Source organism: Cupriavidus sp. 291-E7, from assembly GCF_057798835.1.
Map to the genome: position 1 here is coordinate 1 of NZ_JBYOJV010000034.1, position 45,710 is coordinate 45,710.

At 62.9% G+C, this 45,710-nt stretch carries 40 protein-coding genes and 2 pseudogenes; 16 read left to right on the forward strand and 26 right to left on the reverse strand.

Features of this window, described 5'->3' with window-relative positions:
* Positions 1 to 209 precede the first annotated feature (209 nt).
* The 3 genes from AC3FLX_RS31690 to AC3FLX_RS31700 form a co-directional block, all read right to left on the reverse strand.
* Positions 210 to 1,595 carry an FAD-binding oxidoreductase gene (locus AC3FLX_RS31690; protein ID WP_488701281.1) on the reverse strand — a complete coding sequence of 462 codons (1,386 nt, stop codon included), beginning with the start codon at positions 1,593 to 1,595 and terminating at the stop codon, positions 210 to 212.
* 182 nt (positions 1,596 to 1,777) lie between these two features.
* On the reverse strand, positions 1,778 to 5,182 hold the full coding sequence (locus tag AC3FLX_RS31695) for an AfsR/SARP family transcriptional regulator (protein ID WP_488701282.1): 3,405 nt from the start codon (positions 5,180 to 5,182) through the stop codon (positions 1,778 to 1,780).
* 258 nt (positions 5,183 to 5,440) lie between these two features.
* Positions 5,441 to 6,685, reverse strand: coding sequence for an epoxide hydrolase family protein (locus AC3FLX_RS31700; protein ID WP_488701283.1), 1,245 nt, complete (start codon positions 6,683 to 6,685; stop codon positions 5,441 to 5,443).
* Between the two features lie 155 nt (positions 6,686 to 6,840).
* Between AC3FLX_RS31700 and AC3FLX_RS31705 the strand changes: the two genes are divergently transcribed.
* The 3 genes from AC3FLX_RS31705 to AC3FLX_RS31715 all read left to right on the forward strand — a co-directional run bounded on the left by AC3FLX_RS31705 (position 6,841) and on the right by AC3FLX_RS31715 (position 9,423).
* Positions 6,841 to 7,428, forward strand: coding sequence for a TetR/AcrR family transcriptional regulator (locus AC3FLX_RS31705; protein ID WP_488701284.1), 588 nt, complete (start codon positions 6,841 to 6,843; stop codon positions 7,426 to 7,428).
* Positions 7,429 to 7,522: 94 nt separating this feature from the next.
* Complete coding sequence (locus AC3FLX_RS31710) at positions 7,523 to 7,933, forward strand: GFA family protein (protein WP_488701285.1); 411 nt, start codon at positions 7,523 to 7,525, stop codon at positions 7,931 to 7,933.
* Positions 7,934 to 8,046: 113 nt separating this feature from the next.
* Complete coding sequence (locus AC3FLX_RS31715) at positions 8,047 to 9,423, forward strand: NAD-dependent succinate-semialdehyde dehydrogenase (RefSeq protein WP_488701320.1); 1,377 nt, start codon at positions 8,047 to 8,049, stop codon at positions 9,421 to 9,423.
* Between the two features lie 70 nt (positions 9,424 to 9,493).
* On the opposite strand, the pseudogene AC3FLX_RS31720 reads toward AC3FLX_RS31715, so the two are convergent.
* The 5 genes and pseudogenes from AC3FLX_RS31720 to AC3FLX_RS31740 form a co-directional block, all read right to left on the reverse strand.
* A pseudogene (locus AC3FLX_RS31720) lies at positions 9,494 to 9,649 on the reverse strand (ISL3 family transposase); the annotation flags it as partial.
* A 148-nt stretch (positions 9,650 to 9,797) separates the two neighbouring features.
* On the reverse strand, positions 9,798 to 10,178 hold the full coding sequence (locus AC3FLX_RS31725; protein WP_488701286.1) for a RidA family protein: 381 nt from the start codon (positions 10,176 to 10,178) through the stop codon (positions 9,798 to 9,800).
* Entirely contained in the window at positions 10,175 to 10,981 is an 807-nt protein-coding gene (locus AC3FLX_RS31730; protein ID WP_488701287.1) for an enoyl-CoA hydratase/isomerase family protein, read from the reverse strand. The genes AC3FLX_RS31725 and AC3FLX_RS31730 overlap by 4 nt, the downstream gene beginning before the upstream one ends.
* A 16-nt stretch (positions 10,982 to 10,997) precedes the next feature.
* Positions 10,998 to 11,450, reverse strand: coding sequence for an acyl-CoA thioesterase (locus tag AC3FLX_RS31735; RefSeq protein ID WP_488701288.1), 453 nt, complete (start codon positions 11,448 to 11,450; stop codon positions 10,998 to 11,000).
* 112 nt (positions 11,451 to 11,562) lie between these two features.
* On the reverse strand, positions 11,563 to 12,609 hold the full coding sequence (locus tag AC3FLX_RS31740) for a LacI family DNA-binding transcriptional regulator (protein WP_488701290.1): 1,047 nt from the start codon (positions 12,607 to 12,609) through the stop codon (positions 11,563 to 11,565).
* A gap of 155 nt (positions 12,610 to 12,764) precedes the next feature.
* Between AC3FLX_RS31740 and AC3FLX_RS31745 the strand changes: the two genes are divergently transcribed.
* Genes AC3FLX_RS31745 through AC3FLX_RS31760 form a run of 4 tightly spaced genes read left to right on the forward strand, consistent with a single transcriptional unit; the run spans position 12,765 to position 16,658 of the window.
* Positions 12,765 to 13,913, forward strand: a complete 1,149-nt coding sequence (locus AC3FLX_RS31745; RefSeq protein WP_488701291.1) for an acyl-CoA dehydrogenase family protein — start codon at positions 12,765 to 12,767, stop codon at positions 13,911 to 13,913.
* Between the two features lie 11 nt (positions 13,914 to 13,924).
* Complete coding sequence (locus tag AC3FLX_RS31750; protein ID WP_488701292.1) at positions 13,925 to 15,475, forward strand: AMP-binding protein; 1,551 nt, start codon at positions 13,925 to 13,927, stop codon at positions 15,473 to 15,475.
* Positions 15,472 to 16,266: a citryl-CoA lyase gene (locus AC3FLX_RS31755; protein ID WP_488701293.1), complete on the forward strand. Its 795-nt coding sequence runs from the start codon at positions 15,472 to 15,474 to the stop codon at positions 16,264 to 16,266. The genes AC3FLX_RS31750 and AC3FLX_RS31755 overlap by 4 nt, the downstream gene beginning before the upstream one ends.
* 32 nt (positions 16,267 to 16,298) lie before the next feature.
* Positions 16,299 to 16,658, forward strand: a complete 360-nt coding sequence (locus tag AC3FLX_RS31760; RefSeq protein ID WP_488701295.1) for a hypothetical protein — start codon at positions 16,299 to 16,301, stop codon at positions 16,656 to 16,658.
* Positions 16,659 to 16,765: 107 nt separating this feature from the next.
* Here the strand turns inward: AC3FLX_RS31760 and AC3FLX_RS31765 are convergent, their stop codons facing one another.
* Complete coding sequence (locus tag AC3FLX_RS31765; protein WP_488701296.1) at positions 16,766 to 17,380, reverse strand: flavin reductase family protein; 615 nt, start codon at positions 17,378 to 17,380, stop codon at positions 16,766 to 16,768.
* Between the two features lie 98 nt (positions 17,381 to 17,478).
* Positions 17,479 to 18,447, reverse strand: a complete 969-nt coding sequence (locus AC3FLX_RS31770; RefSeq protein WP_488701297.1) for a Bug family tripartite tricarboxylate transporter substrate binding protein — start codon at positions 18,445 to 18,447, stop codon at positions 17,479 to 17,481.
* A 215-nt stretch (positions 18,448 to 18,662) separates the two neighbouring features.
* On the opposite strand from AC3FLX_RS31770, the gene AC3FLX_RS31775 reads away from it, so the two are divergent.
* The gene (locus AC3FLX_RS31775; RefSeq protein ID WP_488701298.1) at positions 18,663 to 19,448 is read left to right on the forward strand and encodes an enoyl-CoA hydratase/isomerase family protein; all 786 of its coding nucleotides are present in this window, start codon (positions 18,663 to 18,665) and stop codon (positions 19,446 to 19,448) included.
* Positions 19,449 to 19,512: 64 nt separating this feature from the next.
* Here AC3FLX_RS31775 and AC3FLX_RS31780 read toward each other — a convergent pair whose 3' ends face one another.
* From AC3FLX_RS31780 to AC3FLX_RS31800, 5 genes are all read right to left on the reverse strand, one after another.
* Positions 19,513 to 19,902, reverse strand: coding sequence for a potassium channel family protein (locus AC3FLX_RS31780; protein ID WP_488701299.1), 390 nt, complete (start codon positions 19,900 to 19,902; stop codon positions 19,513 to 19,515).
* Between the two features lie 299 nt (positions 19,903 to 20,201).
* Positions 20,202 to 21,656, reverse strand: a complete 1,455-nt coding sequence (locus AC3FLX_RS31785) for a DUF2252 domain-containing protein (protein ID WP_488701300.1) — start codon at positions 21,654 to 21,656, stop codon at positions 20,202 to 20,204.
* Between the two features lie 52 nt (positions 21,657 to 21,708).
* Positions 21,709 to 23,436 (reverse strand): SulP family inorganic anion transporter, encoded by a 1,728-nt coding sequence (locus tag AC3FLX_RS31790; protein WP_488701301.1) that lies wholly within the window; start codon positions 23,434 to 23,436, stop codon positions 21,709 to 21,711.
* Between the two features lie 211 nt (positions 23,437 to 23,647).
* Positions 23,648 to 25,009, reverse strand: coding sequence for a patatin-like phospholipase family protein (locus tag AC3FLX_RS31795; RefSeq protein ID WP_488701302.1), 1,362 nt, complete (start codon positions 25,007 to 25,009; stop codon positions 23,648 to 23,650).
* 199 nt (positions 25,010 to 25,208) lie between these two features.
* Positions 25,209 to 25,919: an SDR family NAD(P)-dependent oxidoreductase gene (locus tag AC3FLX_RS31800; RefSeq protein ID WP_488701303.1), complete on the reverse strand. Its 711-nt coding sequence runs from the start codon at positions 25,917 to 25,919 to the stop codon at positions 25,209 to 25,211.
* A 444-nt stretch (positions 25,920 to 26,363) separates the two neighbouring features.
* On the opposite strand from AC3FLX_RS31800, the gene AC3FLX_RS31805 reads away from it, so the two are divergent.
* The 3 genes from AC3FLX_RS31805 to AC3FLX_RS31815 all read left to right on the forward strand — a co-directional run bounded on the left by AC3FLX_RS31805 (position 26,364) and on the right by AC3FLX_RS31815 (position 30,279).
* Complete coding sequence (locus AC3FLX_RS31805) at positions 26,364 to 27,734, forward strand: LLM class flavin-dependent oxidoreductase (RefSeq protein ID WP_488701304.1); 1,371 nt, start codon at positions 26,364 to 26,366, stop codon at positions 27,732 to 27,734.
* Between the two features lie 247 nt (positions 27,735 to 27,981).
* Entirely contained in the window at positions 27,982 to 28,980 is a 999-nt protein-coding gene (locus AC3FLX_RS31810; RefSeq protein WP_488701305.1) for a Bug family tripartite tricarboxylate transporter substrate binding protein, read from the forward strand.
* A 12-nt stretch (positions 28,981 to 28,992) separates the two neighbouring features.
* The gene (locus AC3FLX_RS31815) at positions 28,993 to 30,279 is read left to right on the forward strand and encodes an LLM class flavin-dependent oxidoreductase (protein WP_488701306.1); all 1,287 of its coding nucleotides are present in this window, start codon (positions 28,993 to 28,995) and stop codon (positions 30,277 to 30,279) included.
* Between the two features lie 11 nt (positions 30,280 to 30,290).
* Here the strand turns inward: AC3FLX_RS31815 and AC3FLX_RS31820 are convergent, their stop codons facing one another.
* The 9 genes and pseudogenes from AC3FLX_RS31820 to AC3FLX_RS31860 all read right to left on the reverse strand — a co-directional run bounded on the left by AC3FLX_RS31820 (position 30,291) and on the right by AC3FLX_RS31860 (position 39,064).
* On the reverse strand, positions 30,291 to 31,118 hold the full coding sequence (locus tag AC3FLX_RS31820; protein WP_488701307.1) for a phosphate/phosphite/phosphonate ABC transporter substrate-binding protein: 828 nt from the start codon (positions 31,116 to 31,118) through the stop codon (positions 30,291 to 30,293).
* Entirely contained in the window at positions 31,105 to 32,094 is a 990-nt protein-coding gene (locus AC3FLX_RS31825; protein WP_488701308.1) for a fatty acid desaturase, read from the reverse strand. Before AC3FLX_RS31825 ends, AC3FLX_RS31820 begins: the two co-directional genes overlap by 14 nt.
* Before the next feature lie 151 nt (positions 32,095 to 32,245).
* Entirely contained in the window at positions 32,246 to 32,512 is a 267-nt protein-coding gene (locus tag AC3FLX_RS31830; RefSeq protein WP_488701309.1) for a hypothetical protein, read from the reverse strand.
* A 98-nt stretch (positions 32,513 to 32,610) separates the two neighbouring features.
* A pseudogene (locus tag AC3FLX_RS31835) lies at positions 32,611 to 33,021 on the reverse strand (ATP-binding cassette domain-containing protein); the annotation flags it as partial.
* Between the two features lie 37 nt (positions 33,022 to 33,058).
* Positions 33,059 to 33,829: an ethanolamine ammonia-lyase subunit EutC gene (gene eutC, locus AC3FLX_RS31840; protein ID WP_488701310.1), complete on the reverse strand. Its 771-nt coding sequence runs from the start codon at positions 33,827 to 33,829 to the stop codon at positions 33,059 to 33,061.
* A 15-nt stretch (positions 33,830 to 33,844) separates the two neighbouring features.
* On the reverse strand, positions 33,845 to 35,227 hold the full coding sequence (locus AC3FLX_RS31845) for an ethanolamine ammonia-lyase subunit EutB (protein ID WP_488701311.1): 1,383 nt from the start codon (positions 35,225 to 35,227) through the stop codon (positions 33,845 to 33,847).
* 1 nt (position 35,228) lies between these two features.
* Positions 35,229 to 36,380, reverse strand: coding sequence for a branched-chain amino acid ABC transporter substrate-binding protein (locus tag AC3FLX_RS31850; RefSeq protein ID WP_488701321.1), 1,152 nt, complete (start codon positions 36,378 to 36,380; stop codon positions 35,229 to 35,231).
* A gap of 90 nt (positions 36,381 to 36,470) precedes the next feature.
* Positions 36,471 to 37,703 (reverse strand): NAD(P)/FAD-dependent oxidoreductase, encoded by a 1,233-nt coding sequence (locus AC3FLX_RS31855; RefSeq protein WP_488701312.1) that lies wholly within the window; start codon positions 37,701 to 37,703, stop codon positions 36,471 to 36,473.
* A complete protein-coding gene (locus tag AC3FLX_RS31860; protein ID WP_488701322.1) occupies positions 37,700 to 39,064 on the reverse strand; it encodes an amino acid permease in 1,365 nt (454 codons plus the stop codon). The genes AC3FLX_RS31855 and AC3FLX_RS31860 overlap by 4 nt, the downstream gene beginning before the upstream one ends.
* Before the next feature lie 366 nt (positions 39,065 to 39,430).
* Here AC3FLX_RS31860 and AC3FLX_RS31865 point away from each other — a divergent pair, with 366 nt between their 5' ends.
* From AC3FLX_RS31865 to AC3FLX_RS31875, 3 genes are all read left to right on the forward strand, one after another.
* Entirely contained in the window at positions 39,431 to 40,852 is a 1,422-nt protein-coding gene (locus tag AC3FLX_RS31865) for an aminotransferase-like domain-containing protein (protein ID WP_488701313.1), read from the forward strand.
* Between the two features lie 339 nt (positions 40,853 to 41,191).
* The gene (locus AC3FLX_RS31870; RefSeq protein WP_488701314.1) at positions 41,192 to 41,347 is read left to right on the forward strand and encodes a DUF4148 domain-containing protein; all 156 of its coding nucleotides are present in this window, start codon (positions 41,192 to 41,194) and stop codon (positions 41,345 to 41,347) included.
* A 522-nt stretch (positions 41,348 to 41,869) separates the two neighbouring features.
* Positions 41,870 to 42,334: a Rid family hydrolase gene (locus AC3FLX_RS31875; RefSeq protein WP_488701315.1), complete on the forward strand. Its 465-nt coding sequence runs from the start codon at positions 41,870 to 41,872 to the stop codon at positions 42,332 to 42,334.
* A gap of 29 nt (positions 42,335 to 42,363) precedes the next feature.
* On the opposite strand, the gene AC3FLX_RS31880 is transcribed toward AC3FLX_RS31875, so the two are convergent.
* Positions 42,364 to 43,317, reverse strand: a complete 954-nt coding sequence (locus AC3FLX_RS31880) for a LysR family transcriptional regulator (RefSeq protein WP_488701316.1) — start codon at positions 43,315 to 43,317, stop codon at positions 42,364 to 42,366.
* A gap of 517 nt (positions 43,318 to 43,834) precedes the next feature.
* Here AC3FLX_RS31880 and AC3FLX_RS31885 point away from each other — a divergent pair.
* Complete coding sequence (locus AC3FLX_RS31885) at positions 43,835 to 44,548, forward strand: YoaK family protein (protein WP_488701317.1); 714 nt, start codon at positions 43,835 to 43,837, stop codon at positions 44,546 to 44,548.
* The gene (locus AC3FLX_RS31890) at positions 44,545 to 45,141 is read left to right on the forward strand and encodes a TMEM175 family protein (protein WP_488701318.1); all 597 of its coding nucleotides are present in this window, start codon (positions 44,545 to 44,547) and stop codon (positions 45,139 to 45,141) included. Before AC3FLX_RS31885 ends, AC3FLX_RS31890 begins: the two co-directional genes overlap by 4 nt.
* A gap of 344 nt (positions 45,142 to 45,485) precedes the next feature.
* Here the strand turns inward: AC3FLX_RS31890 and AC3FLX_RS31895 are convergent.
* A partial coding sequence (locus AC3FLX_RS31895) for a hypothetical protein (protein WP_488701319.1) occupies positions 45,486 to 45,710 on the reverse strand: 225 nt, incomplete at its 5' end.

Below are 45,710 nucleotides of genomic sequence, written 5' to 3' on the forward strand. Positions count from 1 at the left end.
CACCGCGCAGGACTCCTGGTCGGGTACGGATGCGCGGGCAAGAGCCCCTGTATCAGTGCAGCCGTCCCAGCATTCCTTACCGCGGCACGCGTGCCGGGTTGCTCATGACTCTCCTTGCGTCACACACAACGGGGCGCTGTGTGCCCTGTCGCGGTTGTTACCGATGTCCCCAATGTCGCTACGTCGCTGATGTCACCAAGCGTGTGGCGTCAAGCGGGCGTGATGTTCTGATTCACGCGGAACAGGTTGGCCGGATCGTATTTGCGCTTGATCTGCGCCAGTCGCGCATAGTTGTCGCGATAGGAGGCCCGCACGTTGTCATTGCCCTCGTCCATCATCATGTTGATGTAGCCACCGCCAGCAGAGTGCGCATGCAGGGCGAGCCAGTAGTCCTTCGCCCACTGCACGATGCGATCGTTGTTGGCGGGGTCGGGATCCACACCGACAATCACGCTGGCGAAGTTGGCATCGCGGTAGCTGAACGCCGTTTCGTCGCATCCGGCGCGATGCGCTGCGCCGTTGATCGGATACAGGTGCATGGTCGAGTGCATCGACGGCAGCTGCTGCCCGTACTTGATGTGCAGATCGATGGCCTTGTCGCTGAGGTCGCTGACAAAATCGGCCTTCCAGTACCACTGCAGGCCCGCCGGATACAGTCCGTCGAACAGGCTCTGCAAAACGGGCCAGGGGATGGGACCGGCGAAGTCCACCGCTGGCGGCATGGCCTCGCGAATCGGACGAAAATGTGTGTCGGCCTCATCGCGCGGGCCGGTATAGCACCACACCACCGCGCACATCTTCTGCAGGTGCACTTCCTCCGGGAAGGGCGGCGCGGGCGGCACGGTGACGAAACCGAACCAGCCGTTGATATGTTCGGGCGCGCTCAGGATGAAGTCGCGCCACCATTTCATCAGCTCGCGGGCCTGGCCCATCGGCCACAGCATCGGGCCGCCATAGACCGTGGCAACGGGATGAGCCTTCAATTCGAACGTCGTCACCACGCCGAAATTGCCGCCGCCGCCGCGCAGCGCCCAGAACAGGTCGGCGTTCTCTTCGTCGCTCGCGGTGACAATGCGCCCGTCGGCCAGCACGACCTCTGCGCTGAGCAGATTGTCGATCGTCAGGCCGTAGGCGCGGCTAAGGTAGCCGATGCCGCCGCCAAGCGTGAGTCCGCCCACCCCGGTGGTCGAGATGAAGCCGCTCGGCGTCGCCAGCCCGTAGGCGCTCGCGGCGTGATCCACGTCGCCCCAGGTGCAGCCCCCGCCCACCCGCAACGTCTTGCGACCCGGGTCGACAAACACGCCCTTCATGGGCGAAAGGTCGATGACGATCCCCCCGTCGCATGTGCCGAGCCCGGCACCATTGTGGGCGCCGCCCCGTACGGCCAGGAGCATCCCGCTGTCTCGCGTGGCGTTCACCACCGCGACCACGTCCGCCACATCGGCGCAGCGTGCGATGAGAGCCGGACGCTTGTCGATCATGCCGTTGTACACGGCGCGCGCCTGGTCGTAGGCAACGTCGCCCGGCGCAATCAGTTGCCCCCGAAAATGCGCCTTGAGTGCGGTGGCGACGGATTCGCTCAACGAAACTTGCATGGTTGCCTCCTGTCTGTTCATGTCGGGACCCTGACCGACCCTTTGCGGTACGTGTCCGGTTGGTATGCAGGAGTTTTAGTAACCTCGGCGTTTCGAAAGCGTTAGGTGAGCCGTTAATTGGGAGAAATTGGGGCCCCCTCCTCCCGACCGTGCGCGGCAATCGTGCGGCGGTCGCGTGGAAGCTAACGGGCGAGTAACGCCTGCGCCCGAATGATGTCGGGCTGATCAAAGCCCTCGCTGAATCGCGAAAGCGTCGCCTCGACCTCATGAAGCGGGTTGTCACGCGCCTGGGCGGCGTGCAACGCTGTCCATGACAGGGTGGCGCGCAGCGCAAGCGGCAGCGCGCGCTGGGTGGTGGCGATCTCGATCGCCCTGGCCAGCGATGACTCGACCTCGTCGACATCGGCGCCGCTGCGTCGCAGCAATTCACCGCGCAGCCGATACAACTCGGCATCGACCCAGTGCTCTCCAGTACGCTCGGCACATGCGAACGCCTGATCCAAAGCCGCCAGCGCGCCCGCGGTCTCGCCAACATCGCCCAGGCACTCGGCCAGCATGGCGAGATACAGCGGCAGACGCAGTCGCGCGCCCGTCGCATGAAACCCGTCGATCGCCGCCTGCATCGCCGCCACCGCGTCGGCGCAGGGCGACTGCCTGGCGTTCGCCCACGCGCTCAGCACCCCGGACCACGCGAGGTAATAGCCGACGTGGTACTGCCCGGCGATCTCGTGTGCCTGACGGGCATAGTGAAGGGTCGGGCCAGGCTCATGCCGCAGCGCGTACTGTGTTGCCAGATAGGACAGCGCAAGCGCCTGGGAGAACGGGTGCGCAACACGGTTCGCCAGCGCCAGCGCCTCGTGTCCGCGCTGAAGGGCCTGATCGGCAAGCCCCCTGAACCACAATGCATGCGCCGACCACGCGGTGGCCAGCACGCCGAAGTTGGCGCCCATCAGGGACGCGTGTTCAGGATGCTGGGCTTCGTCGTAAGCGCGGTGCGCGCGTTGATACGCTGGCTCGGCAGCGACCCAGTCGCCCTGCTGCACGAGACTCCCCATGATGCTGGTCCATGCCATCACCGCGTAGGTATCGGCGCCCTGCGGCGCCAATCCCGCGATCAGTTCCTCGCTCAGGCTACGTGCCTGGGCGAGTTCCGCCCGCACGGCCAGGAAAAATGAAAGGCTGACCTGGGCGCGTGCCTGCTGACTGCTGTCACCTGCCACCCGGCTCAGTTCCACCGCGCGTCGCAGCGGCGCCTCCAGTTCAGGCGCCGCCCAGCCCCGGGCGATGCGAATCGGTGGCGCCAAGTCAAGCTGCAGGGCGAGCGACTGGGCGGCCCGCGCCTGGGGATCGGCGATCCGGTCGGCCTGCGCCAGCCCGCGAGTCAGCAATGCAATCGCATCGTCATAGGCATACACGCGCTGTGCCACCCCGGCCGCGCGCCGATAAAACGCCGCCGCCTGATCCGGAAGCCCCGCGTGCTCGTAGTGCGAGGCGATCTGCGCACTGGCCGCATCCAGCGCGTCCAGTGCGTCGACTGCATTGCTCTGCCCGGGTGCGACATGCACGTCGGACGGGCTACGTGGCCCGTGCTCGAGCGCCTGCGCCACACGCAAATGCAGGCGGCGGCGCTGCAGCGGGCTCACTTCCGCGTATGCCACATCGCGGATCTTGTCATGGCTGAAGTCGAACCCCAGGACAGCGCCGTCGGTCTGGCGCACGATGCGCCGCTGCCACAGTGCATCCAACGCGCCGGCCAGCGCATCCTCGTCGAGGTCGCTTGCCTGCGCGAGGATATCCATCGTGAACGCGCGACCAATGATTGCCGCCACCCCCACAATCTCGCGGGCGCCGGGAGGCAACTCCGCCAGCCGGCTCGATATGACGGTGTACACTTTGGGCGGCAACTTCGATGCCATGCCGCCCTGGGTGTCCCCGGCCAACGAGGTGTCGGAGTGAGACCGCATCATTTCGACCGCAAACAGCGGGTTGCCTTCGCTCTCCGCGAAGAGTCGCGTTGCCTCCGCGTCGGCCAGCGGCCGGTCGAGGATCTGTGCCGCGATCTTTGCCGTTTCGGCGGCATCCAGCGTTCCCAATGGGATCTCGATGCACTGGTCGTCGCGGCGCAGGGCATCGAGCAGCCGGTTTGCCGCGTGTAGCGGCAGCAGTTCCTCGGGGCGCGCCGTCGCAACCAGCATGAGCCTTGCCGCCACGTCAAAACGCATCAGAAAGCGCAGCCATTCGAGCGTCTCGTGGTCGCACCATTGCAGGTCGTCGAGCAGCAGCAACAGCGGGCCGCCCTGCGCCAGCACCGCCCGGGCAAGCGCCTCGAAGAACCGCTGGCGTTGCCAGTATTCGGTCAGTGGCGAGGGCGCCGACAGTCCGGATTGCTGCGTAAGGAGTTCGGGCAACAGGCGCGTGACCTCGGTCAGCCACGGCGCTTCGAGCTTGCCGACCGCGCCGCTCAGAGCAGGGCTGCGCAGCCAACCCGTCACCGGCGCAAACGCGAGCTGTCCCTCGGCCGCATAGGCGCGCGCATACGCCACGCAGATGCCTTGCTCGGCCAGATGGACGCGCAGCTCCTCGGCCAGGCGCGATTTACCGATGCCGGCTTCGCCTACGATCAGGACAAACTGCTTGTCGCCCAGTTGGGCCCGTTGCCAGACTTCAAGCAGCCGGCGCCATTCGCCATGCCGACCAATCAGCGGAAACATTGCATCCCGCGCGCGCGGACGCGGGATGCAATGTGGCGATGATCCGGCTTCCTTGGCAGCCTGCCCGGCCGCCTTCGCAGCCTGCACAGCCTGCACAGCCTGCGCGCCCTGTGCAGCCTGGGCAGCCTGGGCAGCCAGCCGCGCATAGGCCTCGCGCATGGGTTCGCTGGGCAGGACGCCCAACTCGCGGGCAAGCGTCTCCACGCAGCTCCGATAAGCGCGCATGGCCGATGCGTGATCGTGATTGAGCGCATGCAGGCGCATCAGCGCCAGGCACGTGGGTTCCCGGCACGGGTCAAGGCGCTGCAACTGCTGCGCGTACTTCAACGCCTTGACATAGTCTCGCCGGTCCTCGCTCAGTTGCGCGAGGCGCGCGAGCGCCGAGATGCACTGTTCGCGCAGCCTTTCGCGCTCGGGGTGGATCCACTCGTCAAAGCAATTGGCCAGCAGGTCCCCTCGATAGAGATCCGCGGCATGCGTGAGCTGTTCTTCTTCAGCGCTGGCGTCGTCGTGCCTCAATGCCCTGGCCGCGGCCGCCAGCGCAAACTGAAACTGCTCGACATCTAGTTCCAATGCCGAGTCGGCCAGCCATCGCACCGTCTGCGTGTCGGCGTGGACAAACTGATCTGCCTCCGGCCAGGCCCTGCGCAGCTGAAACAGCAGTTGGCGCAGAGCGTTGCGGGCCTGCGCCTGCGAGGCGTCCGGCCAGAACAGAACGGCGAGTTGCTGTCGCGTCTGCGGTGCATCGCGATGCAGGACAAGGCAGGCGAGCAGCGCCTGCAGGCGCGAGGCGTTCGCGTTGAACTGGGGCGCACCGGTGCCGTCGAGCTGGAACTCGCCAAACAAACGGACGGAGAAGCGGGTCTGGGGCATCATGCTGGAGCGCGGAACGGCACAAAGCGATGAGGACCTCCTACTGGCAGCGCGGTGCGCACTGCGGCTGCGCGCGTGCGGATACTCGCCGGCCCGCGCGAGCGCCATTGGCCACTATACTCGGGTTGGCACGTCCCAGCCGGCCGAAGTGATAGGTACAAGCCAACTACAGCGGCAGCCGCGGTGGCCCCGCTCAGGCAACCGACTCGCTCGCGCTTGCATGATCATGGATCGGCAAGCGCGAGAGGCACGGCATTGCACCTACCTGTCCAGCGCGTCGTGGCGGAACGCTCGAAAGGCTCGCCACATCTCTCTTGCGAAGATTTCGGGCTCTTCGAACGCGGCGAAGTGCCCGCCCGCCTCTACCCGATTCCAATAGAAGATGTTGCTCCACGCCTGCTCGGCCCAGTGGCGCGGCGGATTGAAGGTTTCGGCGGGAAACAGGCTGGCACCCATTGGGACTTCGATCTTTCCGCCGCCGGAGCGCCCTGGCGAGAAGAACTCATGGCTGCCAATCGTATGCCCCACGCCTTCCCAGTACAGGCGCGAAGCGGATGTGCCAGTGCCGGTGAACCAATATAGCGAGATGTCATCCAGCATCTGATCGCGCGTCAGCGCATCCTCCGGATTGCCTGCGTTATCTGACCAGTCCCAGAATTTCTCATAGATCCACATCGCCAGCGCCAGCGGTGAATCGTTCAGCGCGTAGCCGATGGTCTGGGGCCGGGTGTTCATCTGATCCGCGTAGCCGGTGCCCTTGGTAACGAAATATTCGATGCCGGCCAGGGCCTTCAGTTCTTCCTTCGTTGGACGCGCAGGCAATTCGGCAGGCACCACCATTGGCAGGTTCACGTGTGCGGCAATCAAACCGTCCGGCTTCTGGCTGGCGAGCGCGGTGGTGATCGCCGAGCCCCAGTCTCCGCCCTGGGCTACCCAGCGTCGGTAGCCCAGGCGCTCGTTCATCAGCACCGACCAGGCGCTGGCGATACGGCCCGGATTCCAACCGAGTTCACGCGGCTTGTCGGAAAAGCCGTAGCCGGGAATCGCGGGCACGACGACGTGAAAGGCGTCTTCCGCGTTGCCGCCAAACCGGGTCGGATCGGTCAGCCGCTCTATCACATCCAGGAACTCGGCGACCGAACCCGGCCAACCGTGCGTCAGCAGAATGGGCATCGCATTCTCGTGCCGGCTACGCGCGTGGATGAAATAGATGCCTACGCCATCGATCAAGGTCCGGAATTGCGGAAACCCATTCAGACGTGTTTCGAACTTGCGCCAGTCATAGTGATGAAGCCAGTGGTCCACCAGTGCCTGCGCGGCCGCCAGAGGCACCCCTTGAGACCAGTCGTCGACCAGTTCGCGGTCCGGCCATCGGATCAGCTTGAGCCGCATCTGCAAATCGTCGATGGCGGCCTGGGGAACGTGGACTTCGAACGCTGTAACGTCTTCAGTGGCTGGCGCCAGCACCAGGTTCCGAAGCTCAACGCGAGGGGTGGAAACAGACACGGGAATACTCCTGAGGTGATGCGACCGGCACTTGGAAACTGCGGGCTGCGTCGGTCAAAGTTATTTACTGTAGCGATCGCTACAATGCTAACCGCATCCGCTCTCGCCGGGCAAGTTTTTTTAGCACTCGCTACAATCGGTGTATCCTAGCGTCCATGACGCGCAAAATTGGATTCGATTTCGAGCAGACGCTGCACAACGCCACCATGCTGTTTTGGCAGCGTGGCTATGCGGCGACGGGGCTGCGCGATCTTCTGAAGGTGATGAAGATTGGCGAAGGCTCCTTTTACAACTCGCACAAGAGCAAGAAGCAGCTCTACCTGAATTGCCTGCAGCACTACCAGGATCTGGTGGTGAGCCCACGCATCGACGCCTTGCTGACTGCGCCCACTGCCGCGGCCGGAATCCGGGCTTTTTTCGATGATGTGCTGAACACGCTGGACAACCCCGAAACACCTTCGCGGCTTTGCATGGTTGCGGCGATGGAGGTCGAAGAAGTACTGGCCGAAGCCGAATTGCGGCATCAGCTCGAGCAGAACCTGTCGCAGTTGCAGACGCTTATGTTTGAGCGCCTGCGTGACGACAAGGGCCAAGGGCTACTACCCGCCACGGTAGACCCACTCATCGCGGCGCAAGTCATCATCACGTTCCTGCAAGGCCTCTGGCGCATGGCCTTGCTGGGCTATGACCGAAAGCGGTTCTCGACACAGATCGACGCGTTGCTGACTGGCCTCGGACTCTGACCCCTGCGACGAGGGGTCTTTCCTTGACGCCGCCTTCTCGCCGTGCCATTCTTCGAAAACGTTTTCGTTAAAAATTCGTTTGAAGGATGCTGCTATGCATATTCGGGAAGGCGGCTGCCTGTGCCGCGCTGTCCGCTACCGCGTGACGTCAGAACCTCAGGCAGTGGCCATCTGCCACTGCTCCCATTGCCAAAAGGCCAGCGGAAGCGCGTTTTCCGTCAATCTCGTGGTCCGCGCGGAGGACTACGAGCAGCACGGTGAAACGCGCTACTTCCTAGACACCGGTGACAGCGGCATGCCGTCATACCGCCATTTCTGTGCGCAATGCGGGTCACCGGTCGTCACCAAGGCCACAAATCTTCCAGACATGTTGCTGGTCAAGGCCGGCACCCTCGACGACCCGAGCGGACTATGGCCGGATCTCGAAATCTACGTCGACCATGCGGCGCCGTGGCACGCGCCGGCGGAAGGCGCAAGGCGCTTCCCGCAAGCCCCGACGGCTTAAGCGGCCATGCCCCGATTCCCTCCTTCGGCCAGCGTCGAAAACGATTACTTACTCCACCTGGTCGCCGGCGCGGAAAGTTGGGCACCCAAAGTACCCTATCTCAAAGGACAACCATGAGTTTTCAGAGCATCAACCCGGCGACGGGACAACTCGTCAAGGAATTCCCGCTGCAATCGGATGCCGAGGTCTTCACGGCGCTGGAAAAGGCCGACCGGCTCTTTCGGGAAGACTGGCGCCTGCGCCCCGTGGCCGAGCGCGCCGGAATCGTCGCCAGAGCTGCCAGGATCCTGCGTGAAAAGCGCGACGAGTACGTGCAATATCCGACGCTCGAAATGGGCAAGGTCACGCGCTTCGGCTACATGGAAATCGATCTGGTCGCCGACATCCTCGACTACTACGCCACGCACGGCGAACGGCTTCTGGCGCCGCAAGCGTTGCCGGGAGAGCCGGGCGCCACGCTGACATCCGAGCCCATCGGCGTAATCCTGGCCATCGAGCCTTGGAATTTTCCGTACTATCAGTTGGCCCGCGTTGCGGCGCCGCAGCTCATCGCCGGGAACGTGGTCATGATGAAGCATGCGGAAAACGTCCCGCAGTGTGCGCTGGCTTTTGAACGTCTGTTCAAGGAAGCGGGCGCACCCGATGGCGCATATACGAACCTGTTCTGCAGCATCGAGCAGATCGGCCATCTGATCGATGACTTCCGTGTGCGCGGCGTGGCGCTCACCGGCAGCGAGCGGGCAGGCGCGTCGGTAGGCGAGCGCGCGGGACGGAATCTGAAGAAGGTGATTCTGGAACTGGGCGGAAGTGACCCCGCCATTATTCTGCCGGGCGCGCCGCTGGACCATGCCGTCGAACAGGTTGTCATGGGGCGCACGTTCAACTCGGGACAAGGCTGCGTCAATATCAAGCGCGTCATTGTCGTCGGCCGCGAACGTGGCGAGCAGATGCTGGCGGCACTGGTGGAAAAGTTTGCCGCGATCAAGGTTGGCGATCCAACCGATGAGTCCACGGTGCTTGGACCCATCGTCAGCGAACGTGCGCTGCAGGGTCTGCTCAAGCAAATCGAGGACGCCCGCGCCGCCGGCGCTCGCATCGTCCACGGCGGTAAGCGTGTCGACCGGCCAGGTTTCTTTCTGGAGCCGACGATCGTCACCAATATCGCCAAGGACAATCCGCTCTACGGGCAGGAGGCGTTCGGCCCGGTGCTTTCCTTCTACATCGTGGATAGCGAGGACGACGCCGTCAACCTTGCCAATGACACCAGCTATGGCCTGGGGGGTTACGTGTTCGATGCGGACGTTGAACACGCCAGGCAGGTAGCTTCGCGCATCGATTCCGGCATGGTTTATATCAATTCCTGCTTTGCCGATTCCCCCGGATTGCCGTTCGGCGGCGTCAAGAATTCTGGCTTCGGCCGAGAGCTTTCCGAGATTGGAATGGGGGAATTTCTAAACCGGAAGCTGACCCGGGTCGGCGGGATCGCATGAATCTCATCTGTCGTACTTGACGATCAGGGGGATCGGCCATGTCGAAGGGCCGATCCCCCTGACGCTCATGCCGGCACTTCGATCCGCATTCCTCGCAGTACATGACCTTGCTGATCGGCTTCAAGTACAGCGTCAGCGTACGGCTTTCCCCTTCAGGCCAGACCACCCGATCCAGCTTGTAGCCATCCCAGCAGCCCAAGGCCTGCAGTGTCTTCCGATCCAGCATCCCGTTCCTCAACAGCCGTCTTAACGGCCATTAGGATACGAAATGTGGAAACTCAGTCCCCGGAATTCCTCGAAGAACCTAAAAAAAGGCCATTCCAAACGGAATGGCCCAAAAGCTCCAAAAGGAGCACCATCCAGTCGCGCCAGGGCTACGTCATCGCCACGGCATTCACTTCCAGTTCCGCGCCATAATGCAGCGCCGGGCAAGGGACGACTGTTCGTGCAGGCGCCGGTCCATCACCCAGGATGCGAGCGTAAAGCTCGTTCACTCGCGGCCAATTGCCAATATCCGCAACGAATATCTGCACGCTGACGAGCTTTTGCATGGAACTGCCTGACGCACGCAATACCGCGCCGATGTTCTCGAAGACCTGCATCACCTGGGCGTCGAGTCCCGGCGGAATAGTCAGATCGTCGCCGGGCAGCAGCGGCAACTGCCCCGAAACGAATACGAAACCATTGGCCTTTACAGCCTGGGAGTAGTGCCCCCTCGGCAGCGGTGCGCTAGCGTGGTTGATGTGTTCGATCATGATGGTTGCCCCGAATTGCCCGCGCGGCGCAGGTGATCCTGCCACAGGGGTTCAAAATTGGTGCCGCGTTTTTCGGTAAAGGCGTCCAACCCTTCCTGCCATTCCACACCCGGCACGTCAGTCACCGATCCCACCACACGCTCCCAGTCGTATCCGGCATGGCCGTGCAGGTGACGCTTCGCCGCGATAAGCGCGCCGGGTGGCGCACTGCCCACGATGGACTTCGCCAGCGCGAAGGCACGCTCCAGGGCGCCGCCCTTGGCCACCACCTCATTGACAATCCCACGCTGCAGCGCCTGCGCAGCGGACAACCGCTGCCCGGTAAGTATCAGTTGCAGTGCCTGCCGCGTGCCCGCCACGTGCTGCAGCAGCGCCAGGCCGGTATTCGGAATCACGCCGCGCGTGACTTCTGGAAGGGCGAACCAGGCGTCCTCTTCCGCGATCACCAGATCGCACGATAGCGAAAGCTCGAAGCCGCCGCCCGCCGCCGGACCGTGCACCGCCGCGATAACGATGCGGTCCTCCTGCACCAGGCTGCGGAACAGCAACGCCGGGTCGGTTTTTGGATCGGCACGTTCCATCCAGCCGTCACGCAAGTCATCGATATTCGCGCCCGCGCAGAACGTGGGGCCGTTGGCCGCTATCACCAGTGCACGGGCGCCGAGCGCGCGAGTCCGGTCGAGGACGTCAAAAAGTTCGCTCACCATGCGCCGCGACAGCGCATTGCGCCTGGGCACGTCGTTCAGCGTGACGATCGCAATGCCATCGCGCATATCGAGGGTCAGGGTCGAGAATGCTTCCATGTCGGGCTCCTGTCGGTTATCGGGATTCGCCGGCGCATGCTACGGGCCCGGTCGGTGCGAGCCGTTCGCGAAAGACGGCGGGCAACGGCGCGGGCCGCCCCGTCTTCGCATCCATCAGCACGCACGTCGCGCTGGCGCGCGCGCAGAGTTTTCCGTTGGCGTAGAGCGCCTGCGCCAGTTCGAACGACGTGTTGCCCGTGCGGACAGGCATGGTGCCGACATCCAGCTCGCCGGGGTACATGACTTCCGCGATGAAGTCGATGGCCAGGTGCGCCACGACGACGTGCCTGTCCTTCATGCTGTCGACCAGCGCGTCCTGCATGAAAACGGCCATCCGCGCCTCCTCGAAGAACGTCGCAATGGCGGCGTTGTTGACGTGCCGGAACTGGTCGGTGTCAGCGTTGCGCAGCTTCAGCTGAACCGCGTATCTCGCCCGCAGTCCTTCCGGAGTGCCTGAGTCCTGAGTCATGAATGCCTCCTTGCCTCTTCCTTGTTTATCGAAAACGTTTTCGAAACAAGTTAGCACGCAGTGAACGAAAGCACAAGCCGAAGGAGATGCCGCGAGGCGGGGACCTGGGTGACTAGCGGGGCCGCGGCGGGCCGTCCGAGGAGCGCAAGATCAACTCGGGCGTCCAGACTTCCTGCAATGTCCGAGGGTCCGCGCCATCCAGCCGAGCAAGCAGCATTTCCACCATGCGGCGCCCAACGTTGTGGGTTTCGGCGGAAAAGGTCGTCAGTGGCGGCGTAATCAGGCGTCCTACCGGATGGTCGTCGCCACCGATCACGCCGATGTCCTGGCCCGCCACCCTGCCCGTCTCGGCAATCGCGCGCATCGCGCCGACGGCCACCATGTCGTGGCCGCAGACCAGCGCCGTGGGCGGATTGGGCAAGGCAAGGAGCTTGCGCGCGGCTCGCAGGCCACCCTCTTCCGTCATGGCCTCCTCGACACACAGTTCGGGGGCGATGTCGATGCCTGCCGCCCGCAGTGCCTGCTCGTAGCCCAGCCGCTCGAAGTAGCTGAACATCAGGAATTCGGGGGAATGAATGAGCGCAATGCGGCGATGGCCCAGCGCGATAAATCGGGCGCAGCCGTCACGGCCCACAACCGTATGGTCGATATCGACGTACGAGAAATCCTGCGAGCTTTCGCTGCGCCCATAGGCAACGAATGGAATGTCTCGCTCCAGCAGGTATTCGATGCGCTCGTCACGACGCCGGGTGCGGCCGAAGAGCAACGCATCCACCCGGTGCTTCTCCACGAGTCGCCGGAACACATTGATCTCTGTCTCCACGGTGCGCCCCGAAGTGATGATCACCTGGAAATTGGTGCCTTCCAGAGCGTCGTCGATGCCAGCCAGCATGTTCAGGAAGAACGGGTGCGCGAACTGAGTCTGAGGCGCGGAAATCACAAAACCGATGGTGTCCGACGACTGTCGGCGCAAGCGCCGCCCGGCCGGGTCGGGGCTGAAACCAAGTTCCGCCGCAGCCTTGAGCACGCGCTCCCGCGTCTCGCGGCTCACATCAGCTCGTCCATTGATGGCTTTCGAGACCGTGCTGACCGACAGATTTAGGTGCGCGGCAAATTCCTTGATGTCCAATTGCGTTCCCCCGTGTGTCTTGCGCGACATTATCGCTCACTTAGGCGCCCTCAGCCATGACGGTTCGAAACCGTTTTTTGAACCCCCAATAGCCTGATCTCTTGACTTGGAGTTTCTCACACCCTACTCTTTCGAAAACGTTTTCGCAAAAACACGTTTTCAGACAACTCAGTGAGGAGATTTCCATGCATCAGCCTTCCCAAGATACCGAACTGTCGATGATTCGAGAGACAGCCCGGCGCTTTGTCCGCCAGCGGCTGGTGCCGCTCGAGCAGCAGATTGAAACCGATGACGAGGTCGACCTGTCCCTGCTCGCCCGTTTGCGTGCCGAAGTGGCCGAACTGGGCCTGTACGGCTTCAATCTGCCGGAATCGATCGGTGGGCCGGGCCTGTCGGCGGCCGCCAAGGTGGTGGTGCTGGAGGAACTGACCTACACCTCCGTCCCGCTGAGCGAAGTCTTCGGGCATCTGCCGCTGCAGCTGGCACAGGTCAATGCGGCGCAGCGCGAGACCTTCCTGCCCGACATCCTGGACGGCACGAAGACGATCACCTACGCGCTGACCGAACCGAATGCGGGCTCCGACCTGGGCGGCCTGAAGACGCGCGCCACGCGTGTGCCGGGTGGCTGGAAGCTGACGGGCAGCAAGCATTTCATCTCGCATGCGGAAACCGCCGACTACATCATCGTGCTGGCGGTGACCGATCCAATGGCTTCGCTGAAGGACCGTTTCGGCACGTTCATCGTCCGCCAGGGCAACCCCGGTGTCGTCGGCATGACGCGCTACAAGAAGATGGGCTGGCGCGGCTACCACCTGAACGGCTTCACGCTGGAAGACTGCTTCGTTCCCGATGCCGATGTACTTGGCGAGCCCACCTCCGGCTTTCTCGGGATGATGAGCTCGATCAACCAGGATCGCCTGCTGTCGGCGAGCCGTTCGCTGGGACTGGCCTCGCGTGGGCACGATATGGCATGTGAGTATGCCAATGAGCGAAAGGCTTTCGGCAGCCCAATCGGGCAGCACCAGGGCATCCAGTTCATGATCGCCGACAACGATGTCGATATCGAAGCCACGCGGCTGCTGATCGCGCGGGCCGCCGAACTGATCGATGCCGGCGATGCCTCGGCGCGCATTGCCGCCTCTCGCGCCAAGCTGTATGCCAGCGAAATGGGTTGCCGGGTGAGCGACCGCGTGCTGCAGATCTTCGGCGGCATGGGCTATATGTGTGAACTGCCCGTCGAACGCTTCTTCCGCGATGCGCGCGCATTCCGCATTGGCGAGGGCACGTCCGAGATGCAAAGGCTCCAGATCGCGCGCGCCGCGCTGGCCCGGTGAGAGGGGGCCCCATGCATCAGCAAATCCTGGACGCGCACGACCCCTCGCTTCCCGCGTTCCACCACGGCGATACGACCGTCAGCCGCCTGGAACTGAAAGCCGCCTCGCAGCGTGCGGCCAGATTTCTCCTGGACATGGGGCTGCGCCGCGGCGACACCATTGCAGTGTGGCTTCCCGATGGTGCCGTCTGGCTGCAGCTATTGTTTGGCGCCGCGCAATTGGGCGTGCTCGTGGTGCCGGTCAGCACCCGGCTGCGTACGGCCGAGGCGCTGCACGTGGTCAGTACCGCTCAGGCCCGGCTGCTCGTGGTGCCCACGCAGTTCCTGGACTTCGATTACGCCGAGGCGGCGTCCGTCATCCAACAGTCGGTCGGCGCGCTGAAACACGTAATCGACGTACCGGTCAGCGGCGGCTTCATGTGGCAATCGCTCAACCCACTCGAATCCTGCGAAGGCACCGCCACGGATCCGTGGTGCACGTTCAGCACCTCGGGCACTACCGGCAAGCCGAAGCTGGCGATGCACACGCAAGGAGGCATCGTCACGCACGCGCTCAACGTCGCCAAGGCAACGGACATGCGCCCCGGCGACGCCACCCTCTGCGCACTTCCGCTGTACGGCGTCATGGGCTTCGTCCTGGCGATTTCGTCGCTGGCGGCTGGCGCGGCCTGCGTGTTCCTGCCCGTATTCAAGCCGCAAGCGGCCGCGGACGCCATCGCGCGGCACCACGTGACGCATTTCTACGGTTCCGATGCGATGCTTCACATGGTGCTCGATGTGCCTGGGTCCAACCTCCGCAGTTGGCGGCGCGGCGGTTTTGCCGAGTTCGCTGGCCTGGGCAAGCGGATCATCGAACAGGCGTGGAACGACTGGAGTGTTCCGCTAACGGCGCTCTATGGCATGTCCGAGTGCTTCGCGCTTGCCGCGATACGTGACGCCGATGCCAGCGCCGACGCGCGGCGCCTGGCCGGCGGGCGCCCCATTTCGTCCGGCATTTCGTTTCGCATCGCCGATCCCGCCACCGGCGAGTCCGTAGCCGAAGGCGATCAAGGTGAACTGCAGCTGCGCGGCTACAACGTCACGGCCGGCTACCTGAACAACCCCGGCGCAACGGCCGACGCGTTCACCGCCGACGGATGGCTGCGCACCGGCGATCTGGCGCGCACGCATGAAGGCGCATTCCAGTACCTGTCGCGGCTCAAGGACACCCTGCGCCTGCGCGGCTATCTCGTCGATCCGGCCGAGATCGAGGAATTCCTGGTCACGCATCCGGGCGTGGCCGCCGCGCAGGTGGTGGGCGTGTACCAGGAGGGCGAAGGCGATGTGGCTGTGGCCTTCGTGCGCGCCGAGCAAGGCGATGTCGTCGAGGCCGACTTGCTGGATTTCTGCAAGCGCGGCATTGCCGGTTTCAAGATACCGCGGCACATCGTCGCGCTGGACAGCTTCCCGCAGGTCGATGGCCCGAATGGCGTCAAGATCCTCAAGCACGTTCTGCGCGATCTTGCCAGGAACCACCTCCAGACCGCGACCAATTCCCACGACAACACAAGGAAGACACGATGAAACAGAAAGACATCCGCTCCGATATCGCCTGGGCCACGCCGACGCGCGTGGTCATTCACGGCATCGATCTGTGCGAGGACATTGTGGGCAAGCTCGATTTCGGGCAGATGGCATTCCTGCAGATCTTCGGCCGCCTGCCCGCGCAAAACGAGCTGCGCATGTTCAACGCGATGATGGTGATCCTGGTGGAGCATGGCATCACGCCGTCCTCGCTGGCCACGCGCATGACGTACTGCGGCGCGCCCGAATCGGTGCAAGCCGCCGTGGCCGCCGGCCTGCTTGGCCTGGGCTCCGTGTTCGTGGGCTCGCTCGACAACGCCGCACGCCTGCTGCAGGAATCGCTGCCGCCGGGTAACGCCGCCAATGCCGATATTGATGTCGATGCGCTCGCAAGCTCGATCGTGTCCGGGTATCGGAGCCGCAAGGAGATCATCCCCGGAATCGGCCATCCGTTTCACAAGCCGATCGACCCACGGACCCCGGCACTGTTCAAGGTGGCAAGGGAAACCGGCTTCGACGGCCCCTACATCCGCCTGATGGAGGCCCTGGGCAAGGAAGCCGAGAAACAAGCCAACCGCGCTCTGCCCGTCAACGTGACGGGGGCTATGGCGGCAGTGGCGTCTGAGATGGGGATTTCGTGGAAGATCTGCCGCGGCCTGGCTGTAGCGGCGCGCTCGGTGGGGCTGGTCGGCCACATCCTCGAGGAGATGCGCCAGCCGATGGCCGAAACGCTGTACCTGCGCATCGAGCACGAGGCCGGCGCGCATCTGCGCCCGGCCGACGAGAGCTGAGCACTGGCGTCACAGCGGGCGGAGGTCTCAGCATGCCAAATATCCCCTGCCCGCGAACGGGCGAAACGCTGTCCACGAGCGAATTGCTCCATCGCGTGCGCGCATGTGTGAAGGATGTCACCACCCATGCGCGGGTGGCGGACGATCTGGACCTGGCCGTGCGCCAGCATCTGGACCGCCTGCTGCGCAACGCCATCGCCACGCAATCGCTGGCGGAAATCGCCGTCGCGCTGGGCAGCGCGGCGGAACTTCACATGTTTCCCGATGCGGCAGTGCTCGACCGATGCACAGAGGTCCTGCGCACTTCGAGTGCATCGGCACTGCGCGCGCTGGTCTGGACCGTTCGTCATCGGCATGCCAGGCATCTGGCGCAGCGAAAGCACGTGCGCTGACTCTTTCTCTTGCGTCCGGCGACCCGGCGTTCTTGCGGATTGGAAAAGGAATGGGGCTCACCGTCTTGCAACGGTGAGCCCCATCTCGTTTTCTTTTGCCTCCGCGATCAATACGGCCGGTATAACTCGAAGCGTTTGCCTCCGTGCATGTAGTCGGCGCGGTAGCCCGCGCGCAGCACCGGATCGGCAAGGAACGTATCGAAGAGACCATCGCGAAGGTACTTGCGCCGGATATGCACGCCAACGACCTGCCCGAAGACCACCCAATGATCGGTCGATGCGCCGTTGAGATCCTTCAACTCCAGCACATTCAACAGGCGGCATTCCATCACCGCGGGTGACGCCGCGACATGCGGCACCTGGATAGCGTTTCCTGCCGCCGCCTCGATCCCGGCCAGCCGGAATTCGTCCACGCCATGCTCGACCGGCTCCGACGTGGCGTTCATCTGTTCGGCCAGTTCGCGGCTGACGAAATTCCAGGCGAACTCACGTGTTGCCACGATATTGCGCACGCTGTCCTTGTATCCCTCGCTTGAGAACGCGATGACGTACGGACTGGAGCATACCGCCGAGCAAAAGCTGTAAGGCGCCAGGTTGGCGTTACCCGAGCCATCCAGGCTCGAAATCCAGCCGATGATGCGCGGCGCCACGATGGCCTTGAACGGGTCGTGCGGCAGGCCGTGGCCGGCTTCGGGGCGAAAGAAATAGGCGTCGTCTTTCATGATGTGTCGAGTTGCAAGTGATAAAGCGGCGCATGCCCCCGTTGCCAGGAAACATGCGCCGCACGTGGCCCAGTTGCGCCCTGCGGGCGGCGCCATGCCTATTCGAGCTGCGCGCCCGATGCCTTGACCTTTTCCGCCGCAAGCGCCCGCTCCTTGACCAGCACCTTTGCAAATTCCTGCGGCGAGTCAAGCACGGGCTCCAGCGCGAATTTTTCGAGATTCTCGCTCCTGAATTGGGGCATCGTGGCCACCTTCTTCACATCGGCATAAATCTTCTGGCGCAGCGCCTCGGGCGTGCTGCCGGGCGCCAGCAGAACCAACGGGATGCTCGCGTCGACGTTCGGAAAGCCGGCCTCGGCAAACGTGGGCACATTGGGCAGGATCGAGGCGCGGTGCTTGCCGCCAATCGCCAATGCCTTCACCTTGCCGCCCAGCGCATACGGCCCGATCACCGATGCGGCACCAATGGTCAACTGGATAGTGCCGGCCATGACGTCCTGAATCGCGGGCGCCACGCCCTTGTAAGGGACATGGACCATCTCGATACCGCTCTCCTTTGCAAACCACGCCATCGACAGGTGCGTGTCATTGCCGATGCCCGAGGAGCCATAGGTGACTTGCCCCGGATGGGCCTTCGCATACGACACCAGGCTGCGCAGGTCGGTGACGGGCAGCCCGTTCGACGCGGCGACGACCATGTTGGCCACGGCCACGCGGGTGACCGGCGCCAGTTCCTTGATGGGGTCGTAAGGCAGCTTCTTGAAGACAAAGAGGTTCAGGGTGGCTGCCGCGTCCGAGGCCAATAACAGCGTGTAACCATCACCTGGCGCCTTGGCAACGGCGGCCGCGGCTATCACTTCGTTGCCGCCGGGCCGGTTGTCCACCACCACCGGCTGCCCCCATTGCTGGGAAAGCTTTGCCGACAAGGCGCGCGCCAGATTGTCGAAAGGCCCACCCGCCGCATAGGGCACGACCAGCCGCACCGGCTTGGAGGGCCACCCCGTCTGCGCACCTGCGCTGCCGGCCAGGCACACGGTTACCACGCACAACATCTTCAAGCGTTTCATGCTCCATCTCCTGCGTTTTCGAAATCGTTTTCGTTATTCGTTACGTGCAAGATAGGCCGCTGCATGCAGTTAGTCAATGCGGACCAACTTTTATCAGGGAAAATACGGACTCACGATTACGATAACGTTTTCGATAGAGTGCACACTTCTGCATCGACAGGTGCAACGATCACCCGCTGGGCGCCGAATCCGCCCCATTTCGTCCCAGGACAGCCATGCCCATCGAATTCCATATCATCGACGACGCCATCGCGCGGATCGTCATCAACCGGCCGGAGCGCCACAACGCGTTGGACGTAGCGCACGACCAGGAGCTGGCCAGTGCCTGGCAGCGCTACAACAGCGATCCGCGCTTGAAGGTTGCCATCCTGTCCGGTGCGGGCGGCCGCGCATTCTGCACGGGCGCGGATATCGGCGACTATCTTCCCTATCGGCGTGCCATCGCGGCCGGGGAGGCACCGACCAGGGTCATCAGCTTTGGCGGAATGACCGGCGCCCACGACATCGCCAAACCCACGATTGCCGCGATCGATGGCCTCTGCATGGCCGGGGGCCTGGAACTCGCGCTTGCCAGCGATATCCGTATCGCCACACCCGAATCGCGCTTCGCGCTGCCCGAAGTACGCCTCGGCATCCTGCCCGGTGGTGGTGGCACGCAACGGCTGGCAAAGGTGGTGGGCCTCGGCGTGGCCATGCGGATGATTCTGACCGGCGACACGTTCGATGCAAACTTCGCGCTCGGACACGGCCTTGTCTGCGAGCTTGCCCCGCGTGATGCGTTGGAACAGGTCGCGCTGGCAATCGCGCGGCGAATCGCCGGCAACGGCCCCCTTGCGGTTGCCGCAGCTCGGCACGCCGTGATGGCCAGCTATGACGAGGGGCTTGAAGACTCGCTGCTTGAAGAATCCGCGCTGCAGCGCCAGTTGCTACTGACACGCGACGCTGACGAAGGCATTGCGTCTTTCACGGAACGCCGCACGGCCGCTTATAGCGGCCGTTGATATGGAGAAGCGCCGCCCGTGCCAAGCGGCGGTCCCGAATTGCTGTTTCTCGGTTATTCCCGGACTACCGCGGCCGGATGCCCGCGCGGTGCGCTGCCGCCTGAACGCCATAGACCGCTGCCGCCGTCACGAGTCCGGTAATTAGGACGCCCTGAAACCCGAGCAACACCGCGACGAAGCGGCCTACTCCCGTGATGGGTATCACGTCACCGTAGCCAATCGTCAACGCGGTGATGGCGCAGAAATAAGCCACCTGACTCAGGGAGGCAGGCGCTCGCGTGACTGCATCCACGGCCCCGCCCACGTAGCACATGACGATCGACAACACGATGTAGGTCGACAGCAGAATGAACAGCAGTCCGCGCAAATGTGAAAGTACCCTGGCGAATTCGCGTATCGCATCGCGCGGCTGAATACGGGCATAGGCAGCGGATTCTTCGGCGGGATTGTCCATATAACCCTCCTCGGCGGTTCTCTCTTTTGAGTTTTGGTAATCTGAGCCTAGACTCGGCTTCCACAAGGCGCACGGGCAAACCGCTTGCCCGTGACTGGTCGATAACATCGCATCTGCCAGCGGAGGCCCCCTGTGACGCAGGAAAGCTAAGCAGGGCCTCGCCAATGGAATTCAGAAGGTCACTTCTGGCGACCCGGATCAGTTGGGCAAGCATGCGTAGCCCCGCGGAACTCAAGCGCGGGGAAAACATTCATGCTTGGCCAGTAGCCACGGAATTCCCGTCACCGTTGCGCCGATACTCACTCCCTCCGCGCCTGAATCCGGCCCGACTTTACCGCCGCCTTCAAAGCCGACCAGTCAGCCTCATTGCGTTCGGCATACGTAAGGGCAAATTGCTGAATGGCCTCGTCGAATGCACCAGACCTTCCCACGTATCCGCAAATCAGCGCCGGATCGCCCGCCTTCGCCATCGAATGGGCAAGTGCATGGGCGCAGGATACTGCGTACTCGCTAAAATCCTTGCCATCGAAGGTGCTAAAGTCGAACGCACCTTTCATGTCGCGCAACTGACGTACGTAAAAATCATTGCCCGTTACGCGCACGCTGGACCAGCCGAGGAAAATGTCGCTGGCTGACTGCAGCAGACGCTGTCCGTTCACCACCCGCTCGCCGTGGTTGGGGAACTTGCTTGCCGGCAGGTAATCCTCGAGCACGGACGCACGCGCCTCCTTGACCTGCAGAAAGAGCGGGCTCTTCCCGTCGGCCATGAAAAGCGCCTCATAGCAGCGCGTGCCGACCGACCCCACGCCGACCACGCGTACCGCCATATCGACCATCTCGTAGCGGTCAAACAGCGCGCGCTGCGCGCCGGGCAGCGTCAGCCGATACTCGGCAAAGAATCGCCTGACCATATCGTTGAACTGTTTCGCTTCCTTGCGATTCTCCATAGGAAAGTGGTAAACGCGCGGCGGCATATCCTTAATGTGCAAGCGGCCGTTGATCATTTCCGTGGCATGGCTCAGAACGAGCCGCGAGGATTGCTGCCGGGCCTTGCTGATCACTGCCTCTTCCTTCCTCCGTTCGAGAACCGAGTCGGCAATGGCCAGAATGTTGTCAGCCCCGAACTGGTAATACCAGACGTCCAGCGTGTCCATTGTGCTGAACTCGGCCATGCACTGGCGGAAGGTCGCGCACAGCCGCCGAACAATTGCGCACTGCTCACGCGTGCCAAGACCGCGTTCGCGCGCGGCGATGGCAAAGGATGCGGCGAGCCTACGCACATCCCAATCGAAAGGTCCCGGCAACGTTTCATCGAAGTCGTTGGGCCCGAACAGGATGCGGCGCTCGGGACTCGCAAACAGCCCAAAATTCGCCAGGTGCGCATCGCCGCCCAACTGGACGGTGATATCCGTGTGCGGCAACCTGGCCAGGTCGAAGGCCATCAGTGGTGCAGCACCGCGATAGAAGGCGAACGGATTCGCCACCATGCGGCCGTAGCGGATAGGTATCAGGTTTGGCAGCCGGCCGGTATTGGAAGCCTCGATCAGCGTAATCGGGTCCCGGTCCACCAGGGTGCACGTTGCGAGTTGAGCACGCGGCGCGCGCCGGCGCGCGGCCTTTCCGGCATCGATGCGCGATGCCCGTGAGCCGCGGCCGCCAAACAGCCCGGCAAGATCCTCGGGCACAGGAGCGGCCTGCGGCTCCGCCCGCCGTACCGACTTCGCACCGCGCGAAGTTTCAGCAGTCTTTGGCATGGCATGCTCCTGTCCGCTCAGAAAGCACGTAATAGGCACGCAATCGCGTCTCTCATGCCGTCGTGGGTGGGCGTGTGGGGGACGGTGGTGGCACGTCGCGGAGGACCATCACCGCCTCGTCCACCGTCATAAATATCTTGTGATGCCCGGATGACCCGGCAAGCGCGCGATAAATCTCAAGCTCCGCCAGTACGCCTTCAGGTATGGCAACCGTAGCGATACCTACACCGCGCCGATCCAGTTCCTGTCGAAGCTGCTGCAATGTCTTGCCGGCGGTGTAGTCAATGTTGAAAATTTCGGACGCATCGACGACCACCCAATTCACCCGCTCGCTCGTCTGCTCGACGAGCCTCAGGACTTCCTCCATGAAACGGCCCGCGTTTGCATAGAAAAGGTCCGCCTCGAAGCGATAGGCCACGATGCCCGGTGCTGCAAACAGGTCCGGCGCCACCTTTTTTGCTTCCCAATGACCACTGGGATGCGGTGTCAGCACGCGGGTGCGCAGCCGGTAACTGTAGCGCGTATGGTCTATCAGGGACAACAGCACGGCCGCAAGAATGCCATGCATGACGTCGACAAAAACGACCACGCCAGCCGTGATCAGTGCGATCAGGAATTCGTCCCTCTGCACGCGGTAAAGCTCGATCATGCCTTTCACATCGATCAGCTTCACGCCGATCATGAAGACGATTGTCGACAGTACTGCGGCTGGCAGGAAGCTCAGTGGCCTGGTCAGGAACAGCAGCACCAGCAGCACGATGACGGCCGTGGTCAGATGGGCGAACTGGGTTCGCCCGCCAGCATCGTCGACCATCTCCGTCTTGGTCGGGCTCCCGTTGACGACGAAGGTCCCGGTCAACGCAGCCACTGCGTTTGCGCCGGCAAGTCCGACGATGTCGAGGTTGTCGTCACCACGCTCGTTGTAGCGATTGGCGTAGGCCCGCGCAGTTGCCGCGCTCTGCGCGATGATGACAATGAAACAGGAGGCGGCAGTCACCAATACCTGGTTCATCTGGTCAAGATGCAAGGGCGGCAGTGACAGCGACGGCAACCCGCTGGGCACCTTGCCGATCACCTCGATGCCGTGTTGCGCGAAATCGAATGCTGCGCTGCCGGCAATCGTGCCAACCACCGCAATCAGCGCACCTGGTGCGCGCGGCACGAAGCGCTTGCACCCGAGAATCACAGCCAGCACCGTGCCCGAGAGCACAGTCGTGATCAAGCTGATCTCGCCGATCCGCTGAAATACCGAGATGAGTTGGAAAAGCGGCCCGTGTCCTTGCCTGGGCAGCCCGAACAGCCCGGAAAGCTCTCCCACGGCGACCTGTATGCCTACGCCAGTGAGGAAGCCGATCAGCGCACTGCGCGACAGGAAATCGGAAAGAAAACCAAGGCGAAGGATTCGCGCGAGCACCAGCATGACGGCAACGGCCAGTGCCACGGCGCTGGTAAGGCCAACATACTCCGGGCTGCCCAGCGCGGCCACGGTGATCAGGGAACTGGCGAGGATGGCTGCGGTAGCCGAATCAGCGGCAACGACCAGGTGTCGCGATGCTCCCAGCAGGGCAAACGCCACCAGAGGCAGCAATATCGTGTAGAGACCCGTAACGGTCGGCGTGCCTGCAATCTTGGTATACCCCATCACCTCCGGGATTCCGAGCGCGGCCAGCGTGATGCCGGCGACGACGTCGTGTGGAAGTTGCGCGCGGTTGATTGGCAACAGCCCTTTCAGGAAGGGCATGCGACGTACAGGAGCATCGGTCGGGGTAGTCGCCATCATGATGTGCTCCTCGAAACGGGGAGTTGGATTCTTCGGGCGACGCGGCTGCAATCCGCTCGACCGGCTACCACGCAGCATGTGCTCTGTGCACTAATTGGAAGTCGCGGAATCAGGCACACTCTCGCTTGAATACATCATAGCGTCACAATTGCATGCATCATGAAAGTATTGTGGTGCGATGCCGTAAGCCGGGGCCGTCGGCCATTACGGACTATCGCGCCTCCGTCGGCTCGCGCGCGAACTCGCGGATCACCGGATTTCCAACGACGGCATCCCTTCCTGCCTCGATCAGGCGATCGACGTCCGCCTCGGGCAGCCGAAGTCTGGTCGGCACGTCGCTCAGACTCGCAGCACGCTCCTTGTCGAGGGCATCGAACGAGATTCGCGTGACGAAGAATTCGACATCATTGCAACGCCACCCCGGCCAGCGTGCAGCGATATCTTGCTGCTGGGAATCCGGCAGGCCACACCGGTACGCCACGAGGTCGTCGCGCCACCGCTGCATCATTGGAACAAAGGCGTCATAGCTCATTCTGACGTTGGTCCCGATCGCCGCGCTTGCGACCTCGATTCCGGATGGGCCTTCCTGGCTTCGATTCCAGTCGCCGCGCGGGCCGTGACCGGCGTCAACCACGATGAAAAGCAGCCGCCGTACATTGATCGCGTCTTGCTCGCTCATGGGACCGTAAGCCGTGCCCAAAAGCAGACGCGATTGGAGAATGGTCGCCAGGCCGTAGTTGTCGGTCACCCCGCCGTCGACCAGCTTGACGTATTCTCCCTTCGAAGTATCCCGTAGACCGCGAACGGCGTTTGCCAGCGCGCCAAACAGCAGCGATTGCCCCGGCGCCTGGGCTTTCTCCAGGTCAGGCAGTGGTGCACTACACGCCTCGGGATGCTTTTGAAGCACGATCGGCGAGAAGAAGAGCGGAACCGCCATCGATGCGGCGACGGCCTCTGAAACGGGAAAGCTCGCGAGATCACTGCACAGGGCATCGAATGCCTGCTGGCTGAACGGGAACGCAACCCGGTAGTAGACATTGGTGGCGTTAATCCAGACGATTGGCTTGCCGCGACGGAACATGTCGCGGTACGTCGCGCCCTTGAACACGTCTTCGTCGAGCCAGGTCCTGAGATCGTCCCGATTGTTGAGCCCACCCGCAAAGAGGCGCGCAAGGTTGACAGGATTCAGGAGACTGAAGCGAAGCCCCGCCTCCCCATCCTTCAGCAGTACTGACCGAAAGGTCGCCAGGCTGTCCCTGCCGTGCAGACCGTAGTAGGCAGCGGTGATGGAGCCTCCCGACACGCTGCTGATGAATGCGACGTCGTCGAGCAGGGATACGCCCCCAGGCCCCCTTGTGGCGTCCAGCCCTTGCAGCGCACCAAACGCGAAGGCTGCGGCTCGCGTGCCTCCGCCGGAGAACGACATCGCGACAGCCGTCCGGCCGACGACTTCTGTGGGTTCGCGCATCGCAGCAGACGCGCTGCCAGCCACGGCCTGAGGAGAATTGCGCGGAGCGTTGTGAGAAAGCGACCCGCAGGCACCCAGTCCCGCAATCAGGAGCAGCATCAGCATGCTGCAGGCCCCATCGCAGGAGTATCGCCCTCTCTCTGCCCTCATCATTCGCCAAGTCAGGCTGATCTTCCACCGAAGCGTGCGGGCATATTGAAACTTCCACATTGGACTAGCTCAGGCATCCATTTGCCGGGGGGCATATTCCGATACGGGGTCACCCACGCGCCGGTGTTGAAGTCGTGGAGCGGTTGCCTGGTGCTCAATGGCCGGCAACCTGCCCGCCATCGACATGCAGAATTTCGCCCGTCACGAACGAGGCGGAATCGAGATACAGGATCGCGTCGACGATATCACTCATGTCACCCATGCGTCCCATCGGATGCAACGCACCGAATCGTTCGTACAAGTCGGGGGGAAACATCGGCGTCTTTATCATTCCCGGTGCCACCGCATTCACACGTATGCCGCGCTTCGCATATTCGATCGCAAGCGCGCGAGTGGCCGCCGCAATTCCGCCCTTCGTCAGCGATGCCACGGCCGCCGGCAAGGCTTCCATTGCGTGGTCGACGAGGCTCGCCGTGACGTTGACGATGTGCCCGCTCGATTGCGCCGCCATGCGAGCCAGCGCGAACTGCGTAATGTAGAAAAAGCCGGCAAGATTCACATGGACCAAAGACGTGAAATCTTCAGCCGTGTATTCGGCGAAAGGCTTCGCAATGAAAATGCCGGCATTGTTCACAAGCGTATCGATACGCCCAAAGCGTTTGATCGTTTCATCGATCACACGGCTGGCGGTGGCGGGATCTCCGATATCGCCTGCCACGGCCAACAGATCCGCGTCGTCCGTCGCCTTGATGGAGCGGGCCGTTGCAACAACGCGGTGGCCCAGGGAGCGAAACGCCTTGACCGCCTCCGCTCCCATTCCTTGCGAAGCACCGGTGATAACAATCACCTTTTGCTGGTGGCTCATGCTGCACCTCCTTCAGGCCAGTTGACGCGCTGCAGTCCCGGGGCTCGATGCCTCCGAACCACCCAATAACCTCGGCGCGGCCAGGCCGCCGTTTTCGTCGCGGTGAGAGGTTCCTGTTCAACGAGCATATGGCATCGCCAGCCACGATGGTCGTGTCTTTACGGCACCTACTCTGTTGTCACATCTGCACCAATCGCAGGATTTCCCCGTCTTTCCCTGGCCGTACTCCGAACGCCAGTATCCGGCTTGTCAGTGAAAGGACTGGCAATCAGCGTTCCGAGACCGCGGCGATCGATACTCCGTCGCCCAAGGCAGCTCCGTGGCGGAAAGCCGCATATCGTTCAACGGCGGGCAGCGGTATCGTCATGCGGTATTCGTACTTCGCCATGCGACCGGGATTGATTAGTCTGAGAGGCTCCAACGTAACGATCCTCGACGACAGCCATGTCCCAACGCAACGGTCAATTGAGCCTCGGAGCCTTCCTCTACCCATCTGGCCATCACATCGCCGCATGGCGGCATCCCCAGGCGCAGGCCGACGGCGGAACGGACCTGCGCTTCTATACCGATCTGGCCCGCGCGGCGGAAGCCGCCAAGTTCGACCTGATCTTCCTGGCCGATGGCGTTGGCACTCGGGGGGACAACGTTGACTTCCTCAGCCGGGTAGCACACAACTACCAGGCGCAGTTCGAGCCGATTACGCTGCTGTCGGCGCTGTCGGCCATCACGGAGCGAATCGGGCTGGTGGCAACCGCGTCAACTTCCTTCAATGAGCCGTACCATATCGCGCGCAAGTTCGCCTCGCTCGACCACTTGTCCGGTGGCCGCGCCGGCTGGAACGTGGTGACGACGGGCAACGACCACGAGGCCCGCAATTTCAACCGCGACAACAACTTTCTGCACGCCGATCGCTACGCGCGCGCCACCGAGTTCGTGGATGTCGTGGCCGGCCTCTGGGATAGCTGGGAAGATGATGCCTTTGTGCGCGACAAGGCCGCCGGCGTCTACTTCGAGCGCGACAAGCGCCATGTCCTGCATCACAAGGGGGAACACTTCCAGGTGCAGGGGCCGCTCAATGTCTCACGGCCACCGCAGGGCCACCCGGTAGTGGTGCAGGCCGGGTCTTCCGAAGCGGGCAAGGAACTGGCCGCGCGTAGCGGCGAAGTGGTATTCACGGCCCAGCAAACGCTGGACGAAGCGGTCGCCTTCTATGCCGACCTCAAGTCGCGCCTGCCGTGTTATGGCCGGACAGCCGACGACCTCAAGATCATGCCGGGCGTATTCCCGGTCGTGGGCGCGTCCCTGGCCGAGGCACAGGAGAAATTCGAGCAGTTGCAGGCGCTGATCGACCCCGTGGTGGGCCTGACGCTGGTATCCAACCTGACCGGCGGATTCGATCTGTCCGCCTATCCGCTCGATGGTCCGATTCCGGATCTGCCCGAAACCAACGGCACCAAGAGCCGCCAACAGCTGGTGATAGATCTGGCGCGCCGCGAAAACCTGACCATCCGCCAGCTCTACCAGCGCGTGGCCGGCGCGCGCGGCCACTGGCAACTGGTGGGAACCGCCACACAGATTGCCGACGCGCTCGAAGAACGATTCCGCCACTACGGTGCCGATGGCTACAACATCATGGCGCCGTACCTGCCCGGCGGACTGCACGACTTCATCCGCCTTGTGTTGCCGGAACTGCGCCGTCGCGGCCTGTTCCGCACCGAATACACCGGCAAGACGCTACGCGACCACCTGTCCCTTAAGCGGCCCCCACATCCTGCCACCGTTGCCCGGCAGGCAACCGAGCGTGCTGTCGCCTAACATCCAGCGACTCCGCAAACCAAGCGTGCCTGTCGACCTGCATGGCGCGCTTTACACACGCCTGTTCTCGGAAGTCATTGCGGTGGAGGGGCCCGCCTTTCGACACCACGCACTTCCGGGCGCCAGCCGCTTATCACCGGATCGGCTAACGACATGACGAATCGGCAGTTCCGGCAGCACGGGTATCGACCTACGATGACCGGTCTGCGTCATACATCCACTCGTCCTGTATCCCTTGCCGATCGTCATGCGTTTCCCTGTCTTCCCCGCGCCTGTGCGCGCCGCGATTGCCGCGTTTGCCGCGATCGCCACTCTCCACGCCACTACGATGGACGCATTGGCGCAGCAACCGTTTCCGTCCAAGCCGATCACCTACGTGGTGCCCTATACGCCCGGCGGCACCAATGACAACGTCGCGCGCATCATTACCAAGCGGCTGGCCGAGAAGGCCGAACAGCCGGTGGTGATCGAATACAAGCCTGGCGCCGGCGGCACGCTCGGCGCCGGTTTCGTGGCGACGTCGCTGGCCGATGGGTACACCCTGCTCAACACATCGATCGGCAACGTGGCCATTGCCCCGCAGTTGGTAACCGTGAAGTTCGATCCGTTCCACGACCTCGTGCCAGTCGCCTATATCGGGAATTCGCTGGCAACGGTCGCGATCAACCCGTCTCTGCCAATCCGGACGCTTCCCGAACTGATTGCCTTCGCGCGGGCCAACCCTGGCAAGCTCACGTTCGCCAGTTCCGGCAACGGCACGCCGGGGCATCTGGCCGGCGAACTGCTCAAGCGACAGGCCAGCATCGACATCCGTCACGTGCCCTACAAAGGCAGCGCACAGGCCGTAGCCGACGTGGTAGCTGGTCACGTGGATGTGGTTTTCGATCCGCTCAGTACGCAGTTCATCAAGCAGGGCAAGCTGCGGGCGCTTGCCTACTTCGGCGGCGCACGATCGCCGGACCTGCCCAACGTGCCGAGCGTGCGTGATGCGGGAGTCAAGGGCTGGGAGGATTCACTGGCCGGCGCGTTCTTCATCACAGCACCGCGCAATGTGCCGCCAGATGTGCTGGCGAAACTGCGCCAGTGGATTAGCGAAATCCTGGCAGAGCCCGACACCGTGGCAGCCCTGAGTCGCGTGCAGGTAAACGTGCAGACGCTGACACCCGAGCAGACCACGCAGCGCATCCGCCAGGTGCACGAGCTTGCCGCGCGCGTGGTCAAGGACGGCACCGCGCAAAGCAACTGAGCAGACGCCATCATGAAACTTGGATTGTTCCTGCTCGCGGCCGGGCATCACGCGGCCGGCTGGCGATATCCGGACGCCGAATCTGGCACCGAAAACGTCGACCTGATCGTGCGCATGACACAGACAGCCGAACGCGCAAAATTCGACATGGTGTTCTTCGGAGACCGACTGCTGACTTCCTCCGACGCCCACCCGTCGATGATCACGCGCCCCGACCCTCTGGCCATGCTCGCCGCGCTGTCTATGGTGACCACCCATGTCGGGCTGGCTGCCACCGCCTCGACCACGTATAGCGAGCCGTTCAACCTGGCGCGGGCACTGGCCACGATCGACAAGCTGTCGCACGGCCGCGCCGCATGGAACATCGTGACCACGTTTGCGGACGGCTCGGTCAATTTCAGCCGCAGCCGTCACCCTGACCACGCAGAGCGCTATGCCATTGCCGAAGAGTACGTCTCAGTGGTAAGGGGACTCTGGCAGTCCTGGGACCCGGACCCTTACGTGCAGGACAAGAAGCGCGGCATTTATATCGATGTGCGGAAGATGCATGCGCTGAATCACGAGGGTCGGCATTTCTCGGTGGCGGGCCCGCTCAACGTCACCAACAGCGAACAGGGCCAGCCCGTGCTGATTCAGGCGGGTTCGTCGGGGCCGGGACAGGCATTGGCCGCACGCCATGCCGAGGTCGTCTTCACCGCCCAACAGGATCTCCGCGCCGCCATCGAATTTGCCAACGGTTTGCGCAGGCAGGTGGCCGAAGCGGGACGCGATCCGCGTCACTGTCTGATCATGCCGGGCCTGATGCCAATCATCGGCGCGACCGAGGCCGAGGCCCATGACAAGCTTGCGCTGCTGCAGTCCTTTACCGACCAATCGAATGCGCTGGCGATCCTGGCCGAGCAACTCGCCGTCGATGTTTCCGGCTTCGCACTCGACGCACCCCTACCGCCCTTGCCCACCGACGTTGTCGTGCATAGTCGCAGTGCGCTGTTGATCCGTCTGGCGCGCGAGCGTGGGTTGACGCTTCGCCAGCTCTATCATCTGGTCGCCAGCGCGCGCGGCCACCAGATTTTCGTCGGCACTGCCGAGCAGGTGGCGGACCACATGATCGACTGGGAAAAGGCTGGCGCCGCCGATGGATTCAACATCATGCCCGCGTACTTTCCTGGCGGCTTCGAAGATTTCACGCGCGGGGTCGTGCCCATCCTGCAGGATCGCGGCGTCTACCGGCGCGACTATGCGGGCCGCACCTTGCGCGATCACCTAGGGCTGCCATTGCCGTCTGGACGATTTTCGTAGGACGAATAGCGTCAACCCAGCTTGCCATAGCCCAGCCGATGCGCGTCGCGCGCCATTGCCGCAATCGGCAGATACGCCGCTGCCGTAGTCCGCACCACATCGTCCATGTGAAGCCGCGCTCGCAGCTCGGCGTCAGCGCGCAGTGCCTCTCGTAACGCCACGCGAACCTGCCGGACCAAGGGGGTGCGGGCGCGTCGCGACGCAATGAATGGCAGCCCCGGGACAGCCCGGGTCACCCCGATCTGACGGATACCGTCGACCAGTGCTGGATGATGTTCTGCCGCCAACGCGAGGGTCACACAATCGATGGCGGCCACGTCGGCGCGGCCATCGCCGACCGCTGCCAACGACGCGAGATGCGAGCCGGTATGCAGCACGTCGCCGAAGAAATGTCCGTGCCTGGCCAGCGGCGCAACGACGTGCCGCAGCGCGTTCATGCCGCTGTGCGAATCTGGTCCGTTGCAGGCGGCCCGTGCGCCACGGCATGCCTCGATCGTCGTCGGTCCGTCCGCCGCGCGCACGACGATGGCACTGCGATAGGTCTGCCGATGGCAGCCAGATACCGAGAAGCGCGGCGTACCGATCAGCCGGACATATGGCGCCAGCCCATGAACCAGCGGGTAGCCGCAGGTCTGTGACAGCAGCAGGTCGTCGCGGCGCCAGAAGGCGTGAAGCGCGTCGGGGCCTTCGCCAGGGTCGATGGCGGCCAGCCTGACCGATGACCGCGCTCGCGACAACAGATGGCCGACCCGGTCGATAAGCAACAGCCAGTCGTCGCGCAAGGACGTCGACACGTTGTACATCGGCAGCGCGGCCACCCAGCGTTCAGGCTTTGCCATGATCCCTTGATGCCTCAATACGAAAGTTCAGCATCCCGTCGACCCGCGGATGCACCACTGGCGCCACCGCGCGCCATGCATAGCGCACCAGCCACTCGCGATAGCCCTGGACGAAGAAACCGTCATTGCGGGTCAGGTAGTCGTGCGCGCGGCGGCGATAGACCCACCCCAGTGCAAACCAGGGTACCGCCGGCAGATCGTGATGCACGAGGTGGTAGTTGTTGTTCAGGAACAGCAGACGCCAACCGATGCCGGCATCGTTGATCACGCTGCGCGTCTCGTCCGAGTCAGTGGCGCGATGTTCCTGGAACGAGCGGATCGCCGCCAGCGATAGCGCGGGATATGCAACGCCCGCGAGCATCAGCCGGGCAGGCATGCCGCAATGGACTTGCAGCCACGCAAGCAGCATTACCAGCGCTGCAAGATGAGCCGTCCACACAGGCAGGTCGCGCCAGTCCCCGGCCCGGACACGGCGCCCCGCATCGATCGCAATCGATGCAATGGAAAACGCCGGTTGCAGCAGGATGCGGCCAGCCATCGTGTTGCGTGCCGCATAGATACGACGCCATGCCGGAGGCATGACCCGCCAGGCGTCCGCATCGAGGAAATAGCTTTCGGGATCGGCAACAGGGTGCGTCAGGTCGGCGTCATGGTGCTGCAGATGTGCCCGGCGGTACAGCGCATAAGGCAGCCATACGCCGAGCGGTGCCGCGCCGAGCAGCCCGTTCAGCCACGGCAGACGGGAGGGGTGCCCGTGCAGCAATTCATGCTGCAGCGACAGGTACCACGTGGTGCATAGCGTCAGCAGCAGGCACGCCAGCGGCAGGCCGAGCTGCCGTGTGTGGATCGCCACGCTGAACCAGGACGCATACACGGCAATGACCAGTGCCCAGGTAGGCAGCTCGGTCCGCCACAGCCAATGACGCGCGGCTCGCGCAATCTCGTTCCGCTGCTGATCGTCGAGGTAGTGAGTCATCGTTCGGCGCGTTCTTGAATCGTGGACACAGGAAACCAAGCCGCAGGATACGGGCGGCAGTACACGCTCAGGAACGAACGATTGCCGATATCGATATGCCGCCCGCCCGCTCGGCGTCACATGCGCGCGCGGCGATATCGATCGGCTTTGCTTAGTCGAACTGCAGCGCCAGATGACGGCGCGCTTCGTCCCGCACGAGGTGGAGCGCGTGCGCCTTGATGCCCCGGTACACCGGATCGGCAGCCACCACCTCCGCGTCCCGGGGCTCTCCCGCGACAGGAACGTGGATGTGCTCCCGGATACGTCCCGGCCGTGCCGACATGACCAGGATGCGGGTGCCAAGCAGGATGGCCTCGTCCACATCGTGCGTGACGAAGACCACGGTCGTGCGCAGGCGCTGCCAGGCTTCCAGCAGCAATCCTGCATCAGCGACCGTGTCTGCGCGTCCAGTGCGCCGAATGGCTCGTCCATCAACAAGACTTCCGGACGCATGATCCATGCACGGGCCAGCGCCACGCGCTGCTTCATGCCGCCGGACAGTTCCCAAGGGCTGGCGTCGTGATGGCGTTGCAGCCCCATCTGCAGCAGCAGTTCCGTCGCGCGCGGGCGCCACTCCGACTCCGGCATGCCCAGCATGCGCGGACCAAATGTCACGTTGTCGAAGACAGACAGCCACGGGTACAGCAACGGCTGCTGGAAGACCATGCCGCGCGAGGGCGAGGGTCCGGCCACCAGATGTCCCTGGCTCAGGATGCGCCCATGCCGGGGCGTCTCGAAGCCGGCAATCAGGTTCAGGATCGTCGATTTTCCGCATCCCGATGGACAAATGCAAGATGAGTGCGAGGTGACTGAAAGGCCGGTTTGGGACGTGATGAATGGCTTGACGCGACGGTTGGCGAGTCCTATCGACAGTAATAAGACTTCAATAGCTTTCCACTAGCCAAACAGTGCCTCTCTCCGAGAATCAAGTACTGGCAAGCATGCTAGGCAACTCGGTGTCGTCCTTGAGATGCACGCCACTACTTCCAAGCGTCATCGCGCCGCGCAGCAGGAAAGCAAGCTTGTCAGCGGCCCCTGCGTAGGAGAGGCCAGCAGGACGCACGTTTGAAATACAGTTTCGCTCCGCGTCAGTGCGCCCCACTCGTGGCGCAAAGGTCAGGTAGATCCCCAGGCTATCAGGCGCACTCAGCCCCGGCCGCTCGCCGATCAGCATGACGATCTGGCGGGCCCCCAGCCGTTCCCCAATCTCGTCGCCCAGCGCCACCCGCGCCTGGCGCGCGATGACGACCGGGCCCACCGTCCATTCCCCCGGCAGGCGCCCGCAGGCGCAGCGCAGCAAAGGTACGGCGTGGGTCTGCGCTGCCAGGGCGGACAACCCGTCCGCGATCACGAACACCACATCGGGCGCGGTTTCCTGCCGCGCTGCCGCGAGCGTCGCACGGCCATCATCGTCGAGGCGCCGACCCAGGTCGGGCCGGCGCAGGAAATGGGCACGGTCCGGCGCGGCGCTCTGTACCCGCAAACTCGCAAAGCCGGCCAGCCCAAGGGCCGCTTCCATCGCGGCGGGTTCCAGCGGCAGGTGCACCGCGTCGCGCGCCTGGGCATGGGCGAGCCCGAAGGCGAGGATGGCATCGGTGGTCTGGCTGTTGCCAGCCCGCCCCAGGGCGATGCGGGCATCGGTCAACGCACGCAGGCGCTGCCATGGGTCGGGGCGAGTCAGTTGATGGTCGGGCATGGCGGGCGTCCTGTGTCAGAGCGACTGGGCATGTTGCAGCAGCGGCGTTCTTGGTGCGGGCTCAAGCAAGCCACCGTCCGCGTCAAAGATTCCCATGTCGCGCAACCATGCCTCGAACTCCGGCGCCGGGCGCAGGCCCAGCGAGCCACGCAGGTATAGCGCGTCATGAAATGACGTGCTCTGGTAGTTCAGCATGATGTCGTCCGCACCTGGCACGCCGATGATGAAATTGATGCCGGCCACGCCGAACAACGTCAGGAGGTTGTCCATGTCGTCCTGGTCGGCCTCGGCGTGGTTCGTGTAGCAGACGTCGCAGCCCATTGGCAGGCCGAGCAGCTTGCCGCAAAAATGATCCTCCAGGCCGGCGCGGATGATCTGCTTGCCGTCGTACAGGTACTCCGGCCCGATAAACCCCACCACTGTGTTGACGAGCAGCGGCGCGAATTCCCTGCCCACGGCATAGGCACGCGCCTCCATGGTTTGCTGGTCCACGCCGTGATGGGCGTTGGCCGACAGCGCACTGCCCTGCCCCGTCTCAAAGTACATCACGTTCCGGCCGACGGTGCCGCGCGCCAGTCCTTGCGCGGCGTCGTGGGCTTCGGCCAGCAGTGCCAGGCTGATGCCAAATGAGGCATTGGCGCGCTCGCTGCCCGCGATCGACTGAAACACCAGGTCGACCGGCGCGCCCAGTTCAATGGCGCGTACCGTATTCGTGACGTGTGTCAGCACGCAGGACTGGGTCGGGATTGCGTAGCGTTCGCACAGTTCGTCCATCAACTGAAGTAGCGATACGATGGCCCCGAGGTTGTCAGAAGCGGGGTTGATGCCAATGGTGGCATCGCCGCAACCATAGAGCAGGCCATCGAGCATCGAGGCGGCGATCCCTTTGGGGTCATCCGTCGGATGATTGGGCTGGAGCCGCACCGCCAGGCGGCCGGGAAGCCCAAGGGTATTGCGGAACCGCGTGACCACGTGGCACTTGCGCGCCACGGCCACCAGATCCTGATTGCGCATCAGCTTGCTCACGGCAGCCGCCATCTCGGGCGTGATACCGGATGCGACGCGCGCCAACGTGGCCGAATCAGTCTCGCGCAGCAGCAGCCAGTTTCGGAAATCGCCAACGGTCAATGACGCGATTTCCGCAAAGGCCTGCGGATCGTGTCGGTCCACGATCAGCCGGGTCACTTCATCGGATTCATACGGCACCAACGCGTCGTTCAGGAACCGCGTCAACGGGATGTCAGCCAACGCCATGCGCGCCGCCATGCGCTCTTCCTCGCTGGCTGCGGCAATCCCGGCCAGGCTATCGCCCGAACGCGCGGGACTGGCCTTGGCGAGCAGGGACCTGAGGTCCTGGAAGACGTGGCGTCGCACGCCAACGGTATGCGAGAACGCCATGCTAGTTACCCATGGCCGCGATTGTCTTCACGCTTTGCCACTGGCCCTGCTTGACCTCGAACAGTGTGTAGGGCGGCTTGATCAGGTCTCCGCGGGGATCGAAGGCGATCCGGCCCGTTACGCCATTGATGTCCACTTTTGCCAGGCTGTCGATGATCCTCTGGCGATCCGTCGAGTTCGCATCCCGGATCGCCTTGACCATGGCCAGTGCGGCATCGTATGCGAAGGGTGCGTAAAGTTCGACATCCTGATTGAAGCGTGCCTTGTAGCGCTGTGCGAATTCCTTTGCCGCAGGCAGCTTGTCGAGGGCCGGACCGGGCTCCAGGTCTTGCGTACCTTCACCGGCAGCACCCGCAATGCTGAGGAACGTGTTGCTCTTGAGTGCGCCCGCGCCGAACAACATCGACTTCATGCCCAGCGAGCGCATCTGCTTGACCAGCAATGCCCCCTGCGCATCGAGCCCACCAAAGAAGATCACGTCGGGATTCTTGCTCTTCAGGCGGGTCAGGATGGCGAGGAAGTCCACCGCCTTGTCGTTGGTGAACTCGCGCCCGACGATATTGCCTTTTGCTTGTTTGACACCTTTCTCGAAGGCATCGGACAGCCCCTGGCCGAAGGCGGTGCGGTCGTCGATGATGCCGATCCGCTGCGCCTTGATCTGCTCCACCACAAAGCGCCCGCCGACCACGCCGCCCACCCCGTCGTGCCCCATGGTGCGGAACACGTTCCGGAACCCCTGGTTGGTCAGGTCCGGATTGGTGGAACCCGGCGTAATCATCGCAAGGTGCGCTTTCTGATAAACGCCCGAGGCGGGAATGCTGCAACCGGAATTGTAGTGTCCGATCACGCCCACCACGCCATCGTCATCGAGCTTCTGCGCCGCCTGGATGGCGGTGCGTGGATCGGCCTGATCATCCTGTACCACGAGCACGAATTTCACCGGCTTGCCGCCGATCGTCGGCTTCTTCGCGTTTTCCTCGTCCAGCGCAAGCTGGGCACCGTACTGCAGGTCCTTGCCGACGCGCGAGGCAGGCCCGGTAAGCGGACCGGCAAAACCAATCTTGACCACTTCGGGATCGGTTGCCCGGGCAAGGGGCAGTTGGGCAGCCAGGGCACATGTCGTCATGGCCAGCATCATGCGGCGGCGATTCATGGTAGACACCTCATTGTGATTGCTTGTGTCGCGCTCTTTCTGGAGGACCGGCCCCAATGCGCGGCGGATCGGGGTCGCTCCGGTTCGACGTCAAAAGCGCGTCGCGCGATAGGGTGCCAATTCCAGCGGTGAAGGCCGGTCGGCAACCAGGTCGGCGACGATACGCCCGCTGATGCCAGCCAACGTCAGGCCGAGATGCTGGTGCCCGAATGCGTAGACCACCCGCTTGCTGGCACTGGCGCGCGCAAGTACGGGCACCCCGTCCGGCAGCGTCGGCCGAAAACCCAGCCAGTCGCTGTCCGGCACATCGAGCCCCGGTAGTGCGCGCCTAGACGACGTCGTCAGCAGCTTCAGCAACGACCGGTTGCGCTGCGGGCTGAAGCCGCCCAGCTCCACGGTCCCGGCCACGCGGATGCCATCCTGCATTGGCGTCATGTAGAAGCCGCGCTCGGCCCAGCCGACCGGCCGCGAGATCAGGTTGGCGACGCCGGGATAGTGAATGTGATAGCCGCGCTCGGTGTCGAGCGGCACCGCGTCGCCGCACTGCTTCGCGAACGCCGCGGAGCGCGCGCCGGCAGCCACCACAACATGATCGAATGCGCGCGCGCCCTCTCCTTCCACCTGCAGCGTGATGCCGTTGGCGTCGGGAGTGATGGCCACGATGGCTTTGCGCTCCAGCGTCAGCCCCCGCGGCGCAAGATGGTCGAACAGTGCTTCCAGGAAACCGCTTGGGTTGGAGAAATGCCAGCTTCCCGTGAACAGCACGCCGCGCTCGAAGATCGGCGCGAGGTTTGGTTCCAGATCGCGAATGGCGTCCGCATCGAGCACATCGAACGGAACGCCAAGCTCGCGCCGGAGTTGCAGTGACGGCTCCGCGGCATGAAACGATGCGCCGTTCGAGTACAGATACAGACACTCGCGCTGGCGCACGAACTTCGCCAGACCCGGCTCGCCCAGCAGCGGCGCATAGCCGGCTTGCGCCAGTGCAAGCAGGCTGGCCAGGGCGCGGGCGCTGTTCTCGTACTGCTGCGGCAGCGAACTGTGCAGGAAGCGCACCAGCCACGGTGCGAGCATCGGCAGGTAGCCCCAGCGCATCCGCAACGGGCTGTCGGCTGACAGCAGGTAGCGCGGCAGCGCGCGGAACATTGACGGGTTGTTGACCGGGATGCACGCATACGGGGCGAACGTGCCCGCGTTTCCATATGAGGCGCCCTGCGCCACGCCGGCCGGGTCGAACAGCGTGACGCGATGGCCTTCGCGCATCAGCCACGCCGCACTTGCCATGCCGATAAATCCGGCGCCGATCACTGCCACACGCTTCATTGCTCTGCGCCTCCGAATGCGGTCTGGCCGGATGACATGCCGTAGCCGGTCGCGGTGTCGTGCCTCGCAGACGCGCGCCGCCTTGCCAGCGCTGCATATGCCACCAGCGCGATGGCCAGGCTGGCGAGACTCGCCATCAACTGCGGGCGCAGTCCGGCATCGGCGCCCATCGCCACCAGCACGCCCACGATGGCAGCCACTACCGCATATGAGAGCCATGGGAACAGCCACATGCGCAGCGTCAGTCGGGCGGGGTCGCTCGCTTCCACGCGACGACGCAGCACGATCTGCGACACGGCGACGGCCAGGTACACGAACAGCATGATGGCACCGGACGCATTGACGAGATACAGGAATACGCCCTGCGGCGACACGATGGCCGCGACGATGGCGACGTATCCCACGACGCTGCTCAGCAGCACGCCCAGCCGTGGCACCTTGTGGGGCGACAACTTCAGCAGCGCACTCGGTGCATCGCCACGCTCGGCCAGCCGGAACAGGATGCGCGACGAGACATAGAGCCCCGAGTTCAGCGCCGACAGCACCGCCACCAGTACGATGGCATTCATGATGTCCGCCGCGCCCGGTACGTGCATGATTCCGAGCGCCACCACGAACGGTGAGTCGCCCACCTTGATGCTGGCCCACGGCACCACGCAGGCAATGACGAACAGCGAGCCGACGTAGAACGTGATGACGCGCAGGATCACCGAGCGCGTCATTGCCGCCACGCTCTTGCCCGGATCATCCGATTCGGCGGCGGCGATGGTTGCGATTTCCGCCCCGCCCACGGCGAAGATCACGGTCGGCACGCCGGCGATGATCGACATCGCGCCAAACGGCAGGAAGCCACGATCGCCGGTCAGGTGCGTGGCGGTCTCGTGCCACGACGAATAGCCGAGCAGGTATCCCACGCCGATGGTGATGAAAACGATGATGGCCGCCACCTTGATCGAGGCGAACCAGTACTCGAACTCGCCATACGATTTCACGGACATCAGGTTCACCACCGTCAGCACCGACAGGAGCACCAGGCCGATCACCCAGACTGGCAGCGGGATCCACCGCTGCAGGATGGCGGCGCCTGCCACGGCTTCCACGGCCACCACGATGACCCAGAAATACCAGTAGAGCCACCCGTTGGTAAAGCCGGCCCAGTTGCCAAGGCCAAGCCGCGTGTACTCGGTGAACGAGCCGATGCCCGGATGGGCCAGCGCCATCTCGCCGAGCATCCGCATCACGAACAGCACCACGATGCCGGCCAGCAGGTAGCTGAGGCAGGCCGCCGGTCCCATCGTGCTGATGGTGGCGCTGCTGCCGACGAACAGGCCGGCGCCGATGATGCCGCCCAGCGAAATCATGGTCACGTGCCGCTGGCGCAGCGCCTTGCCGAGGTCCTGGTGTCCCGGCGGGGCATTGCCGTGTGATGGGGGCAAAACATGGGGCGCTCTCTGCACAACTGTCTCCTTTCTGATCGACTTGCCAGCCATCCGGCAATCGCCGTTCTTCGTCCGACGTGCGATTTATATTCATACAAATATTTTTTGTACGCAACGTATTTGTGTTTGTGTGGATGTAGTGGTTTACACCGAAGCAACAGGGCGCGCACTACTTTGAGGCGACGTTTTCTGGCTCGGCACGGCGAGATGGCTTATCATGACTCCCGCACCTGCGACCGGATGCTCGTCAAGCGTCGTTACTGCAGGTTTGTATGGAGACGGAAGCGAATGGAAACCGAGATTGGTCACACAAATGAGCAGCAAGACATCCCTACAAAAGGACGTTATGCGCCCTATCTCGAAGTGTCCCGGGGGCTGGAGGAGAAGATTCGCAACGGCTTCTACCCCACGGGCAGCCGCCTGCCGCCGCAGCGGGATCTGGCCGACGAACTCGGCATCAATGTGTCGACAGTGTCACGTGCCTACAAGGAGCTGCAGGCACGCGGCCTGATCGTGGCAAGCAAGCGCCGCGGCTCGATCGTGACCGGCGGCGCCATGCCGAAGGTGGCATCGGGGCAGGCGGCCAGCACCGGCGGCAATACGTCGGTCGGCCCGGTCGACCTGACTGTCAATCGCCCCGCCACTGGCGAGTTTGTCGCCCAGCTTGCGCAGACTATGGGCACCATCGCGCGCGATCCGCGTTTCGCACAGACACAGGAATATCAGCCACCGCAGGGCGCCGACTGGGCACGTGCCGCCGGCGCGCAGTGGATGGCCACGTCCGGCTTTTCGCCCTCGCCTGACAATATCGTCGTCACGAGCGGCGCGCAGCATGGCCTGTACGCCGTACTGAGCAGCCTGATCGGCCAGGATGGCGTCATCTTGTCCGACCAACTCACCTACTACGGCCTGAAAGCGCTCGCGCCAGTGTTCCAGTTCGAGATCGTCGGCATTCCCAGCGATGACGAGGGACTCCTGCCCGGGCCGCTGGAAGAGGCCTGCCAACGCTCGCGGGTCAAGGCGATCTTCACGGTACCGAATCTGCAGAACCCGACAGTGGTCACCATGAGTCTGACCCGGCGGCTGGCATTGGTGGAGATTGCGCGCCGCCATCACGTGCCCATCATCGAGGACGATGTCTATGGCCCGCTGCTGCGCTCTCGTCTGCCGACCATCGCGAGCCTCTGCCCGGAACTGACCTATCACGTCAGCTCTACATCGAAGGTTCTGGCGCCTGGTCTGCGCGTGGGTTACCTGCTCACACCGCCGAATGGCGCTGCACTGGCGGCCGAGGCCGTCCGCACCACGGCCTGGATGCCAGCACCGCTTTCCACACTGATCGCCACCCGCTGGATCGAGGACGGCACTGCGCAGGCAATCCTGGAAGCCCAGCGTGCCGAGTTGGCCGTGCGCCAGCAACTGGCGCAGGAGTTGCTGCCAAAGGATCTGCTCAAGGGCGATCCGGCATGTATGTTCGTCTGGCTGCGCGTGCCCGAGCCCTGGCGCTCCGACGACTTCGCCGCCAATGCGCAGGCGCGGGGCGTCAGCACCATGCCCGCATCGGCATTTGCCGTAGACCGTGCCGCCACGGAGCATGGCGTGCGCATCAACCTGGCATGTGCGGCTTCACGGGAGCAACTGGTCAGGGCGCTGAAACTCCTGGCCCAGACGCTGCGGGACAGGCCTCGGGCGCTGTTTGGAACGATTTGACGTAATCTCGCTGCAAGCAGAGCGAGTCATCAGGCATGCGTCTCGCCAATGCACCGAGCCACATCCGCCCGCGGCTACGGCTGTCTCCGGCCAGCCGCAGTCATTGCCCTTCGGTCGGTGAGCGGCTGCTATGCAGTCATGAACTGACGTCGATTCGATCTGCGGTCTTCATCTCGCGTGCCGTTCGCGAAAGTGACACTCAACGGCAGCGCCGTCGGGTGATCAATGCACTTGGACCTGACGCGCGCCATTGCGGGCGTTTCGTTTCACGACGAAACGCCCAAGGATAGGATCGGCGGCAAGGCGGTGGATTCAGCCTAAGCCTTTGCAGGACGATGCTTGCAGGCGGCGCCAGCCGCAGCGCAGGCCGCGATGCCGCCGACGATCCGCTCGGCTCCGATGAGCAAGACCCGCGAAGAGGTTCGTCAAGAACTCATCCAAGCACAGAAGGATGGCACGATGGAGCGCTTGAACGCGCTATATGGCGGAGACTGAACCGGGGGCTCGATATGAGCCGCACGTGCGCGCGGCTCGCAAGCAGGCTGGCTCTTCTTCAGAACCAGTCCGTACTCGTTCCGGCTGAGATCGAGACAATCCATCGGCGCTGCCGGAACGTGGCAATGAGAAGTCGATCGCGTAGCGATGCCCGGCGATGAGAAGGGGTGGTAGGGAAAGGAGGCTGTCTTCCAATCGTCAGACTTTTCCGCCCTCGCAGACACTCGAAAACCGCCATTTACGCGGGCCGACTCCAACGGCGACTGAGGGTCGGGTGCCGCCTCCCGCGGCGGAAGTCCTCGCCGTTGATAGGTCGAAGGCAGCGGCCGGCCATTTTTCGTCAATGATGCTAGTGGATATGAATGGCCTTTGAGCCGCCAAAGCCAGCCACTCATGGCGCGAATTTGCACGTCAAAAGTGCATCTTTGCGCTCTTGCAGCGCGCGCCTGATGATAGGCTTGAACCTTCCTTGGCGCATCGCATCCGTCGGTTCAAATCTATCCTTTTCCCCAGGAGCTAAGCATGACCACTTATCAAAACTCGCTCGAAAAGAAAGCTGCCTATTGGGGTGTTCCGTGGGAGGACGCATATGGCTATGCGCAGGCAGTCCAATTAGGTGAAGAAATCTATGTGTCCGGACAGCTAAGCCATGATCGCAACGGACAACTTGTCGCCCCGGCCGCTCTTGACGAAGAAGGAAAGCCTCGCGATTTTTCTATGATGGAAGCCCAAATGCGTGCCACGTACGAGAACATCGCCACCCTTCTCGGCAAATTTGGTGCAACGCTCGACGATGTTGTAGAAGAAACGCTGTACGTTCTCGACGTCGACGCAGCATTCGCAGCCGCCGGCAAAGTACGCAAAGCAGCGTATGGTACTGACCGCCCTCAATGCGCCAGTAACCTTATCGGTGTCTCGCGCTTGGCCATGCCACCGCAATTGATTGAGATTTCCTGCAAGGCGGTCTTGCGCAAACCGGGCACATAACTCGACCCGATTTTTCAGGGCTTTCCGATTTAATTCGCTTCGCGGCCTTCGATCAACGCCTTCTGCTTTGCTACCGCCGCAGCGCAAAAGCTCATAAACGTTTGGACGCGTCGTGTCCGCCGAATATCGGGATGTGTGAGCAGCCAAAGCTCATCCTCCAGGTCGGGGACCACAGGACCGACGCGAACCAATTCGGTCATCAAATCGCCCAGCATGCAAGGAAGGTAACCTATACCGAGCCCGGCAGCGACCGCTTTACTAACTGCAGCAACTGAGTCGGAACGGTATGCAACGCTGCTCGGTGCAACTCGGCTTTGCAGATAATGGGATGCCTTGAGCCCCGACAGCTTCCCGGTGTAAGAGACCCACGTCATATCGAAAATTCGGTCCGATGATGGTCGCTTCCGGCGAAAATGTATGGCGCTTCCGTATGGCGCCCATGCAATGTTCGCGAGCTTTCGCCCCACTAGATTCTCCGAGGGACTCCGTGTTGCTCTTATCGCGATGTCGGACTCGTCCCGGGCGAGATCAAGAGTGTCATTTCCGACTAGAACGTCAACTGACAAGGAAGGGTGGCGGGTCCTGAATTCGGCGAGGATTGGCGTCAGGAAATCCAGCAACAGCGAATCGCTTGTGGTAATACGAATGGCGCCCAATGGCCCATGTACTGCACCTGCGACCCGTCGGGCTACGCTGATGACATCCAATTCGACACGCTCGCTCAGCGCCCGCAGCTCGACCCCTTCGGGGGTCAGCTTGTAGCCAGCACGTCTCCGGTCAAACAACGCAACGCCCAATGCGGCCTCGGCCTGCGCCACCCGGCGCGAAACGGTGGACGCGTTGATGCCCAATCTTTCGGCGGCAATCGCGCGACTGCCGCACTCGCTTAACATTTTGATGATGCGGAGATCGTCCCAAGAGAATCGGAGAGTCGCATCCGCTATTGCTATTACTTCGCGATCTAGCACTTTTGAGGATGGCATGTGTCTTAACAATGACGACTGTACGTTTCAGGCCTTACGCCAGAGAACACGCATCATCTCATAGCCACGATCACGATTTTGAAGAGGACCGGTACTGCAAAGATTTGGGCCGGCCGGCCACACTAGAGTCCACTCCAATCTTCCTCAACAAACGGTTCCGTCTTACTACCTTACTTGCGGTACTGTCGGGAGTGGCGCTGCACCGTACTCTCATTCTGGGCACGATGCCTTTGGCTCCTCCGCCCCACATTTCCGCAGTTCTAGGGGTATGCGCTTGGTGGCCGACGGGTCGGTTCTGCTCAGCCTCTATCCTGGGGCGGAGCTTGCATGCCATCGCTCTCCATAGTTGAAAAATATTGAACATCACGTGCGGGACTTGAGTGGCCGTTGTCACACTACAATGCCTATAGTTCAGTACACCCGCTGCCGACGTACGAAGGGTGAAAGCGGCGCGAAGCATCAGACAAACTGAACTACATTGCGCTGGACGTTTTGGCGCCTCTTGGAGAAAAAAAACATGCCGGCCATCAGCGATTCCCAACGTCCCGACACTGCCGCCGCCAGCATCTGGGCGCAATGTCGCACCGCGGTGCTATTGACGATAGTCGGCGGCGCCATCGACACCATTGGTTTTATCGCGCTGCTCGGCTTCTTCACCGCCCACGTCACCGGCAACCTGGTGCTCGCCGGCGCGGCTTTCGTGAAGGGCGGCGCGGGGCTGTGGATCAAGCTCGGCGCAATTCCACTGTTTATCGCCACCGTGGTGGTTGCCAAGATCTGGATCGATCGCTGCAGCCAGACGCACAAGACGCTGGGCTGGCTGTTCGTGGCCGAGGCGATATTTCTGCTGGGATTTATGGGCGTGGGGCTGTATTTCGATCCGTTCAGCGAACCGAACGCCGTCGAGCTCGCATTGGCTGGTGGTCTTGGCCTGATAGCGCTGGCGATCCGCAATACCTCAAGCAAGACGCTGACCAAGAGCATCAGCCCCAGCACAATGATGACCGGCAACACTACGCAATTCGGCATCGATCTGTCGAGCTACCTCCGCGCACCGACCCGCGAACATCGGGTGGGTGTCCTGAAAAGCGGCAGCATCGTGCTCGGCTTCGTGCTGGGTGCTTTCCTCGGTGCCGTGCTCTATATGCAGATCGGCTTCTGGAGCGTCCTGCCATTTATCGTGATCATTGCGTATTTGGCCAGTCTGTCCTTCCGCAATCAGTTCGTGTGAGCGCGTTCATGACTATCAACAAAAGCCGGCTCGAATCATTCAGCGATGGGGTGATCGGCGTGAGCCTTACGCTGATGCTCTATCAGATCCAGTTTCCAGGGGAATTCAACTGGAACGGCCTGCGTTCAGAAGCCCCGCATTTCTTTGGCTACGTACTGAGCTTCATTTACGTCGGCATTTACTGGAACAACCATCACCACCTGTTCCAGTTGGTGCGCGGCATCAACGGCAAGGTCATGTGGTCGAATCTGCATCTGTTGTTCTGGCTGACGATGATCCCAATCACCACCACCTGGACGGGCAAATCGGATTTCTCGGCGATTCCGACGGCACTCTACGCCTTCGTTCTGTTCATGTGCGCGATCGCCTATTGGATTCTGGAGCGCGTCATCATCGCCACCGAGGGCAAGGATTCTTCGCTCGCAGGCACCATCGGCAAGGATCTGAAGGGCAGGCTGTCGCTGGTCGTGTATGCGTTGACGGTCGGCGTGAGTTTCTTCAGCACTACCGCCGCAACGCTGATGCTAACTGCAATGGCGGCATTCTGGTTCTTCCCTGATTCGCGGATCGAAAAATATCTCCTATCACTTTAACTAAGCCCTGCAAGTCATTGCCGTCGCACGGCGACGATGCAGATCGACTCGATAACGCGATGTCTTTTGCTGTGGATATATCGCAGGCGCCCAGGCGCACGCCGTCCTTGGTACGGATGGCCGAGACCGGCTGCGGATTCAACCGGTCGATGCAACACCTAGAATCTGAGAGCAGTGTTTGGTTATACGGGCCGCTGATGCCGACAAGTTGCCCGACGGCGTCATACTCATATGTGGTACGGATGCCATCAATATCGACGTCAGTCATGCGGCCGCGCACGTCGTAGGCATACTTGATGCGAGATCTGCTGACATCTACAGCTTCAAGCAACCTGTCCGCTGCATCATAGGTTTGCTTCGCCGGTGTGCAGTGCTTCGGGAACGATTCGAGTGTCACACCGGCGTTCTTTCACAGTCCCTCTTTGCGCCAAGTCGAAAGCTGTATTGCGCGGCGGGATGCTGGTTGTGCAGTAGCAAAGGTCATACAGTGTGAACCTCTTGCGCTGCCATCCACCTTTCGGTGCCGCAAGCATTTTTCGGAATCGCACGGCGTCACGCATCGCAACGGC

Bases quoted from the DNA above. Each gene is read 5' to 3' on its own strand.
- AC3FLX_RS31755 (WP_488701293.1), top strand. From the start codon at position 15,472: ATGAAACAGAAAGACATCCGCTCCGATATCGCCTGGGCCACGCCGACG.
- AC3FLX_RS31800 (WP_488701303.1), bottom strand. From the start codon at position 25,919: ATGAGCCACCAGCAAAAGGTGATTGTTATCACCGGTGCTTCGCAAGGA.
- AC3FLX_RS31790 (WP_488701301.1), bottom strand. From the start codon at position 23,436: ATGATGGCGACTACCCCGACCGATGCTCCTGTACGTCGCATGCCCTTC.
- AC3FLX_RS31745 (WP_488701291.1), top strand. From the start codon at position 12,765: ATGCATCAGCCTTCCCAAGATACCGAACTGTCGATGATTCGAGAGACA.
- AC3FLX_RS31820 (WP_488701307.1), bottom strand. From the start codon at position 31,118: ATGGCAAAGCCTGAACGCTGGGTGGCCGCGCTGCCGATGTACAACGTG.
- AC3FLX_RS31750 (WP_488701292.1), top strand. From the start codon at position 13,925: ATGCATCAGCAAATCCTGGACGCGCACGACCCCTCGCTTCCCGCGTTC.
- AC3FLX_RS31875 (WP_488701315.1), top strand. From the start codon at position 41,870: ATGACCACTTATCAAAACTCGCTCGAAAAGAAAGCTGCCTATTGGGGT.
- AC3FLX_RS31725 (WP_488701286.1), bottom strand. From the start codon at position 10,178: ATGATCGAACACATCAACCACGCTAGCGCACCGCTGCCGAGGGGGCAC.
- AC3FLX_RS31735 (WP_488701288.1), bottom strand. From the start codon at position 11,450: ATGACTCAGGACTCAGGCACTCCGGAAGGACTGCGGGCGAGATACGCG.
- AC3FLX_RS31760 (WP_488701295.1), top strand. From the start codon at position 16,299: ATGCCAAATATCCCCTGCCCGCGAACGGGCGAAACGCTGTCCACGAGC.
- AC3FLX_RS31850 (WP_488701321.1), bottom strand. From the start codon at position 36,380: ATGAATCGCCGCCGCATGATGCTGGCCATGACGACATGTGCCCTGGCT.
- AC3FLX_RS31845 (WP_488701311.1), bottom strand. From the start codon at position 35,227: ATGGCGTTCTCGCATACCGTTGGCGTGCGACGCCACGTCTTCCAGGAC.
- AC3FLX_RS31805 (WP_488701304.1), top strand. From the start codon at position 26,364: ATGTCCCAACGCAACGGTCAATTGAGCCTCGGAGCCTTCCTCTACCCA.
- AC3FLX_RS31865 (WP_488701313.1), top strand. From the start codon at position 39,431: ATGGAAACCGAGATTGGTCACACAAATGAGCAGCAAGACATCCCTACA.
- eutC (WP_488701310.1), bottom strand. From the start codon at position 33,829: ATGCCCGACCATCAACTGACTCGCCCCGACCCATGGCAGCGCCTGCGT.
- AC3FLX_RS31730 (WP_488701287.1), bottom strand. From the start codon at position 10,981: ATGGAAGCATTCTCGACCCTGACCCTCGATATGCGCGATGGCATTGCG.
- AC3FLX_RS31710 (WP_488701285.1), top strand. From the start codon at position 7,523: ATGCATATTCGGGAAGGCGGCTGCCTGTGCCGCGCTGTCCGCTACCGC.
- AC3FLX_RS31770 (WP_488701297.1), bottom strand. From the start codon at position 18,447: ATGAAACGCTTGAAGATGTTGTGCGTGGTAACCGTGTGCCTGGCCGGC.
- AC3FLX_RS31860 (WP_488701322.1), bottom strand. From the start codon at position 39,064: ATGATTTCGCTGGGCGGCATCATCGGCGCCGGCCTGTTCGTCGGCAGC.
- AC3FLX_RS31880 (WP_488701316.1), bottom strand. From the start codon at position 43,317: ATGCCATCCTCAAAAGTGCTAGATCGCGAAGTAATAGCAATAGCGGAT.
- AC3FLX_RS31705 (WP_488701284.1), top strand. From the start codon at position 6,841: ATGACGCGCAAAATTGGATTCGATTTCGAGCAGACGCTGCACAACGCC.
- AC3FLX_RS31690 (WP_488701281.1), bottom strand. From the start codon at position 1,595: ATGCAAGTTTCGTTGAGCGAATCCGTCGCCACCGCACTCAAGGCGCAT.
- AC3FLX_RS31825 (WP_488701308.1), bottom strand. From the start codon at position 32,094: ATGACTCACTACCTCGACGATCAGCAGCGGAACGAGATTGCGCGAGCC.
- AC3FLX_RS31765 (WP_488701296.1), bottom strand. From the start codon at position 17,380: ATGAAAGACGACGCCTATTTCTTTCGCCCCGAAGCCGGCCACGGCCTG.
- AC3FLX_RS31740 (WP_488701290.1), bottom strand. From the start codon at position 12,609: ATGTCGCGCAAGACACACGGGGGAACGCAATTGGACATCAAGGAATTT.
- AC3FLX_RS31885 (WP_488701317.1), top strand. From the start codon at position 43,835: ATGCCGGCCATCAGCGATTCCCAACGTCCCGACACTGCCGCCGCCAGC.
- AC3FLX_RS31795 (WP_488701302.1), bottom strand. From the start codon at position 25,009: ATGCTGATGCTGCTCCTGATTGCGGGACTGGGTGCCTGCGGGTCGCTT.
- AC3FLX_RS31695 (WP_488701282.1), bottom strand. From the start codon at position 5,182: ATGATGCCCCAGACCCGCTTCTCCGTCCGTTTGTTTGGCGAGTTCCAG.
- AC3FLX_RS31785 (WP_488701300.1), bottom strand. From the start codon at position 21,656: ATGCCAAAGACTGCTGAAACTTCGCGCGGTGCGAAGTCGGTACGGCGG.
- AC3FLX_RS31775 (WP_488701298.1), top strand. From the start codon at position 18,663: ATGCCCATCGAATTCCATATCATCGACGACGCCATCGCGCGGATCGTC.
- AC3FLX_RS31855 (WP_488701312.1), bottom strand. From the start codon at position 37,703: ATGAAGCGTGTGGCAGTGATCGGCGCCGGATTTATCGGCATGGCAAGT.
- AC3FLX_RS31810 (WP_488701305.1), top strand. From the start codon at position 27,982: ATGCGTTTCCCTGTCTTCCCCGCGCCTGTGCGCGCCGCGATTGCCGCG.
- AC3FLX_RS31715 (WP_488701320.1), top strand. From the start codon at position 8,047: ATGAGTTTTCAGAGCATCAACCCGGCGACGGGACAACTCGTCAAGGAA.
- AC3FLX_RS31815 (WP_488701306.1), top strand. From the start codon at position 28,993: ATGAAACTTGGATTGTTCCTGCTCGCGGCCGGGCATCACGCGGCCGGC.
- AC3FLX_RS31780 (WP_488701299.1), bottom strand. From the start codon at position 19,902: ATGGACAATCCCGCCGAAGAATCCGCTGCCTATGCCCGTATTCAGCCG.